Source organism: Bacillus sp. V3-13 (assembly GCF_002860165.1).
Classification (GTDB): Bacteria; Bacillota; Bacilli; order Bacillales; family Cytobacillaceae; genus Bacillus_BJ.
In genome coordinates this window covers 57,672-115,190 of the sequence record NZ_PGUZ01000039.1, presented here as the reverse complement: position 1 = coordinate 115,190, position 57,519 = coordinate 57,672, and the positions used below count along the sequence as shown (strand labels likewise).

59 protein-coding genes, 1 pseudogene and 1 riboswitch (2 of these 61 running past the window's edge) are annotated in these 57,519 nt (G+C 41.6%); of the genes and pseudogenes, 20 read left to right on the top strand and 40 right to left on the bottom strand.

Annotation, left to right across the window (positions count from 1 at the left end):
* Positions 1 to 1,101 carry the 3' portion of an aldehyde dehydrogenase family protein gene (locus CU633_RS15050; protein ID WP_101661412.1) on the top strand. It extends 384 nt beyond the left edge of the window, so 1,101 of the gene's 1,485 nt are visible here — the last part of the coding sequence; its start codon lies off the left edge, out of view; its stop codon occupies positions 1,099 to 1,101.
* Positions 1,102 to 1,269: 168 nt separating this feature from the next.
* Positions 1,270 to 1,869: an SCO family protein gene (locus tag CU633_RS15045; protein WP_101661411.1), complete on the top strand. Its 600-nt coding sequence runs from the start codon at positions 1,270 to 1,272 to the stop codon at positions 1,867 to 1,869.
* A gap of 114 nt (positions 1,870 to 1,983) precedes the next feature.
* On the opposite strand, the gene CU633_RS23375 is transcribed toward CU633_RS15045, so the two are convergent.
* Positions 1,984 to 2,115: a hypothetical protein gene (locus CU633_RS23375; protein WP_257958830.1), complete on the bottom strand. Its 132-nt coding sequence runs from the start codon at positions 2,113 to 2,115 to the stop codon at positions 1,984 to 1,986.
* 110 nt (positions 2,116 to 2,225) lie between these two features.
* Positions 2,226 to 2,516 carry a hypothetical protein gene (locus tag CU633_RS15040; protein ID WP_101661410.1) on the bottom strand — a complete coding sequence of 97 codons (291 nt, stop codon included), beginning with the start codon at positions 2,514 to 2,516 and terminating at the stop codon, positions 2,226 to 2,228.
* 183 nt (positions 2,517 to 2,699) lie between these two features.
* Here CU633_RS15040 and CU633_RS15035 point away from each other — a divergent pair, with 183 nt between their 5' ends.
* The 3 genes from CU633_RS15035 (at position 2,700) to modB (ending at position 5,793) form a co-directional block, all read left to right on the top strand.
* Complete coding sequence (locus CU633_RS15035; protein WP_101661409.1) at positions 2,700 to 4,316, top strand: ABC-F family ATP-binding cassette domain-containing protein; 1,617 nt, start codon at positions 2,700 to 2,702, stop codon at positions 4,314 to 4,316.
* Positions 4,317 to 4,514: 198 nt separating this feature from the next.
* Positions 4,515 to 4,757 carry a YkuS family protein gene (locus tag CU633_RS15030; RefSeq protein WP_101661408.1) on the top strand — a complete coding sequence of 81 codons (243 nt, stop codon included), beginning with the start codon at positions 4,515 to 4,517 and terminating at the stop codon, positions 4,755 to 4,757.
* A 382-nt stretch (positions 4,758 to 5,139) separates the two neighbouring features.
* A complete protein-coding gene (gene modB / locus CU633_RS15025) occupies positions 5,140 to 5,793 on the top strand; it encodes a molybdate ABC transporter permease subunit (RefSeq protein ID WP_374703378.1) in 654 nt (217 codons plus the stop codon).
* 66 nt (positions 5,794 to 5,859) lie between these two features.
* Here the strand turns inward: modB and CU633_RS15020 are convergent, their stop codons facing one another.
* Positions 5,860 to 7,023, bottom strand: coding sequence for a D-alanyl-D-alanine carboxypeptidase family protein (locus CU633_RS15020; protein ID WP_101661406.1), 1,164 nt, complete (start codon positions 7,021 to 7,023; stop codon positions 5,860 to 5,862).
* 325 nt (positions 7,024 to 7,348) lie between these two features.
* The gene (locus CU633_RS15015) at positions 7,349 to 8,761 is read right to left on the bottom strand and encodes a PAS domain-containing sensor histidine kinase (protein WP_101661405.1); all 1,413 of its coding nucleotides are present in this window, start codon (positions 8,759 to 8,761) and stop codon (positions 7,349 to 7,351) included.
* A gap of 386 nt (positions 8,762 to 9,147) precedes the next feature.
* Here CU633_RS15015 and CU633_RS15010 point away from each other — a divergent pair, with 386 nt between their 5' ends.
* Entirely contained in the window at positions 9,148 to 9,597 is a 450-nt protein-coding gene (locus tag CU633_RS15010; RefSeq protein WP_101661404.1) for a cupredoxin domain-containing protein, read from the top strand.
* Between the two features lie 80 nt (positions 9,598 to 9,677).
* Here the strand turns inward: CU633_RS15010 and safA are convergent, their stop codons facing one another.
* Positions 9,678 to 10,241, bottom strand: coding sequence for a SafA/ExsA family spore coat assembly protein (safA, locus tag CU633_RS15005; protein ID WP_308314772.1), 564 nt, complete (start codon positions 10,239 to 10,241; stop codon positions 9,678 to 9,680).
* Between the two features lie 236 nt (positions 10,242 to 10,477).
* Between safA and CU633_RS15000 the strand changes: the two genes are divergently transcribed.
* The 4 genes from CU633_RS15000 to CU633_RS14985 all read left to right on the top strand — a co-directional run bounded on the left by CU633_RS15000 (position 10,478) and on the right by CU633_RS14985 (position 15,407).
* Positions 10,478 to 11,158, top strand: coding sequence for a DUF421 domain-containing protein (locus tag CU633_RS15000; protein ID WP_257958828.1), 681 nt, complete (start codon positions 10,478 to 10,480; stop codon positions 11,156 to 11,158).
* A gap of 293 nt (positions 11,159 to 11,451) precedes the next feature.
* Complete coding sequence (gene pflB / locus CU633_RS14995; protein ID WP_101661402.1) at positions 11,452 to 13,677, top strand: formate C-acetyltransferase; 2,226 nt, start codon at positions 11,452 to 11,454, stop codon at positions 13,675 to 13,677.
* Between the two features lie 154 nt (positions 13,678 to 13,831).
* Positions 13,832 to 14,581: a pyruvate formate-lyase-activating protein gene (gene pflA / locus CU633_RS14990; RefSeq protein WP_101661401.1), complete on the top strand. Its 750-nt coding sequence runs from the start codon at positions 13,832 to 13,834 to the stop codon at positions 14,579 to 14,581.
* Positions 14,582 to 14,858: 277 nt separating this feature from the next.
* Entirely contained in the window at positions 14,859 to 15,407 is a 549-nt protein-coding gene (locus CU633_RS14985) for a biotin transporter BioY (protein WP_374703377.1), read from the top strand.
* A gap of 53 nt (positions 15,408 to 15,460) precedes the next feature.
* On the opposite strand, the gene CU633_RS14980 is transcribed toward CU633_RS14985, so the two are convergent.
* From CU633_RS14980 to CU633_RS14955, 6 genes are all read right to left on the bottom strand, one after another.
* Positions 15,461 to 15,778: a hypothetical protein gene (locus CU633_RS14980; protein ID WP_101661399.1), complete on the bottom strand. Its 318-nt coding sequence runs from the start codon at positions 15,776 to 15,778 to the stop codon at positions 15,461 to 15,463.
* Between the two features lie 184 nt (positions 15,779 to 15,962).
* Entirely contained in the window at positions 15,963 to 16,625 is a 663-nt protein-coding gene (locus CU633_RS14975) for a GNAT family N-acetyltransferase (protein WP_257958826.1), read from the bottom strand.
* Complete coding sequence (locus CU633_RS14970; protein ID WP_101661398.1) at positions 16,625 to 16,828, bottom strand: DUF6501 family protein; 204 nt, start codon at positions 16,826 to 16,828, stop codon at positions 16,625 to 16,627. The genes CU633_RS14975 and CU633_RS14970 overlap by 1 nt, the downstream gene beginning before the upstream one ends.
* A gap of 83 nt (positions 16,829 to 16,911) precedes the next feature.
* A complete protein-coding gene (locus tag CU633_RS14965) occupies positions 16,912 to 17,778 on the bottom strand; it encodes a gamma-glutamylcyclotransferase (RefSeq protein ID WP_257958823.1) in 867 nt (288 codons plus the stop codon).
* 166 nt (positions 17,779 to 17,944) lie between these two features.
* Complete coding sequence (locus tag CU633_RS14960) at positions 17,945 to 19,597, bottom strand: AMP-binding protein (RefSeq protein ID WP_101661397.1); 1,653 nt, start codon at positions 19,595 to 19,597, stop codon at positions 17,945 to 17,947.
* 154 nt (positions 19,598 to 19,751) lie between these two features.
* On the bottom strand, positions 19,752 to 20,150 hold the full coding sequence (locus CU633_RS14955) for a secondary thiamine-phosphate synthase enzyme YjbQ (RefSeq protein WP_101661396.1): 399 nt from the start codon (positions 20,148 to 20,150) through the stop codon (positions 19,752 to 19,754).
* 298 nt (positions 20,151 to 20,448) lie between these two features.
* On the opposite strand from CU633_RS14955, the gene sda reads away from it, so the two are divergent.
* Complete coding sequence (gene sda / locus CU633_RS14950) at positions 20,449 to 20,583, top strand: sporulation histidine kinase inhibitor Sda (RefSeq protein ID WP_101661395.1); 135 nt, start codon at positions 20,449 to 20,451, stop codon at positions 20,581 to 20,583.
* Positions 20,584 to 20,683: 100 nt separating this feature from the next.
* Here the strand turns inward: sda and odhB are convergent, their stop codons facing one another.
* The 3 genes from odhB to CU633_RS14935 all read right to left on the bottom strand — a co-directional run bounded on the left by odhB (position 20,684) and on the right by CU633_RS14935 (position 25,383).
* The gene (odhB, locus tag CU633_RS14945; protein ID WP_101661394.1) at positions 20,684 to 21,949 is read right to left on the bottom strand and encodes a 2-oxoglutarate dehydrogenase complex dihydrolipoyllysine-residue succinyltransferase; all 1,266 of its coding nucleotides are present in this window, start codon (positions 21,947 to 21,949) and stop codon (positions 20,684 to 20,686) included.
* Position 21,950: 1 nt separating this feature from the next.
* A complete protein-coding gene (gene sucA / locus CU633_RS14940; RefSeq protein ID WP_101661393.1) occupies positions 21,951 to 24,803 on the bottom strand; it encodes a 2-oxoglutarate dehydrogenase E1 component in 2,853 nt (950 codons plus the stop codon).
* A gap of 343 nt (positions 24,804 to 25,146) precedes the next feature.
* Positions 25,147 to 25,383, bottom strand: a complete 237-nt coding sequence (locus CU633_RS14935; protein ID WP_101661392.1) for a hypothetical protein — start codon at positions 25,381 to 25,383, stop codon at positions 25,147 to 25,149.
* Positions 25,384 to 25,525: 142 nt separating this feature from the next.
* On the opposite strand from CU633_RS14935, the gene CU633_RS14930 reads away from it, so the two are divergent.
* Positions 25,526 to 25,684 (top strand): LamB/YcsF family protein, encoded by a 159-nt coding sequence (locus CU633_RS14930; RefSeq protein WP_101661391.1) that lies wholly within the window; start codon positions 25,526 to 25,528, stop codon positions 25,682 to 25,684.
* Between the two features lie 50 nt (positions 25,685 to 25,734).
* On the opposite strand, the gene CU633_RS22895 is transcribed toward CU633_RS14930, so the two are convergent.
* From CU633_RS22895 to CU633_RS14915, 4 genes are all read right to left on the bottom strand, one after another.
* Positions 25,735 to 25,875 (bottom strand): hypothetical protein, encoded by a 141-nt coding sequence (locus CU633_RS22895; RefSeq protein ID WP_180954978.1) that lies wholly within the window; start codon positions 25,873 to 25,875, stop codon positions 25,735 to 25,737.
* A gap of 105 nt (positions 25,876 to 25,980) precedes the next feature.
* Entirely contained in the window at positions 25,981 to 28,161 is a 2,181-nt protein-coding gene (locus CU633_RS14925) for a beta-propeller domain-containing protein (RefSeq protein WP_101661390.1), read from the bottom strand.
* Between the two features lie 216 nt (positions 28,162 to 28,377).
* Positions 28,378 to 28,860, bottom strand: coding sequence for a spore coat protein (locus tag CU633_RS14920; RefSeq protein WP_101661389.1), 483 nt, complete (start codon positions 28,858 to 28,860; stop codon positions 28,378 to 28,380).
* Between the two features lie 104 nt (positions 28,861 to 28,964).
* Entirely contained in the window at positions 28,965 to 29,528 is a 564-nt protein-coding gene (locus CU633_RS14915) for a hypothetical protein (RefSeq protein ID WP_101661388.1), read from the bottom strand.
* Positions 29,529 to 29,879: 351 nt separating this feature from the next.
* On the opposite strand from CU633_RS14915, the gene CU633_RS14910 reads away from it, so the two are divergent.
* On the top strand, positions 29,880 to 30,725 hold the full coding sequence (locus tag CU633_RS14910) for a dimethylarginine dimethylaminohydrolase family protein (protein ID WP_101661387.1): 846 nt from the start codon (positions 29,880 to 29,882) through the stop codon (positions 30,723 to 30,725).
* Positions 30,726 to 30,782: 57 nt separating this feature from the next.
* On the opposite strand, the gene CU633_RS14905 is transcribed toward CU633_RS14910, so the two are convergent.
* From CU633_RS14905 to CU633_RS14875, 7 genes are all read right to left on the bottom strand, one after another.
* Positions 30,783 to 31,175, bottom strand: a complete 393-nt coding sequence (locus CU633_RS14905; RefSeq protein WP_101661386.1) for a thiol-disulfide oxidoreductase DCC family protein — start codon at positions 31,173 to 31,175, stop codon at positions 30,783 to 30,785.
* A gap of 160 nt (positions 31,176 to 31,335) precedes the next feature.
* Positions 31,336 to 31,860: an RNA polymerase sigma factor gene (locus tag CU633_RS14900; protein WP_101661385.1), complete on the bottom strand. Its 525-nt coding sequence runs from the start codon at positions 31,858 to 31,860 to the stop codon at positions 31,336 to 31,338.
* Between the two features lie 18 nt (positions 31,861 to 31,878).
* Entirely contained in the window at positions 31,879 to 33,831 is a 1,953-nt protein-coding gene (locus CU633_RS14895; RefSeq protein ID WP_101661384.1) for a DUF6449 domain-containing protein, read from the bottom strand.
* On the bottom strand, positions 33,806 to 34,705 hold the full coding sequence (locus CU633_RS14890; protein WP_101661383.1) for an ABC transporter ATP-binding protein: 900 nt from the start codon (positions 34,703 to 34,705) through the stop codon (positions 33,806 to 33,808). The genes CU633_RS14895 and CU633_RS14890 overlap by 26 nt, the downstream gene beginning before the upstream one ends.
* 2 nt (positions 34,706 to 34,707) lie before the next feature.
* Positions 34,708 to 35,088, bottom strand: a complete 381-nt coding sequence (locus CU633_RS14885) for a GntR family transcriptional regulator (RefSeq protein ID WP_101661382.1) — start codon at positions 35,086 to 35,088, stop codon at positions 34,708 to 34,710.
* A gap of 176 nt (positions 35,089 to 35,264) precedes the next feature.
* Positions 35,265 to 36,416: an acyl-CoA dehydrogenase family protein gene (locus tag CU633_RS14880; RefSeq protein ID WP_101661381.1), complete on the bottom strand. Its 1,152-nt coding sequence runs from the start codon at positions 36,414 to 36,416 to the stop codon at positions 35,265 to 35,267.
* Between the two features lie 91 nt (positions 36,417 to 36,507).
* Entirely contained in the window at positions 36,508 to 36,903 is a 396-nt protein-coding gene (locus CU633_RS14875; RefSeq protein WP_101661380.1) for a VOC family protein, read from the bottom strand.
* A gap of 268 nt (positions 36,904 to 37,171) precedes the next feature.
* On the opposite strand from CU633_RS14875, the gene CU633_RS14870 reads away from it, so the two are divergent.
* Positions 37,172 to 38,005, top strand: a complete 834-nt coding sequence (locus CU633_RS14870) for an undecaprenyl-diphosphate phosphatase (protein WP_101661379.1) — start codon at positions 37,172 to 37,174, stop codon at positions 38,003 to 38,005.
* A gap of 150 nt (positions 38,006 to 38,155) precedes the next feature.
* Here CU633_RS14870 and CU633_RS14865 read toward each other — a convergent pair whose 3' ends face one another.
* Both CU633_RS14865 and CU633_RS14860 read right to left on the bottom strand, forming a co-directional pair.
* Positions 38,156 to 39,496 carry an ABC transporter permease gene (locus CU633_RS14865; RefSeq protein WP_101661378.1) on the bottom strand — a complete coding sequence of 447 codons (1,341 nt, stop codon included), beginning with the start codon at positions 39,494 to 39,496 and terminating at the stop codon, positions 38,156 to 38,158.
* Positions 39,493 to 40,182 (bottom strand): ABC transporter ATP-binding protein, encoded by a 690-nt coding sequence (locus tag CU633_RS14860; RefSeq protein WP_101578610.1) that lies wholly within the window; start codon positions 40,180 to 40,182, stop codon positions 39,493 to 39,495. Before CU633_RS14860 ends, CU633_RS14865 begins: the two co-directional genes overlap by 4 nt.
* Before the next feature lie 233 nt (positions 40,183 to 40,415).
* On the opposite strand from CU633_RS14860, the gene CU633_RS14855 reads away from it, so the two are divergent.
* From CU633_RS14855 to CU633_RS14845, 3 genes are read left to right on the top strand one after another with little or no spacing between them, the layout of a single operon-like run.
* Positions 40,416 to 41,255, top strand: a complete 840-nt coding sequence (locus tag CU633_RS14855) for an amino acid ABC transporter substrate-binding protein (RefSeq protein ID WP_308314771.1) — start codon at positions 40,416 to 40,418, stop codon at positions 41,253 to 41,255.
* Positions 41,242 to 41,943, top strand: a complete 702-nt coding sequence (locus CU633_RS14850; RefSeq protein WP_101661424.1) for an amino acid ABC transporter permease — start codon at positions 41,242 to 41,244, stop codon at positions 41,941 to 41,943. Before CU633_RS14855 ends, CU633_RS14850 begins: the two co-directional genes overlap by 14 nt.
* Positions 41,944 to 41,970: 27 nt before the next feature.
* Positions 41,971 to 42,705 carry an amino acid ABC transporter ATP-binding protein gene (locus CU633_RS14845; protein WP_101661376.1) on the top strand — a complete coding sequence of 245 codons (735 nt, stop codon included), beginning with the start codon at positions 41,971 to 41,973 and terminating at the stop codon, positions 42,703 to 42,705.
* Positions 42,706 to 42,796: 91 nt separating this feature from the next.
* On the opposite strand, the gene CU633_RS14840 is transcribed toward CU633_RS14845, so the two are convergent.
* From CU633_RS14840 to CU633_RS14825, 4 genes are all read right to left on the bottom strand, one after another.
* Positions 42,797 to 43,036, bottom strand: a complete 240-nt coding sequence (locus tag CU633_RS14840; protein WP_101661375.1) for a hypothetical protein — start codon at positions 43,034 to 43,036, stop codon at positions 42,797 to 42,799.
* 87 nt (positions 43,037 to 43,123) lie between these two features.
* A complete protein-coding gene (locus CU633_RS14835; RefSeq protein WP_101661374.1) occupies positions 43,124 to 43,420 on the bottom strand; it encodes a DUF3817 domain-containing protein in 297 nt (98 codons plus the stop codon).
* Between the two features lie 93 nt (positions 43,421 to 43,513).
* Positions 43,514 to 43,768: a hypothetical protein gene (locus CU633_RS14830; protein WP_101661373.1), complete on the bottom strand. Its 255-nt coding sequence runs from the start codon at positions 43,766 to 43,768 to the stop codon at positions 43,514 to 43,516.
* 23 nt (positions 43,769 to 43,791) lie between these two features.
* A complete protein-coding gene (locus CU633_RS14825; RefSeq protein WP_101661372.1) occupies positions 43,792 to 44,187 on the bottom strand; it encodes a sporulation protein in 396 nt (131 codons plus the stop codon).
* Between the two features lie 312 nt (positions 44,188 to 44,499).
* On the opposite strand from CU633_RS14825, the gene CU633_RS14820 reads away from it, so the two are divergent.
* Positions 44,500 to 46,236 carry an AAA family ATPase gene (locus CU633_RS14820; RefSeq protein ID WP_101661371.1) on the top strand — a complete coding sequence of 579 codons (1,737 nt, stop codon included), beginning with the start codon at positions 44,500 to 44,502 and terminating at the stop codon, positions 46,234 to 46,236.
* Positions 46,237 to 46,450: 214 nt separating this feature from the next.
* Entirely contained in the window at positions 46,451 to 47,470 is a 1,020-nt protein-coding gene (locus CU633_RS14815) for an STAS domain-containing protein (protein ID WP_101661370.1), read from the top strand.
* 72 nt (positions 47,471 to 47,542) lie between these two features.
* On the opposite strand, the gene CU633_RS14810 is transcribed toward CU633_RS14815, so the two are convergent.
* The 9 genes and pseudogenes from CU633_RS14810 to CU633_RS14770 all read right to left on the bottom strand — a co-directional run bounded on the left by CU633_RS14810 (position 47,543) and on the right by CU633_RS14770 (position 56,560).
* Positions 47,543 to 47,752, bottom strand: coding sequence for a Fur-regulated basic protein FbpA (locus CU633_RS14810; RefSeq protein ID WP_101661369.1), 210 nt, complete (start codon positions 47,750 to 47,752; stop codon positions 47,543 to 47,545).
* Between the two features lie 122 nt (positions 47,753 to 47,874).
* Positions 47,875 to 47,980: riboswitch (SAM riboswitch) on the bottom strand.
* A gap of 94 nt (positions 47,981 to 48,074) precedes the next feature.
* Positions 48,075 to 48,287: pseudogene (locus tag CU633_RS14805) on the bottom strand (Tn3 family transposase); the annotation flags it as partial.
* A 257-nt stretch (positions 48,288 to 48,544) separates the two neighbouring features.
* Entirely contained in the window at positions 48,545 to 49,798 is a 1,254-nt protein-coding gene (locus tag CU633_RS14800) for an MFS transporter (RefSeq protein WP_180954976.1), read from the bottom strand.
* Between the two features lie 6 nt (positions 49,799 to 49,804).
* Positions 49,805 to 50,611 (bottom strand): formylglycine-generating enzyme family protein, encoded by an 807-nt coding sequence (locus tag CU633_RS14795; protein ID WP_101661367.1) that lies wholly within the window; start codon positions 50,609 to 50,611, stop codon positions 49,805 to 49,807.
* Between the two features lie 251 nt (positions 50,612 to 50,862).
* Positions 50,863 to 51,690 carry an aldo/keto reductase gene (locus CU633_RS14790; protein WP_101661366.1) on the bottom strand — a complete coding sequence of 276 codons (828 nt, stop codon included), beginning with the start codon at positions 51,688 to 51,690 and terminating at the stop codon, positions 50,863 to 50,865.
* Positions 51,691 to 51,818: 128 nt separating this feature from the next.
* Positions 51,819 to 52,166, bottom strand: coding sequence for a hypothetical protein (locus CU633_RS14785; protein WP_101661365.1), 348 nt, complete (start codon positions 52,164 to 52,166; stop codon positions 51,819 to 51,821).
* Between the two features lie 194 nt (positions 52,167 to 52,360).
* Entirely contained in the window at positions 52,361 to 54,709 is a 2,349-nt protein-coding gene (locus CU633_RS14780) for an FdhF/YdeP family oxidoreductase (protein ID WP_101661364.1), read from the bottom strand.
* A gap of 121 nt (positions 54,710 to 54,830) precedes the next feature.
* Positions 54,831 to 55,190, bottom strand: a complete 360-nt coding sequence (locus CU633_RS14775) for a DUF2294 domain-containing protein (RefSeq protein WP_101661363.1) — start codon at positions 55,188 to 55,190, stop codon at positions 54,831 to 54,833.
* Between the two features lie 104 nt (positions 55,191 to 55,294).
* Positions 55,295 to 56,560, bottom strand: a complete 1,266-nt coding sequence (locus CU633_RS14770) for an L-lactate MFS transporter (RefSeq protein ID WP_101661362.1) — start codon at positions 56,558 to 56,560, stop codon at positions 55,295 to 55,297.
* A gap of 346 nt (positions 56,561 to 56,906) precedes the next feature.
* Here CU633_RS14770 and fdhD point away from each other — a divergent pair, with 346 nt between their 5' ends.
* Positions 56,907 to 57,519: the 5' portion of a formate dehydrogenase accessory sulfurtransferase FdhD gene (gene fdhD, locus CU633_RS14765; RefSeq protein ID WP_101661361.1), read on the top strand. The gene runs 203 nt beyond the window's last position; only the first 613 of its 816 coding nucleotides appear in the window; it begins with the start codon at positions 56,907 to 56,909; its stop codon lies off the right edge, out of view.

Genomic DNA, 57,519 nt, shown 5'->3' with positions numbered 1-57,519 from the left:
AGATATTATGCAGGCTGGTCAACGAAGATTGTCGGTCAGACAATTCCTGTTAACGGTCCGTTCTTTAACTATACCCGCCACGAGGCAGTTGGTGTTGTCGGCCAGATTATTCCGTGGAATTTCCCGCTTTTAATGGCGATGTGGAAATTGGGAGCCGCCCTTGCAACAGGCTGTACCGTCGTCTTAAAGCCTGCTGAACAAACACCTTTATCCGCTCTTTATTTAGCAGAGCTTGCCGCTGAGGCTGGTTTTCCGGATGGTGTTCTAAATATTGTGCCGGGATTCGGCGAAACAGCCGGACAGCCGCTTGTCGACCATCCGCTTGTAGATAAGGTTGCTTTTACTGGTTCTACTGAAGTTGGGAAGCTGATTATGGAGCGGGCTGCAAAAACAGTCAAACGAGTGACGCTCGAGCTTGGCGGTAAATCACCGAATATTATTCTTCCTGATGCAGATTTGACAAAAGCGATTCCGGGTGCATTAAATGGGGTCATGTTTAATCAGGGCCAGGTTTGCTGCGCTGGTTCACGTGTGTTTATTCAAAAGAAGCAATTTGATAATGTTGTCGCAGACATGGTCAGCCATGCGAAAAATATTAAGCAGGGCGCAGGTCTGGATCCGGATACCCAGATCGGGCCGCTCGTTTCCACTGAACAACAAAACCGGGTTCTTGGCTATATTGAAAAAGGCCTGAACGAAGGTGCCGAGCTTCTGACTGGCGGTTCAAAGCCTTATGATGACGGATATTTCGTCTCACCGACGATTTTTGCCGATGTGCGTGATGAAATGACGATTGCGAAAGAAGAAATTTTTGGTCCGGTGATTGCTGCGATGCCTTATGAGGATCTTGATGAACTGATTGACCGTGCCAATAACAGCCAGTATGGATTGGCAGCCGGAGTATGGACCCGCGATATTTCAAAGGCGCATTATATTGCCAATAAGCTTCGTGCCGGTACCGTTTGGGTCAACTGCTATAACGCATTTGACGCGGCTTCACCTTTTGGCGGCTATAAGCAATCAGGAATCGGCCGCGAAATGGGTTCCTACGCTCTGAACAATTATACGGAAGTAAAAAGCGTTTGGATTGCAATGAATTAAGAAAACGATAATCGGTTTTGGATCGTGCTGATATTAGTCCAGCACGATCTTTTTTGTTATCACAATCTGCAAATGACTTATTTTTTTTCCTTCGCATTTAAAAGGTTCACATTATGTCCATAGGATTTTCCTGTGATTTTATTTATCTTTAAATGGGAGGGAAAACGAATGAAGAAAATATATATTATTTGTGCGATTATCTTAGTTTTAGGCATCGCTTCGGGGATTTCTTTTTTTCTGATTAGGGATGCTAATGCACAAATACCTGATGATATAACTTTAGTTACGATGAATAATGAAAAATTTACGTTTGGTGAAGCAGATAAAAAGCTGAAACTGGTTGAATTTATTTATACCCACTGCCCCGATGTTTGCCCGACAACAACACAGCGGATGAATATGCTAAGAAACGATTTGCAGGATGAAGGAGTATTCGGCAAGAAAATTCAGTTTCTGACGATCACAATCGACCCATACAGAGATACACCCGAAGCGCTTAAAAAGCACATGGATGCGCTCGGCATAGAAGATGACGGAAACTGGCTGATGCTGACTGGCGACCCTAACATCATAAAGGAAGAACAACAAAAAATAAGGGAGATCGCCGATACGTTCCAGTTTCAATACAAGGATCCGGGCAACGGGCTATTTATCCATAGTTCATTCACTTTTTTAATTGATGAGAACAATGAGTTTATCAAAAAGTTCCCGATGGGCGAAGATTTTAACAGACAGGAAGTTTTCGACGTCATTATGAATGAGATTTAGGCTTCTTCGCAGCGAATTTAACATCAGCTCTGCAACACAACAACCATAAAAAGCCAAAGGCGGTGAATTCAAAGAATTCACCGCCGTTTTTCTTAAGCTGATACCTGCTAAGAGTTAGTTGACTGGAGAGGATTCCTTTGCATTTTGCTTAAGGGAAAAAAATTCAGACTTTGGCTTTGTAAAGCTTACTTTGATTCCAGACTTTTTTAATTGGTTTACAAAATCGATAAGCTGCTTTTTAGCCATTTCAAGATCTCCTTTTTTACGCTTTTTCATTATTCTAAGTTTACACGAAAAATGTGAAGAAAATATGTCGTTTTTCTGAAAAATTTTTCTTTTTTTCTATACCCGTACATTCAAGGTGTTAAAACCAATTTTCTTCCATTATAATCTTTTAAAGATGTGTGATGACAGTTACAAAATACCCAATCTTCCATTTGGTCCTGGTACCATTCGCATACGAAAATGGCCGTTTTCCCCGCCTTGACAAGATTTATGCCAAACTCATGGTAATGTTCTTTCATCAAATCGACAGATCGCTGCTTTTTTACAGTTCCTTTTTGGTGATACCATACTTTGGTGAGTGTCTCCATTGGAAATCGCTCAAACCTTTTCCATACCTCCATAATCTCTTTTGGTGGTCTCATTCTTATGTCTCTCCGTTTTCGAGAAAATTTCGTCTGTAATTTTAAATTCTCTTATTTTTCCAAAAATCCTTTTTTATATTTCGATTTTTTTTGCTTTATTGCTGGAAAACTTGAAAACCAGTCGCCCTCCACTCTTGAAAATGTTATAATTTCGTAGATATTGGTTTACTGGAGGATAAAAACATGATTACTGTTAGTAATGTCGGTTTAAGATACGGCGATCGCAAGCTGTTCGAAGACGTGAATATTAAATTTACACCAGGAAATTGTTATGGATTGATTGGAGCAAACGGAGCAGGAAAGTCAACATTTTTGAAGATTTTATCCGGTGAAATTGAAGCGCAGTCCGGCAGCGTCCATTTGGGTCCTGGCGAACGCCTCGCCGTTTTAAAACAAAATCACTTCGAATATGAAGAATTTGAAGTCTTAAAGGTTGTGATCATGGGGCACACCCGGCTTTATGAAGTGATGCAAGAAAAAGATGCTATTTATATGAAGGCTGATTTTACCGATGAAGACGGCATGAAAGCAGCTGAGCTCGAAGCTGAGTTTGCCGAACTAAATGGTTGGGAAGCAGAGTCTGAAGCAGCGATCCTTTTGAAAGGGCTCGGGATTTCAGAAGACCTTCATGATAAAAAAATGGAAGAGCTAAATGGCGGCGAAAAAGTAAAGGTGCTTTTGGCACAAGCTTTATTCGGCAAGCCTGACGTACTGCTGCTCGATGAGCCGACGAACCATTTGGACATTAAAGCGATCCAGTGGCTCGAAGAGTTTTTAATTAACTTTGAAAACACAGTTATCGTGGTTTCACATGACCGTCATTTTTTAAATAAAGTATGTACACATATTGCCGATCTTGATTTTGGTAAAATCCAAATTTACGTTGGAAATTACGATTTCTGGTATGAATCAAGCCTGCTTGCCGCAAAAATGGCATCTGACGCAAACCGGAAGAAAGAAGAAAAAATCAAAGAACTGCAAAACTTTATCGCCCGCTTTAGTGCAAACGCATCGAAATCAAAACAAGCAACGTCCCGGAAGAAACTTTTAGACAAGATTACACTTGATGATATAAAACCATCATCTCGCCGTTACCCTTATGTCGGCTTTACGCCAGAACGGGAAATCGGCAATGATTTATTGAGAGTTGAAGGTATTTCAAAAACGATTGACGGTGTCCAGGTCTTGAACAATATTAGCTTTATTATGAACAAAGACGACAAGATTGCCCTTGTTGGCAAGGATGAAATTGCCAAGACGACACTCTTCAAAATTTTGATGGGTGAAATGGAGCCGGACAGCGGATCATTCAAATGGGGAGTCACAACTTCACAAGCGTATTTTCCAAAGGATAATTCCGAGTTCTTCGAGGGCAGTGATCTCAATCTGGTCGATTGGCTTCGCCAGTTTTCTCCGAACGACCAAAGTGAAAGCTTTTTACGCGGTTTCTTGGGAAGAATGCTTTTCTCTGGAGAAGAAGTACTGAAGAAGGCCAGTGTTTTATCCGGAGGGGAAAAAGTCCGTTGCATGCTTTCGAAAATGATGCTGAGCGGTGCAAATGTGCTCTTGCTTGACGAGCCGACTAACCATCTTGACCTTGAGTCGATTACCGCGTTGAATAATGGCTTGATTAATTATAAGGGATCCATGATCTTTTCTTCACATGACCATCAGTTTATCCAAACGATCGCAAACCGGGTTATCGAGATCACGCCTAATGGCCTGATGGATAAGCAAATGACTTATGATGAGTATTTGGAAAACAGCGAACTTCAGAAACAAGTTGCTGCTATGTATTAATAAAATTACGGACAGGGAAGCCCTTGGTGCTCCCTGTTTTTTTAATGCTAATGACAAAGGCAATGCCAGGCATATCAATTCATTTAAATCCCCTTTTTTCTGGAAAGATCGTCAGCTTATATACTTTTTTGCAAAAAGCATATTTTGTAAAAAGTTAGGAAAGCTTAAGCTTAAAGATAGAAGGAGGTGTGATGATTTATGGTGAAAATAGGTGTAGAACAATCTCTTTCATATATTCAGGATGCGCTTCGGGAAAAAGGCTATGATGTCGTTGAACTGAAGCAGCAGTCAGATGCACAAGATTGCAACTGCTGTGTTATTACCGGCCTTGACTCAGATGTGATGGGTATTCAGGATACAGTTATTTCAGGTCCTGTAATCGAAGCAAACGGACTGACCGCAGAGGAGGTTTGTCAAGAGGTTGAGGAGCGTTTGCGCTGATTTCAGGTGATGCAATTTGGTTAACAACCTTTTGCATTGGTAGATATCTCCTTTTGCAAATGAACAAAGCACTGAAAAAATATATATAATCATACGATCATGACAGACTAAAGGGCTGCACAGGCAGCTTCCTTTAGTCTTTTTTTATCATAAGAATGAACTTCATAAAGCCATTCTTTAATTGAAAAACGAACAGTTATTTGTTTCTTACGGCATCTCCTATTTATTTAGACAATTTTCATTCGTTTTTCGGTCTAGCTTATTACATTGTGAAATTTACTCCATAAAAATACTGTTTAAGATCATTTTTTTCGGTATAATCGTGGTAGCCGAATGATGTCGATTAAGCAGACGGAATACTTGTATTGGATTGATGCATATGATCAACGAGCAATTTTGGATACCGATTAAACTTTCGCTGCAGGTTGCCTGCACTTCATTAATAATCGTTTTATTTTTAGGGTTAATCATGGCAAAAATGTTTGCCGGGAAAAACTTTCGGGGTAAAGTGATATTAGAAACGGTCCTGATGCTTCCCCTCGTCCTCCCTCCTACCGTGATTGGATTCCTGCTAATTATTATTTTCGGTAATAATAGCCCGGTTGGTACTTTCATAGAGTCGGTTTCACAGCAATCTGTGATGTTTACTGCCACAGCCGCCGTCATTGCTTCCACCGTTGTCGCCTTTCCGCTCATGTACCAATCGGCAAAGACCGGCTTTCAGTCTGTTGATCGCGGGATTGAAGAAGCGGCAAGAATCGATGGCGCAAGTGAATGGAAAGTCTTCCTGCTTGTTACGATTCCTCTTTCTGTCAAGGCGATTGTGTCGGGAGCGATTTTGAGTTTTGCGAGGGGGCTTGGAGAATTTGGCGCGACTTTAATGTTTGCCGGCAATATTCCCGGGAAAACACAAACGGTACCGACAGCAATCTATGTTGCTCTTGAATCAGGAAATATGGATTTGGCCTGGCTCTGGGTGGCTTCAATGGTTCTCATTTCATTCATAATGCTCTTATTCACCCAATTGATTAAATAATTGAGACCGGAACTGTGCTTCCCTTTGTCACCAACATAAACGAACCTATAAAACGGCGTGTAGTTCCTAAACACGCCGTTTTTGTTTTATCCGTCCGGGAGAGCGGTATCTTAAAGAAAGCAGTGCTCCACCAGCGATAATCATCAGAATTCCATAGAAAGCATTCATGTTAACCTTTTCACTTTTCGCTTCGACTTGTTTTTCGGGCTTTTTACTTGCCTTCTTTACCTGTTCAAGCTGAACGGTCTGAAGCACTTCGCCATTTTGCTTTTCAATCGCAAGGAGGCCATTTTTATCCACTTTTTTAATCGCTCCTTCAACCGGTTCGGTAATCGCGGTTGCGGAGCTTGTCTTAAACTTTTGTTTTCCGAATGAATACTCGGAGGAAGCAGGCAATGTTGCCGATTTAAAATTTTTAAAGCCATAATCAAAGAGTGAAATCGTATCCTGGTAAGCATCCTGTTTGTAATCTGCCTGAAGAATGATTGCAGTCAATTGAATGTTTTCATTTTCAGCGGTGGTCGCAAGTGTTTGCTTTGATTCATTGATAAAGCCTGTCTTGCCGCCGGTCACCCCTTCAAAAGGATATTCACCTTTCATCATTAGATGATGGGTGACAAGGGTTGTATCCCACGATTCCCCTTTCCAGGCCATTTCTTTTGTCCCAAAAATGCTCATAAATACTGGATTTTTTATCGCATAACTTGTAATATTGGCCAGGTCCGCTGCAGTACTATAATGGTTTTCATCAAACAGACCGTGCGGATTTGTAAAATTTGTGTCGGAAATCAATGACTTTTCACTTAAGTATTCAGTCATGTTACGGGAAAATTCCTCAACAGTTCCATTAAGATGCTCGGCAATCGCCACAGCGGCATCATTTCCGGAATTAATCAGCATTCCCTGGATCAGCTTTTCCAAGGTCAATTCTTCGCCTTCGACAAGGTATACACGTGTACCATCCGTTTGAACGGCATTTCCGCTCACCGTTACCATATCATTAAGATTACCGTTTTCGATTGCATATATCGCTGTTGCAATTTTTGTGAGACTCGCAGGGTACATGATTTCATGCCCCCTTTTTTCAAATAAAATCGTCCCTGATTTCGCATCCATCAATAACGCTGCTCCGCTTCGTAATTGAACATCTTCAGCCTGTTCCGCGTTTACCGTGGATTGATGAAAAAAAGAGACCAATATAGCTGTTAAAAGTAAAACAACTTTCCTCATCCTAAACCACACCTATCAAAATAATTGTCGATTTTGATTTTAACAAAAAAATAGAACTAATGGACTATTTAATTGAATTTGTTACAAAAATGCAAAATAGTTGCCTAAATCTAGGTTCTGCATCTCCCCCGGCACGCGCTGGAATCTTCTTAAAATCAGTTTACATAACAAAATTATGTTAAATATTTGTTATGCTGAAATGCAAAAAAACCTGGATTTAATCCAGGTTTCTTTCTTGCTGTGTGTAAATTCAGCTTTGTAGAAGGATTCGACTCTTTCCCGGACGGATAATTAAGTTTCCCGGAGACTTGCCGGGTTCTCCACGTTATGCCCTGGGCAGGATGATGTTTACGGTCGTTCCCTCATTCTCTTTACTTTCAATATGTAAATTTCCTTTATGCGTTTTCAGGATTTTATTGCAAATCATCAGTCCCAGGCCGGTTCCTTTTTCCTTTGTACTGTAAAAGGGCTCACCAAGCTTTGACATTCTCTCTTCAGGAATTCCAATTCCCTGATCTTTAACGCTTATATATATATAATTTTGATCTTGTTTAATGGTTATTAGGATTTCTCCGCCAGCCGGCATGGCTTCGATCCCGTTTTGAATGATATTTATCAAAACCTGTTTCATTTTTGATACTTCACAATCTACATACAGCTCATGATCGCTTGTTACGACATTAATCGTAATATTACACATAATAGCCTGTGTATTTAAAAGGGTTACAACTCCCTTTACTAAATTAACAATATTCGCTCTCTCCATATTTGTGGCCTGCGGCTTTGCCAACACGAGCAGATCGGTGACGATTGATTCAATCCGCTTTAATTCTTCAAGAATAACCGGAGTATAGTCATCCGCTTCCCTTTCCCCGAGCAGCTGGGTGAATCCTTTAATTGCGGTTAGGGGGTTACGGATTTCATGCGCAATCGATGCAGCGAGCTGGCCGACGACCGAAAGCTTTTCGGCGTTATGAAGCCGTTCTTCAGTCCTTTTTTGTCCTGTTATATCACGAATGATGATTTGAAACATCCTCCGGTTTTTATAGATAGTTGGTATTAATTGAATCTCTGCCCGGCGCACCTGGCCGTCGCTTCTTTTTAAATTGAGCTCGAAATTAATGCTCTGATTGGCGGCAAGAAAATTGGTCAAGTATTTTTGGTCCGATTCTGCCACATAATCGTATAAAGATGTCCCGATAATTTCATTATTGCTTGTAAAACCGAGCAATTTTCTTCCTTCGCCGTTAATATAAGTCCAAATTCCGTCCCCGGTTGTCATGCCGATCGTGTCTCTCGAAAATTCAACAAGCAGCCGGTATTTCTCCTGGGTTTCAAGAATTTCTTCTTCCATTATAATGCGTTCAGTCATATCTCTTGATATGCAAATCGTTTCGTTTCCCTGATTGGTCGGGGATGAGATGGTTTCAAGCCAGATATAATCCCCTTCCTTCCGCCTGAATCGAAAACTGACGCGAACCGTTTTCCTGACTGCAAGATGCTGAAAGATTTTATCCAAATGGTGATGATCATTAGGATGGCAAAAGTCGTACAGGTTTTTTTTAAATAATTCCCGGGGTGAATATCCGAGCAAGGAATAACTGGATGGAGTTACAAATAGAAACGTGCCATTTTCCGAATGCTTTGTTAACACATCCTTCGAATGGGTCAGTGCGAGGCGGAGGTTTTGAATCTCATCCTGTTCGTCACCTACTTTTATCAAGTCCGTGTCAATCATTAAGCTTTTTGCCTCCGTTCTTTAGAGCTGGTCAGTTCTTAATATACTGAAATTTCTCTCTTATCATTATCATACAAGATACTTCCATGAAGAAGGGAAAAAATATCTATTTTATTGGAAAAATAAAGAAAGTCTCCTGCGACAAAAGGACCTTGTTATGATAAAGGGAATCTAGTGAAAAAGTTGTTCCATAATCGATAGATGTCTGTATTCAATCCCTTTTGTCCTGCATCTTTCGATTTGCTAAAAGAAGCCCGTCCCTCCTATTGCTATTATTCATGTCAATCATAGAAAAGTAAATACGCTCATCAGAAAAAATTTTGACAAGTTTGACTTCATCTCGAGCATATTCTGTATGGGGACAAACTTTTAAGGAGATGAGGCAAATGAAATTCTATGTTTTAAAAAAAGAATCACTGGTATTTTTTATCATCATTTGCATCGCTGCGATCACAGCCTTTGTTTGGTTTTTTGTTTATTCGGGTTCTGTTCCGGCCAGCCGTCTTGAGGTTGACAGCAAGGCTCGTGAAATTCACCTCATTACAGGTGAGTTTAAAACAAAAATGGACGACGGAACGGAAATGGAAGTGTACCGCTGGGATCCGGGAACGATTTTTGTTGAGAAAGGAGAGAAAGTAGACTTGAAAATTTTCGGAGTTAACGGCCGCGAGCATTCATTTACGATTGAAGGCACGAACATCAAAGGAACGGTTCAAAAGGGCAAAGAAACTGTGGTTCCTCTTCAGTTTAATGATGAAGGAGTTTACAGGCTGATTTGTCATACGCACAGCCAAAGCATGGAAGGCCCGATGATTGGCTATATTATCGTAGATTAAATTTATGAAATTAAAGTTTGCCGGAATGAAAATAACCCCCCTGCACAAAGTTTCAGGGGGGTTAGAACGATTATTGTCTATTATCTGCCAATGAACATTTGTGTCCAGTAGTGGCCATATGACCCGCCTTTAACGTAGCCAACGCCAATTTCAGTGTATCCGGAAGATAAAATATTTTTCCTGTGTCCTTCGCTGTTCATCCAGGCCTTAACAACTTCCTCCGCTGTTCTCTGCCCTGCTGCAATGTTTTCACCGGCAGTCCGGTAAGTTATTCCGAAGCTTTTCATCATTTGAAAAGGAGTTCCATAGGTAGGAGAATTATGGCTAAAATAGTTTTTATCCGCCATATCCTGAGATTTATAGCGGGCGACTCTTGCTACCTCCCAATTAGATTTTAATGGCTGTAAGCCGTACTTGGCCCGTTCCTGGTTAACGAGCTTCACTACCTGAGCTTCTACGGAAACAGCAGCAGCGGCAGTAGGTATGTTAATTTTCTGGCCTGGATAAATCTTGTTCGGGTCCGTAATCTGGCGGTTTGCATTGATAATCTCTGAAATTCCTGTTTGATAGCGGACAGAAATCTTCCACATTGTATCGCCAGACTGGACGGTATGTACCGTAGCCGCTTCAGCGTCGTAATTCATTCCAAAGACAAGAGTAGCAGTCAACATGATTGTGGTTAGTAATCTTGTAATAGTTTTCATAGTTATTATTAAAACAAAGTATGGCAATCTATTAAACCGGTAATTTGTACCGGGGAAACATATAGCTGCACATTTTGGGAATGAAAAAAAATCACTCCAATTATTGGCCTTTGGACGAGTTAAATGGTATATAAAAGAAAATACTAGGAAAAAAGTGAGCATTGGAGTGGAATAGCTTGATAATCCTAAAACCGATGATTATTTATCTCGTGACGATTGCCGTAATGAGGCTGATGGGAAAATCGTCAATTGTACAAATGACGCCTTATGATCTTGTAGCCATTGTTATTATCGGTACAGTAGCATCCGAACCTTTAATCAGCACCGAGCTTATTCCAAGCCTTATTACACTTGCGATCATTACAGCTATGTATCTCCTTTTTTCATTTTTAACGTTAAACCCGGTCGGAAATAGATTATTTCTCGGTGAACCAACAATCCTCATTAAAGATGGACAAATCATTGAAGACAATCTTGAAAGATCGCATTTATCTGTCTCCCAGGTTCTCTCGATTTTGCGCAGCAAAGGTTTTCCGAAGGTCGCTGATGTTGGATACGCGGTGCTTGAACCCATAGGTGAGGTAAGTATTGTTCCAAAGTCAGAAAATACACCGGTCACCGTTGGTCATTTAAATATTAAAATAGCGGATGAAGGCCTGCCGATTGCCGTTATTATTGACGGCAGGATTCAATCGCGAAATTTAAAGCTATTACATATCTCAAAGGAATGGCTGATTCATAAATTGGTGTTAAATCAATTGGATCCAAAAGATATCATCTACGCCTATATAAATGAAAAATCCAAAACACTGGTTGTTAATCCGCGCAAGTCAGAACAAAAAATTATTGAACCGTAATTAAAAAAAGAAAGCTCTCCAGTTTGGCAGAGCTTTCTTTTTTATATAACAGTTTTCGATTTTTTATCAATAATTATAATACAGATGGAATTGAGCATAACTTCCTCTGTTTGTTCTCTGAAAATTTTTTAACAAAGAATAGCCTTTGTTTTAGAGATTTTTTTAATATTCCACAGATTGTTCATAATTTCATAACAATTTGTGATGTTGCTCACATTCTTACCTGTTATACTTGAGTTAGGATTTAAATATGCTTCTGTTATATTATTTTAATCAAACATGAGGTGAGTATGATGGAAAAATGGAATGGTTTTACAGGAGGAGTTTGGCAGCAGGAAGTAAACGTCCGGGATTTTATTTTGAAAAACTTTACGGAGTATAAAGGGGATCAATCGTTTTTAGAAAAGGCAACAGAGGCAACAGAGGCACTGTGGGCACAAGTGATGGAATTAACGAAGCAAGAACGCGATAACGGCGGCGTCCTCGATATGGATACAGAGATTGTTTCAACGATTACGTCTCACGGCCCTGGTTATTTAAACAGGGAAAAAGAAAAGATCGTCGGCTTACAGACGGATAAACCGTTCAAGCGTTCCATGCAGCCCTTTGGGGGTATCCGCATGGCTTCCCAGTCCCTTCAATCATACGGGTATGAAATTAATAAGCAGGTAGAAAAGGTTTTTACCGACTATCGTAAAACCCATAACGCAGGTGTTTTTGATGCTTACACCGATGAAATGAAGCTCGCCAGGAAAGCAGCCATTATCACTGGCCTTCCTGATGCTTATGGCCGGGGAAGAATAATCGGCGATTATCGGCGTGTTGCCCTTTATGGCGTAGATTTCCTGATCCAGGAGAAGAAGAAGGACCTGGCTTCAACAAGCAGCGTGATGTCTGAAGAAAATATCAGGCTTCGTGAAGAGCTTTCTGAACAGATTCGCGCATTGAAAGAATTAAAAGAGCTCGCCGCAAGCTACGGATTTGATATCTCCGAGCCTGCCGCAAATGCACAGGAAGCATTTCAATGGCTGTACTTTGCTTATCTCGCTGCCATTAAAGAGCAGAACGGTGCTGCGATGAGCCTTGGCAGAGTTTCCACCTTCCTTGATATTTATATTGAACGCGATCTTGCGAATGGAGTTTTATCAGAGAAAGAAGTCCAGGAATTGGTTGACCATTTTGTCATGAAGCTTCGCCTTGTCAAATTTGCGCGGACTCCGGACTATAACGAATTGTTCAGCGGCGACCCAACCTGGGTGACAGAATCAATCGGTGGTATGGCATTGGACGGCCGCTCACTGGTGACCAAAAACTCATTCCGGTTCCTCCATACGCTTAATAATCTTGGTCCTGCGCCTGAACCAAATTTAACTGTGCTATGGTCAGAACAGCTGCCGGAAGGATTCAAAAGATATTGTGCCAGTATGTCCATTCAAACCAGCTCAATTCAATACGAAAATGATGATATTATGAAGCCGGAATATGGCGATGATTATGGAATCGCCTGCTGTGTTTCCGCAATGGAAATCGGAAAGCAAATGCAATTTTTCGGGGCAAGGGCCAATTTGGCGAAAGCCTTGTTATATGCGATTAACGGCGGCGTAGACGAAAAGCTGAACATTCAAGTCGGGCCTAAATACCGTCCGATTACATCCGACGTACTTGATTATGAGGAAGTAATGGAGAAATTCGATGGAATGATGGAATGGCTGGCAGGACTTTATATCAATACCTTGAATGTCATTCATTACATGCATGATAAATACAGCTATGAACGGATCGAAATGGCCCTTCATGATACGGAAATCCTTCGTACGATGGCTACCGGGATTGCCGGCTTAAGTGTAGTCGCTGACTCCTTAAGCGCGATCAAGTATGGCACTGTCAGGGTTATCCGCGATGAAAACGGGCTCGCAACCGATTTCGTAACCGAAGGCGATTTCCCTAAATACGGAAATAATGATGACCGCGTTGACAGCATTGCCGTTGAAATTGTAAAAAGCTTTATGAACAAGCTTAAGAAGCACCCAACTTACCGGGATTCAGTTCATACAATGTCCATCTTAACAATTACATCAAATGTCGTTTACGGTAAAAAGACAGGGAATACACCTGACGGACGGCGTGCCGGTGAACCATTTGCACCAGGTGCCAATCCAATGCATGGCCGGGATACGAAAGGAACGCTTGCTTCCCTTTCATCCGTTGCAAAGCTCCCATACAGCTACGCAATGGACGGAATCTCCAATACGTTCTCGATTGTACCGAAAGCTTTAGGTAAAGATGAAGACAGCCGAATCGGCAATCTGGTATCCATTCTTGACGGGTATGCGGTGAAAGCCGGACACCATCTCAATGTCAACGTCTTTAACCGTGAAACGTTGTTGGACGCAATGGAACATCCTGAACTCTATCCTCAGCTGACAATTCGTGTTTCTGGATATGCCGTTAACTTTATAAAATTGACACGTGAGCAACAGATGGATGTCATTAACCGGACATTCCATGAGTCCATGTAACGTCCCTGCCAATCTATTAAATTAGGATTTTTTTAAGATTTTTTTGGCCGTCTCCCTCCCCTGTTATCGGAGATATGGAGACGGCATGGTATAATATTACGTACAAAACGGCTTAAATCTTCTAAGCGCTCTCAAGTGAAAGGGGTTTCTCACCATGATCGGAAATATACATTCAATAGAGTCCTTTGGAACAGTCGACGGACCAGGAATTCGTTATGTTATTTTTACACAGGGCTGTCTGTTGCGCTGCCAATTTTGCCACAACGCTGATACCTGGGAAATCGGTTCCGGAAAACAAATGACTGTTTCCGCAATCATTGAGGAACTGAAGACGTATTTGCCTTTCATTCAAGCATCAGGGGGAGGAATTACGGTAAGCGGCGGTGAGCCGCTTCTGCAAATTCCGTTTTTGACTGCCATATTTAAGGAATGTAAAAAGCTCGGCGTCCATACAGCGATCGATTCTTCAGGTGGATGCTATTCAACTGCCCCGCTTTTCCAGGAGCAGTTGAAAGAGCTATTAAACTATACTGATCTCGTTTTACTCGATTTAAAGCACATTGATCGAAAGAAGCATATCAAATTAACAGGAATGGGCAACGAACATATTCTGGATTTTGCAAAATTCCTCGATCAAAATGGGACATCCGTCTGGGTGCGTCATGTCCTCGTCCCCGGAGTAACCGATGATCCAACAGATTTGCAGGAGCTGGGAAACTTTATCGGCCAGCTGACGAATGTCCTTAAAGTTGAAGTGCTCCCTTATCATAAGCTGGGCGTTTATAAATGGGAAGCATTGGGACTCGAATACCCGTTAAAGAATGTTGAACCACCAAGAGAACAGAGCGTTGAAAAAGCTTTAAGGCTGTTAACAAGTAAAGTTGTGCTTAAAGATGATTGTTAACAAATTCATATTCAATAGTCTGAAAGAAAAGGCACCGAAAGACGATCTCTCGGTGTCTTTTCTATTTTTTGGGATTGTATGATCTCTTCCGCCATTAAAGCTTGGTGCCCCCTCTCTTTCTCTTAAAATCCATCTCGGAAAACATCTAAAACTATTTTAAATTGTTTATTGACTTTTAATTCGGAAGCTTTTAAATTTATAAATGTAAACCAATACATAAATTGTGTTAACAAAAGGAGATGAAGCATTGTCTAAACAACAAGTAAAACTTAGGATGATGATTGTGACTGCCTTGTTTGCTGCTGTGATTGGCATTCTCGCGCAAATTACGATTCCGCTGCCGTTGGTACCGATTACCGGGCAAACTTTGGCGATTGGATTGGCAGCAACGATCCTCGGGGCGAGATTTGGGACATTATCGGTCATACTTTATCTGATTATTGGGGCGGTTGGAGTCCCTGTTTATGCTGAATTTTCGGGTGGAGCATCCGTACTGGTCGGGCCAACCGGCGGTTATTTAGTCGGGTTTGTCCCAACCGCATTTCTAATTGGGTTTATTCTTGAGAAGACATCCTTCACTTTTAAAAATGCGATGATTGCCAATAGTTTAGGGATGGTTGTGACATTAATTTTCGGGACGGTTTGGCTAAAAATTGCGGCTGGGCTTACATGGACAGCTGCTCTTGCTGGAGGCTTTACGCCGTTTATTATTGTCGGCCTTATTAAAGCAGCGCTTGCTTCCTGGATCGGAGTTCTCGTCAGAAACCGGCTTCAGTCAGCTAATCTGCTGATCCTCGATCAGGCGGAAATAACGAAAACGAGTTAATAAAAGCACCTGGCAGTCTATGTTGCTGTCAGGTGCAAGTATTTAAAGCCTTTTTAAGCGATGTCAAATGTTTTTTTATATTCCGGTTCACAGTTAACACAAACATATTCATCATTTTCTGTCAGAATAGTATCTGCTTCATTGTACTCGATTCCGCAAAATGAACACTTGACCATTTCTTCTTCGTAATGCTCGGCGAATTCTGGTGCCGGACTATGATACTTAATTTCTTCGACCCATATTCCGGTTGTATGCTTCAGCTCGTTCTCCAAATATCTTTGAGCTTCCTCGGCTGTTTCCCAAACACCAAAATCCCAAAGAAGCTCATTTCCGTTGCCCGGATTTGTCATCAACCCATAAACCTTTCTCATATGCGTTATCCCCTCTCATCATTTTTCGGATTTAAAGGCTTGAAGTTGAAAACGTTTGTTTATTCATATCCGTTTTTCGGACTGCTCAAACCATCGGTAGAAAAACCAGTTGTCCAATTGGAACAAAAGTAACAAAAACGCCTGCTCTCATTTCAGAGCGGGCGCTTCATTTTACACTGGCATTCTATTTAAGCTTTTCAAGCAGCTTTTTCTTAACGTCCGGCCACTCTTCGTTAAGAATACTGAAATATACTGAATCCCTTGCAAAATTATTTCTAATAATCCTGTCCTTGCGGAGAGTCCCTTCCTTTACAGCTCCTAAACGGGCGATTGCCTGCTGGGAGCGAACATTGCGGGCATCTGTTTTAAATTGCACCCTGTTTAATCCCCATTTTCCAAAAGCATGCTGCAGCAGCAAGTATTTGCTTTCAGTATTGATTCTTGTTCTCCACACTGACGGATGATACCAGGTCCAACCGATTTCAAGGCTTTTATTAACCTCGGAAATATCCAAAAAACGTGTGCTCCCGACAATTGCCCCATCGGAGACGCTTACGACCGCAAATGGATATTGAATGCCCTTCTCGCGCTCCTGGATGGCGGATGCAACAACTGCTTCCATTTCTTCTTTTGACCTGACAGCGGTTGCCATATACGTCCAAATCTCCTCCGGTTCACCGGCCCTCCATAATGCGTCTGCGTCGGTCAGTTTTAATGGAACAAGCCTGACTGCGTCTCCTTCTAAACTAAACAATTCATTCCATAACGGCATCTGGAGCGTCTCCCCTTTTATATAAAGTGTTGCAATGAATAAAGACAGCAGCCACCGCCACTGTCTTAAAATCATTAAACTTCCTGGAAATATTCTTTATAAAAACCGCCGACTTTACCTGTGTTGTCAACGATAAAATAAAATTCCCCGGTTTCATTTTTAACATCGTAAGTCTTTCCTGCAGTGAGGGCACGATTGACAATATATTTTTTGGCGTCAGTATGCACACATTTCACTTTTTTCAATGTATCTCGATTATTCCAGGTTTGATGGATCATGATCTAAGCCACTCCTTCAGGTTATTCTCCATACAGTATAATGAACAAAGGCGAAGCGTGGCAAGTTTATTTAAGGTCCATATTTATATCGTTTTGAGCAATCCAAGACGGTACAGTTCGCTTTCAAGCTTTTGGTAATACTCTGTGCTTAACCGCCCTTTTGAGCCTCTAAGAATCTCAACCGCATAATGGACAGGTGGGGCAAGCTCCTCCTTTTTGTTGTAAACATGAAAGGTAAGAACGTTAGTCAAAAGTTTTTCGCCAACTTTTATATCAACAAAGGCTGGCCTGTACCAGCCGCCCCGGAACCCTTCGCGCCTGAATAAATAATCGGCAGCTTCAAACGGAACATCATATACAATCCCTTCCGTGACCCCGCCATCCTCGATAATATCCGCCCGTCCGCCATCTGGTCTGGCAAATAGATATTTCATCGAGTAACCGTCAAGAATTCCCGAACCCTTCACTTTCGTAAAAAGATGGCCGACCCCTGCTTTTTGAAATCGTTCTGTATCCATACAGGAACCGTATGCAAAATAAAAAAAGGTTTCAGGCTGTTCCTGCAAAAATCGATAAAGCTTCCAATCACCATCCAAGATCGGCTCGCCAAGCATATCCATTCTTTCGGAGATGTATATATAAGCATCTACCGTCCCTTTATCGGTATGAACGGTTTGAATGACCCGCTCATACAGATTGTCCTTGGCGCCCTCAACAAAACCCTCCAATTGGTCCACCTCTTTTAATTGCTCAGCGGTTATTTCAAATATCTCTCCGTATGTTTTTGATTCAAGTGAAGGCTTTACGGCCGGATAGCCAAGGCCTGTATCATAAAGTTCACCATAAACCCAGCCCTGCTCAGCAATACACTTGCTCCCTTCGATATAAATGTGGTTGTCCTCGTGCTTTCTTAATGTTCCATACACAAAAATCTTGATCATGTCTGTCATCTTTGCGGTTCCTTCTCTCTTCATTTCTAAATATTAAAAAACTGTATGAGTATATTGTATAAGAAAAACAGAATTTTTTCACAAAAAAGAAAAAAACAGCAGTGGTGCTGTTTTTGTTGTAAGGTTACTGACACCTTGAATACAGGCAATTCTTGATCTTCCTGTTCTAACATGTTAAATTATTTTCTTCCAATCGTTGTCTGGCCTGTTCCCGCAAGCGGAATTTTTGGATTTTCCCGGATGCTGTCATCGGATAGGCTTTCGTAAACTCGATATAACGGGGAATCTTGTGACGGGAGATTTTGCCCCGGCAAAAGGCGCGAAGCTCCTCAGCCGTACATATTTCCCCTTCTTTTAAAATAACCCATGCCATCACTTCCTCACCGAATAAGGGATCCGGGACACCAATCACCTGAACATCAAGAACCTTCGGGTGGCTGTAGAGAAATTCCTCGATCTCACGCGGGTAAATATTTTCGCCTCCCCTGATGATCATATCCTTCAACCGGCCGGTTATCCTGCAGTAGCCGTTCTCATCCATGATGGCTAAATCACCAGTATGAAGCCAGCCTTCTTCGTCAATCACTTCCTTTGTAGCCTGGGGATTTTTATAATAGCCCTTCATCACATGGTATCCTCTTGTGCAAAGCTCGCCCTGCGAGCCCCTTGGAAGTTCCTTGCTGGTTCCGGGCTCGACAATTTTCACCTCGACGGATGGAAGCGCCCGGCCTACCGTTTCTACCCGAAGCTCGATCGGGTCGTCTGTCCTTGTTTGGGTAATAACCGGAGAAGACTCTGTTTGCCCATATGCAATCGTAATTTCACGTGCACCCATTTTTTCAATCACTGCCTTCATGACCTCAATCGGACAGTTCGATCCAGCCATAATTCCGGTCCGCAACGAACGAAGATCATATCTTTCAAAATCGGGATCATTGAGTTCCGCAATAAACATCGTGGGTACACCGTGCAAACCGGTACACCTTTCCGCTTCAACGGTTTTCAGGACGGTTTTTGGATTAAATTCTTGAACCGGGACGATCGTCGCCCCGACCGATACACATGCCAGTGTTCCAAGGACGCAGCCAAAACAGTGAAAAAAGGGCACGGGAATACAGAGGCGGTCCTCTTTCGTCAGCTTCATACAATTGGCAATGTTATAAGCGTTATTGACGATGTTATTATGCGTGAGCATGACTCCTTTTGGAAAACCAGTCGTACCCGATGTGTACTGCATATTAATTACATCATCGGGGTGGAGGCTGTTGAGACGTTCATTTAGCTGGGTTTCAGGCACTTCTTCTGCGAGTTCGAGTAAATCGGACCAGCTGTATGTACCGGGGTAGCGATTTTCGCCCAAAACAATGACATTTTTTAAAAAAGGCAGCCGGCTGCTTTTGAGATTGCCTGGTTGTGAATTTTTGAGCTCGGGAACAATTTCGTAAAGCATGTCGAGGTAGGAAGAATCTTTGTATTTTTCCATGAGGATGATGGTCGTGGAGTCTGATTGCTTTAATAAGTATTCAAGCTCGGAAGTCTGGTAGTTCGTATTCACCGTTACGAGGACGGCGCCCATTTTTCCGGTTGCAAACTGGCAGGCAAGCCATTCCGGCGTATTCGTAGACCAAACAGCAATATTTTCGCCCTTATCAAGGCCGAGTTTCATTAGCCCTTTTGCAACCTTGCGGCAATAATCATTAAATTGCCTGTAAGTCAGGCGCAAGCCGCGGTCAGCATAAACGACCGCTTCGTGATCGGGATGAGCATGTGCTTTTTCTTCTAATAAATGACCAACCGTTTTCGTTAATAACTCCGCCATGGAAAGCTCCTCCTTAGCAAATATCTAATTAATTAAGCAAACGCTTACAATGAATCATACCACGTTTGTTAGAAAATTCAAACTTCTTTATTATTAAAAATCCCATTAAAGAACCACTGCCTTATTACTGCAGTGGCTTCATATTTCAACTATTTTAGCCGGTTACTTTTACATAAAAGTTTCTTGTTCTTGGCCCGTCAAATTCACAAAAATAAATACCCTGCCAGCGGCCGAGGAGAAGCTTGCCGTTTGTAATAATTACATGACTGGAAGCGCCAACCGTGCTTGCTTTCATGTGGGCGGCGGTGTTTCCTTCATCATGGCGATCCAATGTATGATTCCATGGGTAAGTTTCATCAAAGCGGCGGATCATATCCCTTTTTACATCAGGATCCGCATTTTCATTGATCGTAATCCCTGCTGTCGTATGCGGGCAATAAATGATTGCGGTTCCTTCCCTTACGCCGGACTCCTCGACAAATTTGCCGACAATTCTGGTGATCTCATTCATTTCATCGCGATTGTTGGTTTCGATCGTAAACTGTTTTAGCATATACAATGCCCCTTTCTGGAAAATTGATCTGTATCCATATTAAGTTCTCTTTTATATTCAGTTTTCCCTTTCTTTTCGAGAGATGGGGACAAAAAAACAGCGAAATACGATTTGTTGGGGCAGAAATAATTCCCTCGATTACAAACAACATGCAATTGCCACTTTAAAATAACTCGTCCATTAGTACCTTTTTAAAAAAAGATACGAGATAACTCTTTTCAAATCTTAAAAAAACCTTTACAATTAATTAAAATTGAATATTGAGAATCCTTTAACTTACCGAGGAGGTACATGCAGAATGAAAATTATGAGTAATGAACAGTTGGTCGTCTCGTATCGTGATGCATTAAAGTCGGAAAAGGATAAGGACTGGGCAAAGATTTTAAAAGATGAAATTCAAAGACGTGGATTAAAGCCATTTAAAAACAGATGATTAAGAAGCCGTTTAGCATATTAGCTGAACGGCTTTATACATGTTAAATAAAAACAAAATAAGCCATGGCGCAGTCAGAACCTGGCCATGGCTTTATTCATTAACCTTCAAGAAGCAAGGATTCCGGGTCTTCGATCAGTTCTTTTATTTTGACAAGAAATGATACCGCTTCTTTGCCATCAACAATCCGATGGTCGTAGGAAAGCGCGATGTACATCATTGGCCGGTTTTCCGATTTTTCTGCATCAATTGCAACCGGACGGAGCTGGATTTTGTGCATGCCAAGGATGCCAACCTGTGGCCCGTTTAAAATTGGAGTGGACATCAACGAGCCGAACACCCCGCCATTTGTGATTGTAAATGTGCCGCCTTGTAAATCCTTCAAGGAAAGTTTATTGTTTTTTGCTTTATTGGCTAAATCCATAATATCCGCTTCGATCTCGGCAAAATTTTTCCGGTCAGCATCGCGGACAACCGGAACAACCAGTCCCTCTTCGGCTGCAACAGCAATGCCAATATCGTAAAACTTTTTAAGAACAATCTCATCGCCCTGAATTTCTGCGTTTAAAAGCGGGAACTTTTTAAGTGCTGCCACAGCTGCTTTTGTAAAGAAAGACATGAAGCCGAGGCGGACATCATTTTCTTCGAAAAACTGGTCCTTGCGGCGTTTGCGCAGGTCCATAACCGCTGTCATGTCGACCTCATTGAAAGTTGTCAGCATGGCGGCCGTTTGCTGTACTTCAACTAAACGATTGGCAATCGTCTGGCGCCGGCGTGACATCCGGATCCGCTCCACTTTCTTTCCATCCTCCGTTCCGCCGATGCTGGCTGCAGCCTGTTTTTGAACAGGCGAAGCTGCTTGCTGCGGCTTTGAAGCATTTGGATTAAATGATTCGACATCCTGTTTCCTTACCCGTCCCAGCGGGTCGACAGTCGGTACAGCGTTTAAATCGATTCCTTTTTCCCTGGCGATTTTTCGTGCTGCCGGAGAAGCGATCGGCCGCTGTTTGCTGTCCTGGTCCACAGCAGGCTCCGTCTTAATTGCTTCTGCTGTTACTTTCTCTGGCTGTTCAGCAGGCGCAGTTGCTTTTGCAGTTGGTTGTTCCGGTTGTGAAGGTGCTTCGGATTGTCCCCCTTCAGTGATCACGGCAATTACCGCGCCGACCTGGACGGTATCTCCTTCATTCGCCAGCACTTCTTTTAATACACCTTCATGCTCAGAAATAATTTCCACATTCACTTTATCGGTTTCCAGCTCAACTACATATTCTCCTTTTTTTACGTAGTCGCCCGGTTTTTTCAGCCATTGTGCGACCGTACCTTCCGTAATCGATTCCGCCAGTTCGGGAACAGTAATATCTGCCATTTTATAATCCCCCTTTTTCGTTCCGTGTTAATGCCTCTTCAATGATTCTCGCTTGTTCCTTCTTATGGACGTTCGGGTCTCCTTCAGCAGGGCTTGACCGGCGTCTCCGCCCAATATAGGAAACTTCAGTTGCCCCGGGTGCAATTTCATTGATACGTGGTTCAACAAAATTCCATGCCCCCATGTTTTTCGGTTCTTCTTGAACCCAGCATATTTCCTTCACGCGCGGGTAGCGGTCAAATATTTTCTTTAACTGCTCGAACGGGAATGGATAGATTTCTTCAAGCCGAATGATATGAAGCCAATCCATGTGGCTCGATGTTTTCAGCTTTTCGGTGAGATCAATGCTTACTTTTCCAGAGCATAAAACAATCCTCTCCACCTTTTCAGTGTTCATTCCAAGGCCGGGCTGCTGGATAACTGATTTAAATTCGCCTTCGCTAAACTCGCTGGCGCTTGATGCGACCAGCGGATTGCGAAGCAGGCTTTTCGGTGTCATGATGACAAGCGGGCGGACTTCTTCCTTGTTAAGAATCGCTGCCTGCCTTCTTAAAATATGAAAATATTGAGCTGCTGTTGTTAGGTTTGCAACGGTCCAGTTATTTTCGGCAGAAAGAGTCAGGAACCGCTCAACCCTGCCGCTTGAATGTTCAGGACCCTGTCCTTCGTATCCATGCGGAAGCAGCATCACCAGCCCGGATTTTTGACCCCATTTTGCCCGGCCCGCCGCAATAAATTGATCAAATAACACTTGGGCGGCGTTGGCGAAATCTCCGTATTGGGCCTCCCAAAGAACCAGTGTTTCAGGGGCGAAGACGTTATAGCCATATTCGAACCCGACAACCGCTGCTTCGGAAAGCGGGCTATTATGAACGGCAAAGGATGCCTGTGCCGATGATAGTTGATGGAGCGGCGAGTACACATTGCCTGAAATGCTGTCATGAAGGACGAGATGGCGATGGGCAAAAGTGCCCCGCTCAGAATCCTGGCCCGTCATTCTGACAGGAGTTCCATCCGAAATAATCGATGCAAATGCAAGTGTCTCGGCGAGAGCCCAATCTACTTTGCCATTATCGTCAAGCGCTTCGGTCCTTCTTTTTAAAATGCGGCCCAGCTTGTTGAAGACATTAAAATCTTCCGGCCATTCAAGAAGCTCCTGATTGATTCGATAAAGCTCATCCTTAGGGACAGCTGTATTGATTTTAGGAATGCCTTTTTCGACCGTTTCCGGAGGATTCATTTCATTGAGTGCCTGCTCTTTTTTCCCGGGAACTTTTTCATATGCCTCTTGCAGGCGGTTAAGTATCTGCGCTTCATATTCACGCCGTTGTTCATCCGTTAAGATTCCCTCGTCAGCGAGCTTTTTAGCATATAATTCTTTGGCGGTCGGATGCTTGTCAATGATGGTATACATCAACGGATTTGTGGTCATCGGTTCATCCATTTCGTTGTGTCCATAACGGCGGTATCCAATCAAATCTATTAAAAAATCCTTGTTGAACTCCGCCCTGTATTCGGCAGCGAGCTTGGCCGCACATAGACAGGCTTCCGGATCATCGGCATTTACATGCAAAATCGGAATCTCATATCCTTTGGCAAGATCACTTGCATATCTTGTTGAACGGGAATCAATCGATTCGGTCGTAAATCCGATCGTATTGTTGGCGATAATATGGATGGTCCCGCCTGTTTTATAGCCTGATAATCCGCTTAAATTTAATGTTTCAGCCACAATTCCCTGGCCGGGAAATGCTGCATCACCGTGAATAAGGATCGCGAGAGCAGAAGCCGGATCGTAATTTGGATAGCCTTTTTCCGAGCGCGTATCCTGTGCCGCTCTTGTGAAGCCTTCGACTACTGAACCGACGTACTCAAGATGGCTCGGATTGTTTGCAAGCGTAATTCTTGCTTTAACTGTACTTTCTTCGGTGATTTGACGATCAAGGCCGAGATGGTATTTTACATCACCTGTCCAGCCGTAATTGATGCCGATCGAACCTTCAGAAGGGACGAGCTCTTTATTGGGTGCATGCTGAAATTCAGCAAATATCGCTTCGTAAGGCTTGCACAGAACATGGGCCAGAACATTGAGCCGTCCCCTGTGAGCCATCCCGATATTGATCGTTTTTGCGCCATCTTGGACCCCTTCTGAAATGATTTCATCAAGGAGCGGAACCATTGAATCAAGACCTTCAATTGAAAATCGTTTTTGCCCGACAAAGGTTCTGTGCAGGAATTTTTCAAATTCTTCAACCTCGGCTAACCACTTCCAGAGGGATTTGCGCTTTTCGTTTGAAAAAGCAGGCAGCAATGAGCCCGTTTCCGCCTTTTTACGAAGCCAATTCTTTTCTTTCATGTTTGCTACATGATGAAATTCAAAAGCAATTGAACCAGTATACACTTCTTTTAAGTAGTTGATCGCCTCAAGTCCATTTTGGATATGGCCGGGAGCATCCGGACAAACAACCGCTGCTGGAACCGCCCGCAAATCAAGCTCGCTCAACCCGTAATGGGATGGCTCGATTAAATCCTTGATCGGTTCATGGTCGTTTAACGGATAAATTTGCGCGGCTAAATGCCCGTAAGCGCGAATGTTATCGGCGAGGCGGACAGCAGCAAGTGTGGATTCAAGCTGTTTGAATGAAGGCTGAACTGCTGTTTCATTTTTTTTGACATCAACAACAGTCGAATTCGCCGCTGCAGGAGAACCCCATCGTTCAAAGTATGCTTTCATTTCCGGATCTACTGAATCCGGGTCTTCTTGAAACTGTTCGTATAATTCAATGACATAGCCAAGGTTTGGGCCATGGAATCCCTGCCAGACAGGGTCCTGCCCTGCTGATGGCTTTTTCATGAGAAATACCCCCAACTTGTAATTTACTAAAACAGCATGTTTCATCCTCTCTGCTTATACCCTTTTTGAACTTGAATAATTAATTGAATAATAATATTTTTCAGAGGATAAACCGTTTTCAAAGCAATTTTATCATGCTGGGATTCATTCTACAAAGATTTTAAACGTACATATAGTGAAAACTAAATATTTTTATAAAAGGTTAAATTTATATTGAAATAAGAATCATACGATTTTTACAGACTATGAATGTAAAGAAACGCTGACAATGCAGGATACCTATAACACTTTTTTCAAATAAAAAAAGCCCCGCATGCATTGTTAAGCAGCGAGACCCTTTCTTTTAAAAAAACTCTATTCCATTGATAAAAAATTTTCTTGAGAATGAAAAATTGTTTCGCTCTTCTTGGAACATAACGCCCTTCATTTCGTCGGTTTGAATGGGAAATTCTAAAAGTTCATCCTTTATCGCTTTTGGGGAAGATGCTGCTAAACCAAACATTTCAATTCCGTCTCCGCTTGCATAAGCATAAATTTCGTTGCAATCTGAGTAAAGATGCAGGCAGTTTTTAAGCTCCATCTAACTTCCCCCCAATTGTTGATGTTATCTTTATTATAATGGGAAAATTCAGATTTTTGGCATGATTTTTTTTACAATTTTATTACAGACCTTGAAACATCATTGCCAGGTACGCGAACTTTAATAAGAATAAGTCATTCAAATGATCAAAGAAAAGAAAGTAATGACTCCGGAAGGAAAAGAAATCCCGATACAGGCAGACACAATTTGTATTCACGGGGATGGGCCGAGGGCTGTTGAGTTCGCAGAGTTAATTTTTCAGTCATTAACGGCTGAGGGGATTTCGATCTCGGCAACATGAATGCATAAAAAGAGGCGTTCTCGAAAGATGAGAATGCCTCTTTGAAAAACTTACTCATATTGCCCGCCTTCTTTGGCTTCTGCTCTCATTCGCTCTTCTTCTTCTTCGACACTTATCCTTGTTATTTCTTCGATAAGATAATGCTGAATTTGATCCAATTGTTGCTGCGAAAATTCTTTCTTCATGTCCATCTTGATCACCTCATAGTTAATATGGGGGCGTTTGGCATATTTTATGATGGATATTTTGTTCACATGTTTAAAAACTGAACTTTTCAAATACTATTCACAACATAGTTACTGATTCAGCAGCAATTCTCCCTGGAGATTGAATGTTTGTAAATCGTGTGCCGTTATTTTCGAAGGCGAGAGAGCATAAAGGCTGTTGTCGATATAAACCAGCCTTTCGATACTATTGGACCATTCTTCATAAACCTGTTTATTAGAACTGTGGGTTATTTTCGACTTCAGTGCAAAGCCGTTGGTTGAATCAATATGATACACATACGCTCCCTGAAACTCGTAGTTTTGCGCAACTTCTTTCCCCTCTATATCAGAATATACGGTAATTGGAAATGCAAATAAATTTTTGCCGCGATCGTATAGCAGTGCCTTATGGTCATGATTGAGTGGCGAATATGTGCCGCTTCCACCAATGATTTCTGTGAATTTTTCCTTAGGACTGGCGACATCGCTTACATCAAAGAGAGAGATTTTCACGCCCTTTGTTGTTACTCTTGGCTCAGATGTTGATGTAAATCCTTTAACCAGTTCTGTATCTTGCCCAAAGCCAATGATATGGTTTTCATCATATGGATGCAAATAATTACTGAAACCGGGAATTTTTAATTCACCGAGCACCTTTGGAGCCTTCGGGTTTGCTGCATCAATTACAAACAGTGGATCTACTTGCTTAAATGTAACGATGTAAATACGTTCCCCGATAAATCGTGTTGAATATATTCGCTCGCCTCTCGCTAGATCCTTCAATTCTCCTATGCGCTGGAGATTTGCATCTAAAACATAAAGATGATTGGCTGAAGGCTGTTCGTCATTCCAGGAATTTCCTTTTGTTGTTGCCACACGCAAATTCCCTTCATACTCGTCCATCGCAAACTGGTTTAATATCGTCCCTTCGATCTCGGCAGAACTATGAAAGGCAACATTCATCCCTTCAACTGATAACTTATAAATCGTCGTATCAGGTGAAAATATACTGCTTCGATCACGTTCAATGCTTGTGTAGTTGGGGACAGCCAGGTATAAATAATCATTGGACATGTATAGCTCCTGTCCGCTCCCTAAATAAGTGGTCATGGCCGCATCCTTTAAAGGGTCGGTCAAATCGATTGCAGCGATCGTATTGTAGTTTGTTTCGGCAGAGTCCGAAAAGTAGTGGATTTGATCATAATCGATACTGACAGGCTTTTCACTTACTGCTGTATCTCTGTATCTTGGCCGCAAATCGATCTTCTTGCCTTGTTCCAAAGTCCAGTAGTCAGGATAATGGCTGGCAATTAAATAAACGATCCCATTTGTTTTTCGTGACGACACGTACGAGCCTTCCAATTCCAGCTCCCTGAGTTTCGCCGGATTTTGCGGATCTTCAATATTGTAGATGATGAGCTTTGTCGATTGATACATTGGCACGATGCTGAGGTCTGCAGATGACTGGGACTTAGGCTGCCGCGGCATTTGTTGATAGCTTTGGCCAATAATGACCAAATGCTGATCTTCGACATACAGCTGGGATGGCATAAAAGAGCTGTCATATTCAAGAACTTTCTGCAGAATCATTTTATTAGCTGGAATAGCTTCAATGATTCTCACCTTCCCGTCAGAAATTTGGTAAATGTGTTTTCCATCCGTTTTTACAGTATCTCCCTCATCGATCCCTGCGACCTGGACGTTTGTCTCGGACACCGATTTTGCTGAGCTTTCTGTTTTAGCACTGTCTGCTGATAGCGTAGTATTCTCTTCAGTTGCATCGAAGGCAAGTGTTTGGCGATGATTTTTTTCCGTTTTGATTGCCTTCTTAAAATAGTCATCCAGTTTTTCCTTTGAACCGATCACAGGCAGTGTCTTGTTCACGACAAATGACAACTGCTTGCCGGAACTGAGCTTTCTGCCGCTCTTTGTTTTTATTCCGTCTAAAATATTGAGCGTATAAAATGGTATGTTAGAATCATAGCCTTGATCAGGCGGGCTAATATATACCGTTTGGCCGTCCGGCCCCAATTCTACATCCACTTCTTGCTTTTTACCTTGATCATCTGTCACATAAATCTGATTTCCGTCCAGGCTTGCCTCAGCAATCTTTTTCGAAAAAGATACCTTCCAAACCTTGTTTTTTAAAACAATTGGTCTTTCATCATATTGGTCCCAATCATTGACGATTTTAAGCTGGGTAAAATGCGCATAAACAGCTGCCCCTGCTATAAGGATCACCAAACCGGCAATCAACCATGTTTTCCGCATCAAATAACCCCCTTTATCTTTCTAGACGGCAAGCTTTGATAAATGGTTACAGGACTGTCAACCCGGAAAACAGAAAAAAGTGCGGCTGTCATTAATTCAGGCGTACTTTGCACGTTAATATATGAAAATTAAAGACGTTGCGGAAATTCAATTATATTCAACAATAAGAAGCTGCCAGGTGCTTTCTTGCGCACCTGGCAGCTTCTCCTCGGATGTTCAGTAACCTTTATTTATCGCATTTTGAGCCAGTTTTATATCATTCAACAACAACTGTTGCAAATTGTAAGCAGGATAATAACTGCGCTTATACATATAGTAAAACACTTGTGCGTGCCAGGCAATCGCAGCATTTAATTGTCTCACAAGCACTTCCCGTAAAGCAGGAGTCGCCGTTTCTGTAATGGCGATTGCATAATTGCGGACCGCAGTCTTGGCAGCTCCTAATAAATCTCCGGCGTAAAAACCGGTCTCCGCCCTCTCTTCCTGCTCTCTAAAGCCTGGTGCTGCCGGATAAAACTGCAATAGTTCCCGCAGATTTTTTTCAAGCGCTTTGATGGAAAAGGCATATAACTGTTTTAATTCATCATCCTTCACTTGCCGATAGTGCATCTTAATTCGGTTCAGTACGACAGCTTGATATGCAACTAATTCGTGTACTTCCAGTGTTTCATGCCAGGCCAGTCTTCGGATTTCCCGCATTCGTGTTTCCCTCCCGTAGCGTTATCACACTGACTACTTTATGTAGGCGGGAACATTGTGTGCATGGTTATTAAATCTATTGCAGACAGCCTGTTTCAAGAAAATTATTTAAAGCTTTTACCAGTCAAGTTCATGATCGCACGGCAAAATTTATTCCATTCTTTCGGAAAAGCCTGCAGTCCTCCGCTCGAGTATGTTGCTCCTTTTGTCTCAAGCTTTATGGACCAGCTGGTACCATCGAGAATCATTTCGTTGCGCTGGTAATCATGCTGCCAATCCCAAATCTTCATTTTGAACAATTCCTTCTTAAAATCTTCTACTCTGCCATACTTTTGTGGCAAATTATGTGCAGTCTGTGGATATTCGTTTGAAGTCCATTCAATATAAAAAAATGTATTCTTTTGAAAATTGATTTTCACCTTATACCACGGGCCCGGGTTGCGTCCAATTGAAGCCGTCATCGAAACGATTTCCTTATCAGGATTGATCGATACGATATCATCTTTAACCGAAAACAGATCCTTTTTTCGGCTAATCACAGACTTTATATGCGAAAGTTTAAGAGAATTCTCTCTCTCACCCTGGCTGCTCATTGCCTCAAGGATTGACGGAATTGACGCAGGACCGTTTTTTTCTATAATTTCAAGAATTTCTTCATACATATTCATGTTCATACTTCCTCATCTAAAAAGTTCAGTATTAATAAAATTTTTGGCATACATTCTGCTCTTTTTTCAACAGTCTATTTTGTCTCCATTCTAAATAAATGGAAGCTGATCCGAGCATGTGGAATTATTGTAGCTTCTACCAATTCAAAGTTTTTCGCATACCGTTTTTACATTTATAGTATAAGGTAAAAATGGTAGAAATGCTGTAATAAAATTCACTTTTTATTTAATTACTTTGGGTTTAACAGTAGCCAACGGCTTTATGTTTTTCTATTTCTATATATTCAATACTCATATCTCTTTTTTGTTTGGAAACATTAATCGTATTAACGATTATCGGGAGGATAGGACATGCCGTCACAACAACATAAATCCATCTGCAATAGTGAATATGACAAACTGCATACAGTTATCCTGTGCGAACCGCAACATATGACAATTAGAGAAGTGATCAACGAAACCCAAAAACATTTTAAAAATGAAGGTATTCATATAGAGCAGGCTTTGGAGCAGCACCGTAACTTTCTAATAAAATTGGAGGAACAAGGAGTAAACGTTGTTCTCCTGCCGGCACTCAAGAAGTTCCCCGAGCAAGTTTTCACACGCGATATCGGTTTTACGATCGGCCAAACTGTTTTTGTTGCGGAAATGGCCCATGACGTCCGAAAAGGTGAAGAAGACCTTTTAAGAGAATGGCTTGAACAGGAAGAAATCCCCTACTACCATTTATTAGGGGACGAAATTGAAGGGGGCGACGTCGTTATAGACCGCAACACTGTCTATATTGGTGTCAGCAACCGTACAAATTTAGCTGCCATCGAACATTTGCAAAGTTTGCTGACGAATTACGAAGTCATTGCCATTCCGTTTACCGAAAAATACCTTCACTTGGATTGTGTGTTTAATATCATCTCTCCCGAGGAAGCAATCATTTACCCCGGAGTTATTGAAAAAGAAAAAGAAGAACTGTTGCGATCCCGCTATGATTTAATAGAAATAACCGAAGACGAGCAGTTCACGCTTGGAACAAATGTGTTATCCATTGGCAATAAAAAAATTTTTAGCCTTCCTGTAAATAAACATGTTAACAGTGAGCTTCGAAAAAGAGGCTATGACGTCATTGAGGTTGATATTACCGAAATCATTAAATCTGGTGGTTCTTTTCGCTGCTGCACAATGCCCCTGATCCGTCAATAAATTGCACAAAAGTGGCATCCATTTTGGATTTCGCCACTTTTTTTGGTTTTAAATAGGCTACTCAAGAAACCTTTCCTTTATGCTTGCTGTCGGCAGCATACAGCTGTCTTGTTTACCGAACCACCTGTAGCGGTTATGTGCAATCCAATCGTACAAAAAGTTACGAATCGGCACTGGGACTAGTAACAGCAGGGCAAGCAGTTTCCCTCCTCCCTGCAGTTTACCGGCAATCCGTAATGCCGCAGAGGATTTGATATATACTTTTTGTTTTTCGATTAATACTATACTGTCAATGCCGTTATTGATGTTATTTTCTTTTAACAGCTTTTGACCGGCCTCACCTTGAATTGAGGCAAATTTAAAATATCCTTGTTGGTCCCGTTTTATAATAAATTGAACACTGCTGTTACATAGGTTGCAAACACCATCAAAAAGGATAATCGCGGCCATGATTCCACCTTCTTTAGCGAGTATCTGTATAACAGCTGCCGAAAAAGAATAACTTCTGTTGGTATCAGTTCTTTACAACAATATTGAGCCTGTGATCTTTAATTATAACTGGTGAAATAGGAAAAGGCACGGCTGTTATCTCAGCCATGCCTTTTCTTTTTTAAGCCGTATATCTTTCGGACAAAACAGCTTTTAAGTGCTTTCTCGTCCGGTACAGCCTTGTTTTCACCGTTGCCGGCTTGAGATCAAGCTGCTTGGCAATCTCCTCTTCCTTTAAACCCGAATTTACTTTTAACAGAAATATTGCTTGGTGTTCCGGCTTCAACGCTTTGATTTCCTGCTCAATGTCTTCTTTAAACAGGGAGAGCGCTACTTCCTGCTCAACATTATGATCTGATTCAAGTGCAAACAGCTCATTCTGCTGAACAATGGCCTCCAGTGAAACAGCAAGCCCTCTTGCTTCTTTGCGGATAAAATCAATTGCCGTTCTTGTCGCAATTGCTGATAACCAGGCTCCCAATTTTTCTTCATTGTGAATAGAATCACTTTTCAAGAAAGCTTTCAGATAAGTCTCCTGGACAACATCCTCGGCCGTATGAGCGTTTTTCGTGATATTTAAGGCTGTATAAAACAGCCGTTTATAGTACCGTGCAAATAAAAATTCAAAATTCGGCTGAGGCTCCATACCCCTGTACCTCCTAAACTATTTATCAAAGTAGTCTTTAATAAAATCCGGTAATTTATTTTCTTTAATGCTGGCAATCTCATAATGGCCTTTTTCATGAAAATAGAGCGCAACAATAAATTCTCCATCTATATGCGTCTCAGCCGCTGTCAGTATACTGTTGATTCCGCCTTTGTCTTCAGCCTTGAAGATCTTCCCTTCCTCCTCAAGCTGTTTTAGCAAGGTTTGATCATCAAAAGCTATATAAGGGTCCGGTACTAACTCCCGTTTATTGGCAACAAGGATATAGTTTATATCCTCAGGTAGCAAGCTGGCCTGTGCAAGTAATCCCTTGTCATCGAGCCACTTTTCAAACTGCTTGTAAGATTGCTTCCATTCAACAAAGACTCGCTTATCATTGTCTAGCAATAACTCAACTTCGGAGTTATTGTACGAATAATTATCCATTTGTTCATACGTTTCCAGTTCTGCTTCCTTTTTCAGAATTGTGATTGCTTCCTTAATGTCTTTGCTATCTGCAATGACAGCATGCTTGGTCATAAGCCCTCTCGGGGTAATCGTAATCTTGTCTGCTTCTTCAGCGTCTACCAGAAATATTTCATTGGATGCATGCTTATATTCTATTGATTCTTTAATAGGTTTCAGCAATTCATAAAAATCGTTTTGATTCATTTCATATTCACGTACGATTTTTTTGCCATTTTCAAGTTCATAGGCGAAAAATATCGATTCCTTATTTGCAGATGGTGTATTAATCATGCTACGATGAAGATTCAAAACCGCCTGCACGTTTTCCGGTTCTTTTAATGTAAAAGTCAGCTCGCTTTCATAATCTTCACTATTAACGTACTGATAAGGCATATCACTAACGTAAACCTGTTTTACTTCCGACAATTCAGGAACATTTTTTTCGTATTGATTAAAAATTAACTGGGATGCTCCAAATGATAACGCAATTACCCCGACGAAAATGAAATAGCCTTTTATATTCCTAAAAACACGCCACGTTTTTTGCAAAACCATCTCGGCGATGAAATATCCCAAGATTGAACCAGCGACATAGCCAAAAATCCACCATGAAGATTTCATCCCTATATTGCCAAAGTAAATGCCCCCGAGCAGCATAAAACAAAAGGCAGCACCGTATTTAAACACTGGCGTCAGCTTTTCAAAGGCGATCGCCTGCGAAACGGCCTCAACCTGTCTCTTTTTATAAAAAAATAATGAACCTGCGTACAAAAGCCCAATTAACACAGCATAAATAGATGCTATTGCCGGAGATACAACCCGTGTTTCCAAAACCAGCGCATAAGTGAATGGCGAAAAGGTCTCAATTTTCGTATGTAAGTAATAACTATCAGGGAATCCTAACAGAAAAAAACCGAGATTTGAAACCAACAGAAATACGATTCCGGCAGGGAACACTAAGAAAATATATGATAAACCTCCATGCACTGCAGTGATTCCTGTAAACATTCCGACAAAGACAGCGGCCAGGAAGAGTACAAGGCTGATCAGAACGGTTACTCCACCCCAGTAAAAAATCTCAGCAATCTCAAAATATAGCTTTAAGTCGAAGGCGTTGTATACAATCAATACGACCAACATGGTTAGGATGACCGGAGTCACCAATAATACGGCACCTATTAATGTGTATTGGTGAAAGATTGTGCTTCTCTTCAATGGCAAGCTATGAATTAAATCGGCTTGTTGCTTCACATGCAAAAATCGAAATAGAAATATCGCCAATAAAACCGGGATAGTTAAGATAAACAGCATTTGTATAGGAAAATCCACCTGAAACAGGTTTTCATACTTTTGATAGTTTGGATACTCACTTGATACTTGCATCAGGAGCCTTAAAGGCAAAGCAACAACAAGGCCAAGAAAATACACAATGCCGACCCAGCCAACACTTCTTGTAATCTGGCGGATTATTTCTCTATTAAACAAGGATATTCTTGATGGCATATCCGACATCCCCCATTTCGTATATGAAAATTTCCTCTAAAGTCAGCGAAAGCATATCGAAGATGACCGGATGATATTTTTCAATATGTTCTGCTATTTCTGCTTCTTTGCCCCTCACGATACACAACAGGACGCTCCCTCTTATCTCCTTGTGCAATATCGCCAAATCAGAGAATAGCTGTTCGGGAATAGCGCCTTTAAAGGCTAACTGAATTTTATGGACATCGGCTTTCAGATCATCAAGCTCTTTTTCAAAAAGCAATCGTCCTTTATGAAGAATCCCGACATGGTCACAAATATCTTCAAGCTCCCTCAAGTTATGGGAAGAGATTAAAACCGTCATCTCTCTTTCTGCCACCTCATCGATAATCAGGCTTTTTACCTTTTTTCGGATAACCGGATCAAGTCCATCCATTGGCTCATCCAAAATGAGAATGTCCGGCATCGTTGATAAGGCGAACCAGAAAGCAGCCTGGCGCTGAAGTCCTTTCGAAAATTTATGTATTTTTCTGTCGATATCCATTTCAAAGACCTGGCCCAACTGTTCAAAACGCTCATCGTTCCAGCGGGAATAAACGCTTTTATAAAATTCGGCCATCTGCTGGATCGTATATTGTGAGAAGAAGTAAGGTACATCCGGGATAAAGAAAATCCTGTCTTTTATGTCCGGGTTTTCAAAAACATTCTTGTCATCAATCAGGACTTTGCCGTCATCAGCCCTGAGAATTCCGGCAAGCAGCTTTAAAAGCGTTGTTTTTCCTGCCCCATTTGAACCGAGCATCCCATATATTGAACCATGGTTAATTGTTATATCTACCTTATAAACGGCCTCGAAATCTTCATATGATTTTGTGACGCCCTTAAATTGAATCATCGTTATTTTCCTCCCTGAATGGAAGCATCCAATTCGGTAATGATGGTGAAAAGTTCGCTTACTGGCACTCCGAGATACAATGCTTCAGAAAGCAGCTTGATCAGTTCATTTTTTACTTTCGCAATTTTTTCGGTATTGATCGTTTCATTAGAAGGATTGACGAAGCTCCCTTTTCCTTTGACGGAGTATATATAGCCCTGCAGTTCAAGCTCGCGATATGCTTTCTGAATGGTGTTCGGATTAATTGTCAGCTGCTGTGCCAACGTTCTCACAGATGGCAGCTGCTCATCTGCAGCGAGGACTTCATTTATAATCAGTTCCTTTAGCTTGTCGACTAACTGTTCATAAATGGGCTGCCGGCTTCTCAAGTCTAATTCAAACATTCGCACCCTCCTAACTGTATTATGTGTACTATTTCAAGTAATACAGTTTGATTATATAGTATGGTTTTACTTCTGGAAAGATGTTTTTCGAAAAATTTAATAAAGGATTTGTCAGAAGTATGCAGATTTAAAAGATTAATAAAGAAAACTCGCCATTTGGCGAGTTCCTGTTTATTCTATTTATGTCCTTGAATAGCATGCTGCGCAAGCAAATGGATTGTCATATCATCCATCGGCGGATTGTGAAGCCCGGCACGGACATCGCGGTAATAACGCTGCATCGGGCTCTTTGCCGAAAGGCTTCTTGCGCCGACAACCCGCATCGCAAGATCAACCACCTTGATCGCTGAGTTTGTAACAGCATGTTTGACTGCACCAAGCTCCGGAAGAAGATTGTTTCGTGCATTTTCATTTGATTCATCCCATAATTTTGCCACCGAGTAGAGAAAATGTCTGGCTTTCATCAGTTCGAGTTCGATTTCACCTATTTTTTGCCTGACATTGGGCAAGTCGATGATTGCACCATCAATACTGTTCGGTGAATAGCTTTGAGCAAACTTGATTGCGTGAGATTGGGCTGCCTGCGCTATTCCCATATAGCAGGCCGGGATATGGAGGAGCCAGCCGTTTGCGCGCTTAGCAGACTTTCCGGGCTTCTCGACCAGGAACCGGTCTTCAACAATGACGTTTTCAAGAATTAAATCATGGCTGCCGGTTCCCCGCATCGAGATACTGTCCCAGGTTTCTTCAATGCTGACCCCTGAAGCGGAACGTGGAATCAAGAAGTTCGCCATTTCTTCGCTTTCCTTTAAAGTTGCCGAGACGATAAAAAAGTCAAGTACCGGCGCTAATGTCGTAAACGTTTTTCGGCCGTTAATCACCCATGTTTGCCCTTGTTTTTCCGCCGTTGTCTGTGGCTTTCCCCCTCTCGTCGGGCTTCCTGTTCCCGCTTCTGTAGCAGCAGCATTAATAAGCGCTCCCTTTTTTACTTCTTCACAAAGAAATTGGAACAATGATTCGTCCCACAGCCTTTTTTCACTTAAATTTTTGATAATCCCCATATGCCATCCGATTCCCAGAGCTGTGGAACCATCTCCTTCAGCAATTTTCTCCTGCAGCCTCACAAGCTCATAAAGTGAAATTTCCTTTCCTCCATATTCCTTTGGAACAGTTAAGGCTGTGTATCCGCTCCGTTTAAGATCATCGAAATTTTGAAACGGGAACTCTCCGCTATCATTGTTGCGATTTGCCCGTTCTGAAAAGTTTTCCTTTAGGCTGTCCATAAGTTTGAGACGTTCCTCTATACCATGTAATTCTGCGAAATTCATTTATGTACCTCCAACTTTATATCTATTACATAGCTTATTCATTCTTTCTTAAAATCCGGACCAAAAAATCAGCAGGAACGATCACTTAAGCTTATGTAGCAACCAATTCTATTTTAATCCGATCCGGATCTTCGAAATAAATAGCATAATGGTCAGGTCCACCCGCATAGGGGGATTGATCCGCATACAGGAGCGGTATTCCTTGTGCGGCTAACTTTGCGGCCATTTCATCAACGCGTTCTCTTCCGCTTGCATGGAAAGCAAGATGGTTGAGACCGGTTCGCCGCCGGTGATATGGAATATCGAGGTATTTCTCTTCTGTTTGTACAAACACAATATAAGTATCCCCTAATTTCCAGCTTACGCCTTTGTCCCATTTTTGAAAGGGCTGATATTTTAGTTCAGTCAAGAACCATTCCCAAAATTCAATGCTCTTTTTTAAATCAGAAACATAAATTTCAAGATGATGGATAAGGCCTTCTGCCATGATGGATCCTCCTCATATTTTTTTGCTATAACCTCTTCTGTATAACGACATCATCCCCTACTTTTTGTGCTTTTTTTACAGGTACAATGCGTGATTTGTCTTTTCCTGCGCTTTCCCGAGAAATAAATTCCAAGTAATTATTATTTGGGATGATGATAGTTTTTATTTCCTGACTCTTAATTTAATGATATAGTAAATTTTCGGACAGTGCTTAAATAATGACTCGATTAAAGTTTTGCGATTTTCAAATTTAATTTGGGGTGTTTCAATGAACTTGTGGGAAATTTTCGTTGCAATCGTTTTGGGAATTGTTGAGGGACTGACAGAGTTTATTCCGGTTTCCTCTACAGGACATATGATCATTGTCGATGACTTGATGTTTCAATCAAAAGAATTGTTTTCACAGGAAGTGGCGAACACTTTCAAAGTGGTGATCCAGCTGGGATCCATTTTGGCGGTTGTGATCATTTTTAGAGAACGTTTTAAAGATTTGCTCGGTTTGAAAAAAGGATCTGCGGACGGCACTGCATCTTCTGGACCAAGACTGCAGCTCAAGCATGTGATTGTCGGGCTTTTTCCTGCGGCGTTTTTTGGTTTCTTGTTTGAAGATACAATTGACACGCATTTATTTTCGGTTTATACCGTTGTGATAGGACTTGTCATCGGAGCAGTCTTCATGTTAATTGCAGATTTTCTCCCGAACAAAGTGACAAGCACGCATTCGGTTGATCAAATCACCTGGAAGCAGGCAATTGGTGTCGGTTTATTCCAATGTTTTGCTTTATGGCCAGGGTTTTCCCGCTCCGGGTCAACGATCTCCGGCGGCGTTATTCTTGGAATGAGCCACCGGGCCGCATCCGATTTTACGTTCATCATGGCGGTTCCGATTATGCTTGGTGCAAGCGGACTTTCATTATTAAAAAACTGGCAGTATATCACGATTGACGCCTTGCCATTTTTTATTGCCGGTTTTATCAGTGCGTTTATTTTTGCGATGATTTCGATTCGCTTCTTCCTGGCGCTTATTAATAAAATCAAGCTTGTCCCGTTTGCCATCTACCGGATCGCGCTTGCTGCGTTTATCTATATCGTATTTTTATAAGCTGGAAAAGGCTGCTTCCAATTATCGGGAAGCAGCCTTTTCATTAAAAATATTTGTAACATAAAACAACCCAATTTCCACTTATCTCGTTAAAAATTGATATGAAAAAGCTATCCAAGTGAAATAAATCGCTTCACAAGTATTTAACTATTAAACTTCTCTTCGCAGCGCTTTCAGTACATCAACCCGGGTCGCTCTTTGGGCAGGGCGATAGCCTGAGAGAATCGTAACTCCGTAGCAAATGATCACACAGATAAGCGGCAGTGTAACAGGAATATAGCTGAACATAAGACCTTCCGGAAGCTCCTGGCCAAACGAGCTGCTAATAATGATCGGGAGCAGATAATTTACTATGTAGCTTAACCCGTATGAGACGATCGTGCCAATGAAGGCACCAGCAATGCCGATATAGCTGCTTTCCAGCAGGAAAATGCGCTTAATTGTTCCTGGATTTGCACCGATCGCTTTCATAATCCCGATATCGGGGGCACGTTCGGTCACGGCCATTGTCATCGTATTGTAAATTCCGATTGATGCAATTAGAATCGCAATCGTTCCAACAAAGATGAGCCCGGCTTTAATAACGGTGAAAACCTTATTGACCTCTTCCATCTCACTCACAACAGAGTAAGTTGGATAGTTTTCTTGTTTAAGCGAATCCGTAATCGCCTGGACAGCTTCAAGATTCACAGCGTAAATTTTAACATAATCATAGCTCTGACTATCCACTTCCGGGCTCTCTTCCTCACCCTGGCTCTTAATCATTCCCCGTGGAGTTCCAGTAAACTCTTCGATCTCTGATAATGTTTTCTCTGAAATAAACACGTTTTGATCGATCATCCATTCTCTGCCCGGTTTTTTACCGATTCCGACTACGGTGAGAGGAATCACCTTTTTCTGCTCCTGTCCATCAACATATTGGATCACGGTAAGGTTAAGTTGTTTCCCGACAAGATCCTTTGTATATCGAAATTCTTCTTTCACTTTGCCTGTTTCATCATACAGTTCCTCTTGTTTGGCATCTTTATTGGCCAGTGATTCGACAAAATCATACCCTACCACAATCTCATGATCCGCTTCAGGCAAGCGGCCCTTTGATAGCTCAAAGCCTGCCTTTACCTCCGATGGCACATGGGTAACGATTGTTTCGGCAGATGTTTGATAATTGTCAATTTCGTAGTTTCCCTGCTGCATCAAAGCCTGTCTTCTGGTTACCGCTTTTACATTGTCGATCGACTCAAAATACTTGATATCTTTGTCTGTTAGCGGCAGAAAGGTACCATTTTCTTCTTTTCCAGGCACCTCTATTTCCGTGACCGCGCGATCCTCGGTCATACCTTTGATGATTGATTTATGAAGGCCAAATCCTACCGAGGCAAGTACAATTAAGAAGGCGCATCCCATTGCTGTAGCCAGTATTGTCATAAACAGTCTCGTTTTATTTTTTTTCATATTTTGGCGGACAAATCTGAACTGGTCCTTCAGCTTCATATCAAGGCCCCCTCTAAAATTTGACCGTCAACTATTTCGATCGTCCGGTTCCCGATTTCTGCTACTTTTTCATCATGAGTAATGATTAAAAAAGTAATCTTCATTTCCTGATTTAATTGTTTGATAAACTTTAACAGATCCTGCTCCGTCTCGCTATCCAGACTCCCGGTCGGTTCATCTGCAAGAATCAACGGTGCGCCGGCGACAAGTGCTCTTGCAATGCTAACCCGTTGCTGTTGGCCTCCGGATAATTCGCTTGGATAGTGATCTCCGTACTCCGCCAGACCGACTTTTGCAAGGACGGCCAATGCTTTTTCACGGCGTTCCATCTCGCCCAGCCCTTTTAAAATAAGCGGCAATTCAATATTTTCATAGGCCGTCATACTCGGAATCAGCTGGAAGCTTTGAAAGATAAACCCGATATGGTTTAAACGAAAATCGGCAAATTTCGTTTCGTTCAGGCTGGTCGCCTTTACATCATCGATCCAAATCTCACCGCTGTCGGGGGAAATGAAACCGGCGATTAAATTTAAAAGAGTTGATTTTCCACTCCCGCTTCGCCCAACAATTGTTACGATCTCCCCCTGATTAACCGAAAACGAGACATCCTTTAAAACAGGGATGCTTGTTTTCTTGTCCTTTTTCCCAATGCGAAAAGCATGGGATAGATTCTTTACTTCTATCATTCTGTTTCCTCCTGCTCCAAAAATCGTTTCACCTTATAGACGAACAAAATCGATTTTCCCCTACAATCTTTTTAAAATTTCTTATTTTGCTGGCTAAAAGTTTATTTAGAAAAGGATGATTTACTCCGATTTGGAAACGATAGTAACGGATAAATATTCTTTGACAGGGTATAGGACATATACTATGATAACTAATGCCGATAAAAACTATCAGAATTAGGGAGGAATCATTTTTGAAAAAGCTTACACTTTTATTTGCACTGTTATTAAGTTTTATGCTGATCCTTTCCGCATGCGGAACGAATGATAATAACAATGAAGCTGGAAATAATCAAGAAAATAATGCTGCTGAAGGTGGCAAAACAGAGGAAGATTTACTGGCCAAGGTAAAAGAGGATGGTAAATTATTGATCGGTACAGAAGGTACATATCCTCCATTTTCATTTCATGATGATAAAGGCGAATTAACCGGCTTTGATGTTGAGCTGGCGAGAGAAGTTGCGGGCCGGTTGGGAGTGGAGCCTGTCTTTATGGAAACGCAGTGGGACGCGATGTTTGCCGGGCTTGATTCAAAGCGTTTTGATATGATCGCCAACCAGGTTGGAATTAAGCCGGACCGCGAAGAAAAATATGATTTTTCAAAGCCTTATATTACATCTGCAGCTGTGTTGATTACGCGTGAAGATAATACTGACATCAGCAGTTTTGAAGATCTCGAAGGGAAAAAGTCGGCCCAATCGATGACAAGCAATTATGCTGAGCTTGCCAAATCATACGGTGCAGAAATTGTTGGAGTTGAAGGCTTTAACCAGGCCATTGAGCTTTTAAATTCAAACCGTGTCGATGCTACGATTAACGACAAGCTCTCGTTTCTTGACTTTACAAATAAAAGACCTGATGCTCCGATTAAAATTGCGGCAACATCCGAAGACGCCGCCCAAAGTGGTCTCATGTTCCGTAAAGGCAGTGAGACGCTTGTTGAAGAAGTGAACAATGCTTTGGATGAAATCATTGCAGACGGCACGTATGAAAAAATTTCCGAGAAATGGTTTGGCGAAAATGTACTTGAATAGCATTTTCCCCGATCCTGACAGAGCAGAGCGCCTCATTGAAATTGCAAGGAGTTCCCTCCAGCCTTTGCTGGAGGGAGCTATTTTTAATACAGTTCCTTTAACGATTATTTCGTTTATTTTGGGATTAATACTGGCGATCTTAACCGCACTGGCGAGAATCACAAACATAAGGCCGTTGCAAACGATCGCCAGAGTCTATGTGTCTGCAATCAGGGGAACACCTTTGCTCGTACAATTATTTATCATTTTCTACGGGCTGCCAACGGCGGGAATAGTGATTGACCCGTTTCCGGCAGCTGTCATTGGTTTTTCGCTGAATGTTGGTGCGTATGCATCTGAAATTATCCGGGCCGCAATATTATCGGTTCCGAAGGGGCAATGGGAAGCCGGCTACTCAATCGGGATGTCATACTCGCAAATATTGCGGCGGGTCATCCTTCCGCAGGCTTCGAGAGTATCAATCCCTCCCCTTTCAAATACATTTATCAGCCTGGTGAAAGATACTTCGCTTGCTTCGCTGATCCTCGTTACGGAAATGTTTAGGCGGGCCCAGGAAATTGCCGCGACCAATTATGAATTTCTCCTTCTTTATTCAGAAGCGGCACTCATCTACTGGATTATTTGCTTCTTCCTTTCCATCGTCCAGGGAAGACTTGAAGGCCGGTTTGACCGCTATGTATCAAGATGAGACTTTTAGCATGGGAGGAGAAGAATCATGATTTCTATTAATGGGTTATACAAGCGCTTTGACACACTGGAAGTTTTAAAAGGAATTGATCTTGAAGTTGAAAAAGGAAAAGTTGTCGTTGTGATTGGCCCTTCCGGTTCAGGAAAAACTACTTTGCTTCGTTGTTTAAACCTGCTGGAAACCCCTACAGCCGGCACGATTGCGATTGGGGATAAAAGGATAGATTTTTCCGAAAAACTCGAGAAAAAAAAGATAGCAGCTTTTCGCAGGATGACAGGGATGGTTTTTCAAAACTATAATCTGTTCCCGCATATGACTGCTTTAGAAAATGTAATGGAAGGCCCGGTTACTGTCAAAGGACAATCCAAAGCTGAAGCGCGAAAATTGGCTGAAGCATTACTTTCCAAGGTTGGCTTAGCTGACAAATTCGATTTCTACCCGTTCCAATTATCCGGAGGCCAGCAGCAGCGGGTCGGGATTGCGAGGGGCCTGGCGATGGAACCGAAAGTTATGCTTTTTGATGAGCCGACTTCTGCACTTGATCCCGAGCTTGTCGGTGAAGTGTTGAAGGTGATGAAGGATCTTGCAAACGAGGGAAAAACGATGGTTGTCGTTACACATGAAATGCGCTTTGCAAGAGAAGCGGCGGACGAAGTCATTTTTATGGATGGCGGTGTAATCGTGGAACGCGGGCGTCCGGAAGAAATTTTCACAAGCCCGCAAGAACCGCGTACAAAGCAATTCCTGAATTTAATCCAATAGGCGAAACCCCATGCTCGAAATTAGCATGGGGTGTTCGTTTTAACGAAAGTTTTCTTTTCTGCACATCAACCCAATTCAATTTGGGAATTTTTTAATTTCTTTTCCTAATAAAGAGTCTTTTACCGCTATTTTGCGTGATTTTAGACTTAAATTGGCGGAACAGAAAATTTTCTAAATACCGGCTCGAATATTCGCTGTTTATTTTTTTATCGTGCGAGTCATTGTAAAGCTTCTCGATTGATTTAACGAGGAAAAGATAGTCAGGACCATTTTTATATTCTTCAACCATTTTTCTGGCTGTCTCGTTGACGTAATGATCATGCTTATCCATCGGTAACACCCCACCATTGATGGTCTTATTTTAGTTACCCTTTTTCCCTTTTTATTTTTAGATAAACATCTGCTGCGAATGAGGTTCTCAAGCAATTCCGGAGCGCTGCAAACGGAAATCCAGAATCATATTGCCAAACGGAATGAACGCAACGGCGACCGCACTGGCTACCCAGACAAACGACCAGCGAATTTTAAGAGTTGTATAAGCGATCATCAATAAATAAACAATAAAGAAAAAACCATGAAGCGCTCCGACAACACTGACCACTTCAGGAAACCCTGCAAAGTATTTAAGGGGCATTGCAATAAATAATAGAATCAACAATGAAACACCCTCAATAAAGCCCATCAATCTAAAGCGTCCAATAGGAGTTTTAAGCATGTATCTTCCCTCCAATCTTTTGTTAGTAGCTGAAACATAATATATCCACTATGTATACAGTAAATGAGCCTAAATATAAATGCTCTGTTCTCCTTAAAAAATATTAAATTGCGAATAGCAAGAAAAGGAATAGTCTGCATACTCGTTCTGATTTTGAAACGAACAGGTCGTCATTCCAAGTGCCCTGGCATGAATTAAATCCGTTTCCTGGTCTCCGATTGCAAGTTGGATTCCATACCGCTTCTGTAAAAACTCATATGCTTCAATATCGGGCTTTGGAGAATATCCGTCATCTTCCGGACAAATTACTTCCGCAAAAAAAGGCGAAAGGTCCCAGAAATCAAGCAATTCTTCGGCAGCTTATGATTTCCTTATTGTTTATGAATAATCTCAATATCATCATGATCAATGCTTTTAACACCTTCGTTGAAAATCATCTTTGTTGTAAAGCGGTAGGATCTTAAAGATGACGAATTTTCAATTGTTTCCGGAAGCTGGTAGCTAAAGGAGACCTGGCTTGTTTCTTGAGGACGAATAAACTTGGAAGATAAAATGGTGGTCGAGTCAATGATTTTCTCCGTTTCATCCATCCCGTCCACCATAATCAAATCGCATTCGATCCGTTTGATTTTTTGCTCGACAGCTCCCCCTTTAATGAGAAAGTGTCCAGCTATATACTCTCCAGGCTCGTAGTTCGTTTTTGGCAGCTTAAGATCAATGGCTGCACAGCCAACACCAAATTTCGATAAATATTTGCGCAACTTCACTTCAGGTCCTCCTCGTAAAACTGGCAATGCTGTTCTTATAGAATACCTCTCAAAATAAAAAATATAACTTTGCGTTCGACATACCGCTAATGCGCCCAGCTGCCTCACATTACGGAAAGACCTCCACTTGTTATCCGTAAAAATGTCATTTTCCCAGAATGATCATACTCAGGAGTGACGAGCATGTCAAGCTATTTTAGTTCCTTTGATTGATTACCAACATTCACCAATAAAGATTATGCCCTATTCCCTATTCAACTGGCCTCTTATTCTCTTATAATGGTATATAGATTCATGAAGGAGCTGAAGTGATTGAAATCTAATTCGAAGTTCAAGCTTAAAATCATTCCGCTCATTGCAGCGGTTATTGTCATAGTATCAGCATGTATTTGGGTTATTCATGAGCCAGGCAAATCTACTGCCATTCCCTTTTCTTCTATGGAAAAGATGATCCAGCAACAGAACGGGAAAGCAGTATCTTTACATGAAAAGGCAAACGGAACATTGGAATTGACAACGGACGACGGGAAGTTTGTTTCAGAAATCCCGCCAGGCAGCCAAATGGCTTCAAAGCTTGTGGAAAATTATAATGTTCAATATAGTTATTCTGCCGGCAGCAGCTATGGAAGTCTATTCATGGGCGGAATGGTCATTTTGCTCGTTGCGACGGCATTGATTTTACAGAAAAAAGGAAGCTTTAGTGCTGCGAAAACAAAAAAGCAAAGTTTGACAAAAGCACGTCCTCTTCCTTCCATTTCCTTGAATGATGTCGGCGGTCTTCAGGATGAGATGAAAGAAGAAATCATTCAGACGCTCGCGATTTTAAAAGACCCGGATCGCTCTGCCAAACTCGGCATAAAGCCTCCTAAAGGAATTCTTCTTTACGGACCACCAGGGACAGGCAAAACACTGCTGGCACAGGCGATTGCCCATGAACTGGGGGCGGCCTTCTTCTCAGCAAGCGGTTCCAGCTTTAATGAAATGTTTGTGGGTGTCGGGGCTTCCCGCGTTCGCAGCTTATTCCAAAATGCCCGAAAGCAGTCTCCTGCTGTTATATTTATAGACGAAGTGGATGCTCTTGCAGGCAAAAGAAAGCCCCACGGCGGCGAGGAAAGTGAGAAAACTTTAACTGAATTGCTCGTCCAGCTTGATGGCGGACACTCCAATGATGGAATTTTGTTTATTGCGGCCACCAACAGGAAAGATATGCTCGATGATGCATTTCTGCGACCGGGCCGGATCGACTTTTCCTTCCTTGTTCCTCTTCCTGATACAAAAGGAAGGCGGGAAATTATTGACATCCATACAAAAGGAAAAAAACTTGCTTCTGAAGTAATGGCATCTTTGAATGAGCTTTCCGAGAGCACATCAGGCTTTTCTGGTGCCGAATTGGAATCACTCTTTGAAACAGCCAGCAGGCGGGCGGTTCGTAACGGACAGGATACAATCCAAAAGGACGATATAGATTATGCTTTAGACCGAACGATTCTTGGCAGTACGTCGCGGACATTGCAGGATGCGGAAACGAAACGCCGAGTTGCAATTCATGAAGCCGGACATGCCCTTGTTGCTGCGTTAACAAAACCAGGTTCTGTCAGAAAAGCAACCATCATCCCGCGTGGAGATGCGCTTGGTTACGTGGCGCCAATTCCAAAAGAACTTCATCTGTCTACTACAAGTGAGCTGTTGGATCAAATCGCAATGATCCTTGCCGGCGGCGTGGCAGAAAGATTGCATTTAGGGGAGCACAGCATTGGCGTCAGCGGCGATGTAAAACAAGCGAAGCACATCATCGAGCAAATGGTTGACACCGGCTTGCTTCAGGAAGGTTTTTCATTAACCTTTAATAAAGGCGAAAAAGAATCGAAAATGCAAGCATTGTTTGATGACGCTCTTGAAAAATCGGAAACTTTAATTAAAGCGCATGAGTTCCAGTTTCATAATTTAGTAACAGCCCTTCTCAAACAAGAGACACTGGAAGGCTATGAAATTCAGAGAATAGTTAACGAAAGAGAAGTTTTTAACAATGATGAATTATTAAATGTCTAACAATCGGTCCCTGCCCGGGATCGGTTTTTTGTTTTATATTAAGAAGTGATAGCGTATTTTAATATAAGTTAATGCCCTGCGAATATGTCCGGATAAACTTTTTGATGCTTGCTTGAGAATTTTTTACCATGTATATTTCAATCCTTTCTTTTTTGCTTTATCGCTAAATTTATATATAATGAATGCAAATATACGAGTGAGAGGAAGCAGGCAATTGGAAAAGAAACCTTTAGAAATCAATGCAGGCGGATTAAATTTTCAATGGGATCTTGATAATGGAACCTTTTTGTTCGAAAAGGAAGATGCGGTGCTATTCTGGATTTCTTCGGCAATGAAAACCTTTTTTGATGCAATTGAAGAGGTATCTGGAGATGATGCAGCAAATCTTGTCATTCAGGCTGCCGGGTTTCGCCAGGGAATCGTTGTTGGTGAATATTTTCAAAGCATGTCTTTAAATATAGAATCAATCGTGTCTGTCCTCACAAATACATATGCTTCAGCAGGATGGGGCCGAATTGAAGTAGAAGAAATTAGTGAATCGAACAAGACGGCTGTTATTCGAATGAAAAACTCTTGGGAATATAAAATTAATAAAGCCCAGGGTAAGACCCATGCCGGGTCTTTTCTTCCCAGCCATTTTGCAGGCTTGCTGACTGGTATGTTTGGCGAGAATATCGGCTATAAAATTCTTAAGAGCCAAATTGAGGGCGATGACTTTTGCGAGTTTGCATACTTCCCTTCTTCTGTGACAGTTGACCAAAATATTCACCAGCTTGCAAGGAGACGAGAAACAGAAGAAATTCAAAAGCTGGAAAAACTTGTTGAGGAACGGACAAAAAATTTAACGGATTTAATCAAGGATATTTCTTCACCGATTATTCCGGTCCTGGAGGAAATTGTCGTTGTCCCCTTGCTGGGTCAATACGATGATCTTCGTTCCGAGGAGCTGATTGAAAAAACATTGCACCGCCTCCCCCATTACCAGGCAAAATATTTGGTTCTTGATTTGACGGCTTTACATCAAAGTTTAAATAATTATGCGATTGATTTAATCTATAAACTTGCTGCTGCAGCCAGGTTGATTGGCACAGAGACAATTTTGGTCGGGATGTCTGCGGAGATCAGCATGCAAATTACAGAAGTTAACGTAAAATTAAGTCAATACCATTGTTTTCAAACTTTGCAGCATGGCATTTACTACGCCCTATCACAGCAGGGAAGAAGAATATTATAAAAGATTAGTGCCGGCTTTTAGGGAACAATTATTAAGAAAAGCATAAAGCCTTCATGGCTTTGTGCTTTTGGTTTAGATTTTGTATGCAACATCAGATAAACTTGATTCACGTTTTTTGTTTTTGAAGTTTTTACATTTCATTATTTTTTCATATTCCTCCGTGAGGTCATCAAGCGACAATTCAAATAGTTGGCGATCCCCTTTTTTATACACGCCGAGATCGAGCAGCTTTGCGATGAAGAATTCCTTTTTCTCTTCTGCAGAAAAATCAATATTTTTCACTTATTATTGCTCCTATTCTAATTTATTCCGATTGGTTTAGTGGGTTTTAGATAAAATAAAAACCCCTTCCTATCATCCGTTGCGTAATAATAAGAAGGGGTTGGCGTTATAAGTCCAATCCTGTCTTATCTGCCAAGCATAACGCTTGTTGGAATTGGCACAGTGCTCTTAAAGAGTCCGCTGCCGAGGTATCAAAGGGCCAAATCCCTCCACCTCTCTGGATAAGAAGTAAACATATTGGGGTACGGCAAGAATTCGTTCTTTTTTGGGCCACTCATAAACAAGAGAGCATATCAGTTTGAATACTCTCTTGTTATTTATTTCAACTAATAGCTTCTACTTGAGTAGGAGACACTGGAATATCAAACTGAAGATCTAGTGGACGGCGATCGATGTCTAAACGATACTTTCCGAAACGATTTACGTGAAAGGTGAGATATGGACTAAGATCAGACAGCACTTCTTCATCCAATAGGTTCCCTTCTTGCATATATTCATGAAGAATACGTGTGAGCTGGAATACATTGTAGAGAACAGGTTATTTCTCTATCCAGCACTATTTGCATCTTTGTCAAACTAGTTAAGCCAAGTTTTATAGCCGAAATAACTGTACTAAATCACTTCTCTGGCAAGGGCCCAGTTATTAAAAATGAAATGGTTTTAACGAGTTAGTTAAGTGGAACAAGATGAAATCTGTTGAATATAGAGGTCACTGGCTCAAATGCAAGTGTTACCATTAGGATGCGCTGTCAGATCACATCACCTTTTACTTCCCGCACAATACGTTTAAACCTAAGTAAAGAACTTTTTTTCAATGAACTGATAATTTCGTAGTTCAGGCTGTATATATACAAGAATTGCCGTGACTACGTAGAGGAAAGAAGCTAAAAAGAAAATAAACTTAATACTTGTGAAATCGGCAATGACACCCATTAATAAAATCGTTAAGCCGTTCCAAGGAGATAAAATAATATCTCTGGCAGCCATAATGCTGGCTATCTGTTCCGGTTTAATCACATCTTGCAGAATTGTTTGTTGGCAAATATCACGTATTTGGTACATGGGGCCCATTAATATACAAAGTACCAATGAAAAAATTGGAATGTTTATTACTGTAAAAAGAAAAGTTAGAACCCCCATAATAATTGAGCTCAAACTAATCACAGAGGCAATATTTCTTTCCAGGATCTTTGATTGATATAATACGATTGCACTACCGATTATAGCTCCAATGAAATACGAGGCATTAATGAACCCCCACCAATCATTACCCAGTCCTAGAACTACATTTGTAAAAGCTAACAATAACGCCGACGACCAAATAGCATTGGCTAGTCCTTCAGTACAATCCATTAAAGTAATGGTACGAATAATGGGAGATCGAACGACTTGCTTCCAGGCAGGTACTGGCTTTTGTTTTCCTACGTTCTGTTTATTTTCATTAGCCTGAGTTTTTACTAATAATACAAACAAACCCGAGATTCCAAAAGCGACTATGACAAAAGAGATAATCGTAGAAAACGACAGCGTTATGGTTAGAATGCCTCCAAGTGCCCATCCTATCGAAAACAAGGATTGCTGAACTAAAGAGATCGATGCGCTGGCTTTTACATAAAGTTCTCTTGATACAATGAAAGGTAACAATGCAAATCGAGCTGGCTGGTACCATGAACTGATAAACGCTAAAATAAATAAAACAGAAAGAGCGGGAAAAACAGTAATTTTGGAGGCATATATAAGAAATGAACCTAGTAATATGGTGAGTCCCGCTCGAAGCAAGCCGATTATAAATAGTAACCTTACCAAAGAGAACCGATCAATTAAGAAGGAGGCCGTGAGGCTCCCGATGAATGAAGCGATCGCAGAAATTGCAGGAACTGACGCTGCTCCTGATATAGATTGCGTTAGTTTATAAATTTCTGTGATCACAGCGACTTGAAGTAAGATTTGGCCTAAAGAGTTAAATGTTTGAGACCCCCAGAGCTTAAGAAAATTGGAATGCCTCCACAATGTGGAGGCTTGATCATACCGTTCTATAGTAGACACCATCCTCTATTCAATGTTTTTTACACAACGGAAACCAATTTCATTATGTCTATCCGTTAACAAATCTTTTCCTCTAAACCAAGTAGAGACCATGTCTGGAATAGAGCTCCATGCCCCACCCTTAATGACAACATAAGCAGTTTCATCTTGTATGAATTGACTAACATCCTGTTCAATAAAATTAGGATCCATTTCTTCACCAGTGTAATAGTTGGTGCTGGTATACTCCCAACAATTTCCTACCATCCCCATCACTCCGTAAGGACTGCGATTTTCAGGAATTGAGTAGATGCTATATGTGGTTGTTCCCGGAAAAATATTACTCGTTTTACATAAGCATTTCCTCCACTCAGTAAGGTCCATATCCACTTTTTCCGTCCCTAGCAAGCAGTTTACATATTTAACATTGAATTCATTTCCCCATGGGTAAATTCGACCATCTGCCCCTCTAGCAGCTTTTTCCCATTGCTCTTCGGTGGGAAGTTCTTTACCTGCCCATTTTGCGTATGCATATGCATCGTACCAATCAATGCCCGTTACTGGATGGTCAGGTTCAAACCGTTCATCATAGTATGTATTTCTCATGTGGTTCTTCTCTGGTTTTTGATCGGGGTGTCTAAACAATTCATCGTTGGTACCCACATCTTTGACAAATTGGTCGTACTCGGCGTTAGATACGGGGTATATATCTATATAATAAGGTGGCAGATATACTTTTTCTTCTTTTTCGACATTTGTAAACGAAAGTCTATGGTGATTAGCACTGGAACGATCAATGCCTTTTATAAAAGATCCTCCTGGTATTAGAATCATCTCTTCTAGTTCTGGAAGTTTAGATTCATCCTTAACACGGATGTTGAAACGTTAAAACAATGGGAACAAGAATGGAGAGAAACAGGTACTATTCAAGAATTAGAAAATTCACTCAAATATAATGCAGCATTTTCTCAGTGTCAATTTTTTATCGTTGCAAAAACAGAAAATGGGCAACCTTTATCAAGAGAATAGGTGACATTATATTTGTGAAACACAGATACCACCATTCCCCAAGTATCAGTCCCGAATTAAAAATCGAAATTGTCCGGATCCGCACCAACGCGACGGTTTTCATTTAGTGAGTTTATCTTTTCCATATCGTCACGTGACAGCTCGAAATCGAAAATGTTCGCATTTTCGATGATCCGGTTTTCATTGATTGATTTAGGGATTGTAACGATTTCCCTCTGCAAATCCCAGCGAAGAATGATTTGTGCCGGTGATTTATCATATTTAGCGCCAATTTCCTTCAGTACCTCGTTGTTGAGCAATTCGCCTTGTGCCAGCGGTGACCATGCTTCAATTTGAATGCCCTGGTTTTTGCAAAATTCGTGCAGCTCGGTTTGTGCGAGCAATGGATGCAGCTCAACCTGATTGACCATTGGCTTGATCTCTGCATCCGCAAGAAGATCCTGTAAGTGATGGACATGAAAATTACTTACGCCGATCGCACGAACTCTGCCATCTTTATAAAGCTGTTCGAGCGCTCTCCATGTTTCTTTATACTTCCCTTTCACCGGCCAGTGAATAAGATACAAATCCACATAGTCGAGCCCTAATTTCTTTAAACTCGTCTCAAAGGCACTTAGCGTAGAATCGAAGCCTTGGTCCGCGTTCCAAACTTTTGTTGTTACAAACAATTCCTCACGGGGAACGCCGGATTCTTTGATTGCCTGGCCGACACCTTCTTCGTTTTGGTAAACAGCTGCCGTATCAATGCTTCGGTATCCTGCTTTTAATGCGGCCTTGACCGACTCAATGACTTCTTCACCCTCTTTGACTTTAAACACACCAAATCCAAACCAGGGCATCTTAACCCCATTATGTAACGTAGTTGTATCTGTCAGGCTTCTCATACTGTTTTGGCCTCCTTATAAAAATTTCCATTTTATTTTCTCATATTTCATTCGAATTATGAAATAATCTGCTCTTTTTCATTACAAAAATTTAAAAAACCCATGCAATGATTTGCATAGGCACAAATTTAAAAGGTTTGTACTGCATTCGTAGAAACCGGATTTGTTTCTTTCCGTTTTACTTCATCAATTTTATGTACAAACATTTGAAATACTTTCCTTTTTTCGTCAAGCTCACGCATATATTCTTTCAATTCTTCGTATTTTTCTTCAAAAGGCTTGTGGTAAAGCTGGCGGATATGATTAATAATTTCATCATTCACCGTCGATTGAATCACTTGTTTGGTAATCCCGTATTTATACGAATACACCTTGAGCTCCTGCTTTACTTCCTCATACTCTCTATCTACGGCATCAAGCACTTCAGAAATTTCTTCTTTCCATTCATCAAGCGATTTTTGCAAATACGATTCCATAAATACCTCCAAAGTCTGCTATTGGTATTCATAGTTTAGCGGATTAAGTTTACAAGCTGTTGACGTTTACATTACATTGATGTGTCATCTGGATATTTGTTTCCGGGTGATGTGGTGGATATTAAAACTCATAAAAAGATCCGGTTCAATCAATCTGAACCGGATCTTAAACAATATTATAGAAGAAACTCGACTCAGTCGACACTCATTTCTAATTCTTCGATTCTTTTTTCAACATATTTTCTGTCTTTCTGGGCATGGAAGGTTTCTGCTTTTTCGAGAACCACACCTGTGTTGTATTCTGGAATCTGCGAATACTTTTCATAAACACCCTTTGGAAGCAGAATATTTCCTTCCGGCCAGTAGACCGCGATATTGCCGGACTTGATATCTTCAAATTTGGCTCGTCCTTGATAGGTTCCAAACTGGTTATACGCAACAACGGTGTCGCCTTCATTAATGCGCAATTTTGCTGCATCATCTGCGTTCATGACGATGTCATAACGGTCCGCTCCGTTGAACGCATCTTTGTTGCTATACACCATTGAGTTGAATTGTTTACCCCGGCGTGATGTTACATAGAAATGGCCTTCTGTTTTACGAAGTTCAGGAATTTCGATCGCCAAAAGGTTTCCTTTTCCATTTGGTGTCGGAAATAATCCATCTTCACACAGCCACGCTCCGCCCCATTGGAATACATCACCGCGATTTTTCAAATGCTGGATTCCGTCATAATATGGATTGGCTTCGGCAATTTCTGCACGTATTTCTGCTGCATTATTGAAATGAATAAGATGCTTTTTCTCAGGAAACACTCTTGAAGCAAGATCGATATAAATTTCCCATTCAGGCCGGGCTTCCTTAATGCGCGGACCGTCAATTTCTGCGCTGAAGTAAACCATTCTTTCTGTACTCGTTGAAGTACCCCCGCCCGGCTGTTCGTAGCGGGTCATCGCCGGCAGTACAATCACTTCTTCCTTCGCGTCAACAAGTGTAGAAGTGTTAAAGATAATATCCTGATGGACACGCAATTCAACATTCTCCAATACTTGTTTCATAAAATTCGGATCTGGCATCGTTTCAAGGAAATTTCCTCCGCTTGTATAGAAAAGCTTCACCTTTCGTTCATGGTCGTCGGGCAGCATGATATTTTCAAGCGTCTGTCCGACTGTATCCCCCTGCCAGCGCGGGATTGGGAATTTCCAGACCTTTTCAACTCTTTCAATGTTTTGCTCATCAAAGTCTCCACCCGGCATAACAAATGGGTCGGCGCCCATTTCTCCGGAACCCTGCACGCCGCTATGGCCACGGATTGGCATAACACCACAATGCTTTTTGCCAATAAAACCGCGAAGCATGGCGAGGTTTGCTACTTGTGAAATATTATCGGTTGCGAAGCGGTGCTGGGTTAAACCCATGCTCCACACAAAAACAGCCGATTTTGACCCGGCAAGTAATTCTGCAAATTCAAGCATTCTTTCCCGGGTTACACCAGATGATTTCTCAAGCTGCTCCCAGTCCTGTTTTATTATATGATTTTTCAGCTCTTCGTAGCCGTTTGTATGTTCGTTGACAAATTGGTGGTCAATGGCTGAACCCGGCCGTTTTTCCTCCATCTCAATCCAATGCTTCATGACGCCGTTCATAAAGGCGATATCGCCACCGATATTAACCTGATAAACATCATCGACAATTTTTGTGCCAAATAACGCACTTTCAGCAATTGACGGAATCCAGTATTTTTCCATTGCTGGTTCGCGATATGGGTTAATCGTAATAATCTTTGTACCGGCCTTCTTCGCAGCATACATATATTTCGTTGAAACAGGCTGATTGTTCGCGGCAACGGATCCCCAGAACACCAATACATCTGTGCCGATCCAATCCTTATAATTACAGCTTGATGCACCGATGCCCATTGATCGTTTTAAAGCCGTCTTACTTGGAGAGTGGCAAATCCGTGAAGCATTATCGATATTATTTGTGCCAAGGAAACGGGCTGTTTTCGCAGCTGTGTAGTAAACTTCATTCGTAATTCCGCGGGCAGTTAAATAAAATGCAAGCTGCTTCGAATCAATGCTCTTGATTTTTTGGGCAATCCGGTCAAGTGCCTCATCCCAGGAAAGTCTGGTAAACTTTTTCTCTCCTTTTTTTCGGGAAAGCGGATATGGAATCCGTCCCAATTTTCTCAGCTGAGCGCTGTCAAGCTGCTGCATCTTCTCAACATCTTCAAGCCACTTCGGATCAATCGCCGACATCGTGTTAAGGCGAAGAACATTGAGTCTTGTTGTACAAAGATGCGGCCCGGTCAGCGTCTGGTCATATAATCCGGAAACACCCAGCGCACAACCATCGCATATACCCTGTGTTAAAATTCGGTATGCGTATGGAAGATTGTCTTTGTTGTCCCAGACAACCTTCATCGTATCCTTAATGTGGTGGGGTTTGACTTTGCCCAGCCCCATTGGCGCCAGCCCTGCCCATAATGCCGGTTTTGGTCTAGTATCTAATTTGATCGGTCCAGTATGCTTTGTTTTCCCCATTTTTCCATAACTCCTTTATAGAAAATAAAAACCACCATACACATAAAGCTTGAAGTGTATGGTGGTTAGTCTTTAGCAGGTTCGCTGCCAAGTGCCAACTCCCAAAAAAGCAAAAGTTGTTTTATTTACAGAACTTTTTTTCAATGTCCTGGTCAAAGACAAACACAGACATTCCAAAGTCCCGCTCGATGTCAATATCGACAAACAAGTCGACCAGTTTGCTCTGGAGAAATTCTTCCATTTCAACAGGCGTGTTTTTTTTATACATTTGCTTAACCATTTCTGTTCTTGCAGCACGAAGCATTTGTTTTCCTTCGTCAGCGCTGGCAATGAATTTTTCGACCGGGGACAAATTGCCCTCCATTTCGCAAATGGCCCAGTTTTTACAAAACGTGGTTGTTACTTTACCCGGCCCTTTTCCCATGTGCTTTTTCCGAAAGGAACGTACTAAGTTGCTGAATTCTGCCTCATACTTATTCATTGCATTTCAATCCTTCATTACAATCTTTTCTTGTTTAATCACTATGCAAAAACTATTAAACTGATGATATCGCTTTATAAGTTAAACAATTATCTGCTTTGTTGTCAACTTGCTGCTTTGGCACTGGCACTGTTTTGCTTTTCGCTCAACTTCTTGATATCGATGCGGATCAATAATGAAACGGCTAATGCGACCACGAATAAAGCGGTGAATACCAACAAACTTTGCGAATAACTTCCGGTTGTTTCCCTTACCCAGGAAGCAAACATTGGTCCGACAAGCCCTGCTGCAGCCCAAGCCGTTAATATATAGCCATGGATTGCTCCAAGCTGTTTCGTTCCAAACAAGTCGCCGATATAGGCCGGGATAGCTGCAAAACCTCCGCCATAGCATGTATAAATGATCGCCAGTAAAACCTGGAACATGATTGGATTGTCGGTCATTGTCACAAGCGGGAACGCAATAACTTGAATTAAGAAAAAAGCCGTATACGTATTTGGCCGGCCAATATAATCCGAAATCGACGCCCAGCCGATTCTGCCAAATCCATTAAATGCTCCCAGCACACCAACAAGCGCTGCGGCTGCGGCTGCGCTTAAGCCAACGCTTTCCTGCGCCAGCGGAGATGCAGAAGAAATGATCGCAATTCCACACGTGATGTTAATAAAAAGCATCAACCATATGTAATAAAATCTTCTTGTCCTTATCGCTTCATTAGCTGTCAGTTGCGATAAATCCCTTTTTACTGTAGTCACGCCAGATTTAATTTTCTCCTCAAAGCCTGCCGGCAACCAGCCTTGCTTTGGCGGAGCAAGATAAAGGGATGAAGAAATCATGATCACAAAATAGGAAATTCCCAGAATGTAAAAGGTTTTGGCAATTCCAACTGCCTCAATCAAGTTTTGCATAATCGGGCTGCTGATCAATGATGCAAACCCAAAACCCATGATCGCAAGTCCAGTCGCCAAACCCCTTCTGTCAGGAAACCATTTCACAAGCGTAGACACTGGTGCGATATAACCAACCCCAAGCCCGATTCCACCTAACACACCATAGAAAAGATACAATAACGGCAACGATTCCAAATTAATCGCCAGCCCTGAGCCGGTAACACCAACACCAAAAAATACTGCTGCAAGGATGCCTGCCTTTCTCGGTCCGTATTTTTCAACAAAATGTCCCAAAAAAGCAGCAGACAAGCCTAAAAATAAGATCGCCAGGCTGAATGTTAAACTAATGTCTGTCAAATCCCAGCCGAATTCGCTTGCCAGCGGCTTTGTAAAAACACTCCATGCATAAACTGAACCGATTGAAATATGAATTCCTACTGCTGATGCGGCAATAAGCCATCTGTTTTTTGTTTTTTCCATTCTTGCGACTCCCCTTTTTTTAGAAACTCATTAAAAAACCGTCAAACCTCCCCGGTGTAAACGGGAAAAGATATGACGGTTAGCTGCCAACAGGTTGCGCTGTTGCATACCAACAGTAAATCGCTTTCAAAATCTTGCTTCACTTTTACACGGAGACAGGTTCGCTATCCCGAAAATAAAAATGTTACAATTTGATGAACTTTTAGTAAATTTTATCACTTAATTTTAATTCCTACAATGCTTTTTTTCGTTCTCACTATGGGTATAGTAAAAATACTTGCATTTTAGATTTTCTTAGTGCTAATATTTTGGGTAATTCAGTTATCCTCGTCAGGTGGGTGTAAAAATGGAGACTCAAATTAGAAGTAATAATAAAATTTTAAAGTTTGAAAATGGCAGCCTGCAAGAAAAAGAGGATCAAATTGTCACGGAATTCCCTTTGACGGTTATGCTTAACGGCATCGAATTCGCAACGATGGTCTGTACTCCGAAAAACTTGGAAGAGCTTATTTTCGGCTTTCTGGCATCAGAAGGAGTTATCCGTTTTAACGATGATGTCAAAGAACTGCACATCGATGAAAGCAAAGGTTTTGCCTATGTCGAAACTGCAAAACAGACACCTGCAAACCAGCAATTTTATTCAAAAAGATTTATCGGCTCCTGCTGCGGAAAGAGCAGACAGTTTTATTTTTATAATGATGCAAAAACAGCTAAAACTTCGACATCAAAAGTTACATTGACACCAGAACAGTGTATTCATTTCATGAAAGCGCTTCAGGATAACAGCGTTGTATTCCAGGAAACCGGTGGGGTCCACAATGCAGCCCTGTTCTCACCAAATGGCATCATTGTAAACCGAGCGGATATCGGCCGGCATAATGCATTGGATAAAATCCTTGGCTATTGTGTGCAAAACCGAATACCGGTTCAGGATAAAATCATTGCTTTCAGCGGGAGAA

Excerpts from the sequence above, each read along its gene's own strand:
- CU633_RS14770 (WP_101661362.1), bottom strand. The coding sequence starts at position 56,560 with ATGGAAAAAACAAAAAACAGATGGCTTATTGCCGCATCAGCAGTAGGA.
- CU633_RS14795 (WP_101661367.1), bottom strand. The coding sequence starts at position 50,611 with ATGATTCTAATACCAGGAGGATCTTTTATAAAAGGCATTGATCGTTCC.
- CU633_RS14955 (WP_101661396.1), bottom strand. The coding sequence starts at position 20,150 with ATGCTAAAACAGTTTACGATCGAAACCAACAATCGCGATGAAATGAAT.
- CU633_RS14900 (WP_101661385.1), bottom strand. The coding sequence starts at position 31,860 with ATGGAGCCTCAGCCGAATTTTGAATTTTTATTTGCACGGTACTATAAA.
- CU633_RS14985 (WP_374703377.1), top strand. The coding sequence starts at position 14,859 with ATGATTGTGACTGCCTTGTTTGCTGCTGTGATTGGCATTCTCGCGCAA.
- CU633_RS14910 (WP_101661387.1), top strand. The coding sequence starts at position 29,880 with ATGCCGTCACAACAACATAAATCCATCTGCAATAGTGAATATGACAAA.
- CU633_RS14920 (WP_101661389.1), bottom strand. The coding sequence starts at position 28,860 with ATGCGGGAAATCCGAAGACTGGCCTGGCATGAAACACTGGAAGTACAC.
- CU633_RS14860 (WP_101578610.1), bottom strand. The coding sequence starts at position 40,182 with ATGATAGAAGTAAAGAATCTATCCCATGCTTTTCGCATTGGGAAAAAG.
- CU633_RS14960 (WP_101661397.1), bottom strand. The coding sequence starts at position 19,597 with ATGGCGGAGTTATTAACGAAAACGGTTGGTCATTTATTAGAAGAAAAA.
- CU633_RS15015 (WP_101661405.1), bottom strand. The coding sequence starts at position 8,761 with ATGATTGACACGGACTTGATAAAAGTAGGTGACGAACAGGATGAGATT.
- CU633_RS14850 (WP_101661424.1), top strand. The coding sequence starts at position 41,242 with ATGTACTTGAATAGCATTTTCCCCGATCCTGACAGAGCAGAGCGCCTC.
- CU633_RS14930 (WP_101661391.1), top strand. The coding sequence starts at position 25,526 with ATGATCAAAGAAAAGAAAGTAATGACTCCGGAAGGAAAAGAAATCCCG.
- CU633_RS14875 (WP_101661380.1), bottom strand. The coding sequence starts at position 36,903 with ATGGCAGAAGGCCTTATCCATCATCTTGAAATTTATGTTTCTGATTTA.
- CU633_RS15035 (WP_101661409.1), top strand. The coding sequence starts at position 2,700 with ATGATTACTGTTAGTAATGTCGGTTTAAGATACGGCGATCGCAAGCTG.
- CU633_RS14870 (WP_101661379.1), top strand. The coding sequence starts at position 37,172 with ATGAACTTGTGGGAAATTTTCGTTGCAATCGTTTTGGGAATTGTTGAG.
- CU633_RS14785 (WP_101661365.1), bottom strand. The coding sequence starts at position 52,166 with ATGGAATCGTATTTGCAAAAATCGCTTGATGAATGGAAAGAAGAAATT.
- CU633_RS14845 (WP_101661376.1), top strand. The coding sequence starts at position 41,971 with ATGATTTCTATTAATGGGTTATACAAGCGCTTTGACACACTGGAAGTT.
- pflA (WP_101661401.1), top strand. The coding sequence starts at position 13,832 with ATGATCGGAAATATACATTCAATAGAGTCCTTTGGAACAGTCGACGGA.
- CU633_RS14970 (WP_101661398.1), bottom strand. The coding sequence starts at position 16,828 with ATGATCCATCAAACCTGGAATAATCGAGATACATTGAAAAAAGTGAAA.
- CU633_RS14935 (WP_101661392.1), bottom strand. The coding sequence starts at position 25,383 with ATGGAGCTTAAAAACTGCCTGCATCTTTACTCAGATTGCAACGAAATT.
- safA (WP_308314772.1), bottom strand. The coding sequence starts at position 10,241 with ATGAATTACGACGCTGAAGCGGCTACGGTACATACCGTCCAGTCTGGC.
- CU633_RS14925 (WP_101661390.1), bottom strand. The coding sequence starts at position 28,161 with ATGCGGAAAACATGGTTGATTGCCGGTTTGGTGATCCTTATAGCAGGG.
- CU633_RS14775 (WP_101661363.1), bottom strand. The coding sequence starts at position 55,190 with ATGAATAAGTATGAGGCAGAATTCAGCAACTTAGTACGTTCCTTTCGG.
- CU633_RS22895 (WP_180954978.1), bottom strand. The coding sequence starts at position 25,875 with ATGGACATGAAGAAAGAATTTTCGCAGCAACAATTGGATCAAATTCAG.
- CU633_RS14790 (WP_101661366.1), bottom strand. The coding sequence starts at position 51,690 with ATGAGAAGCCTGACAGATACAACTACGTTACATAATGGGGTTAAGATG.
- CU633_RS14865 (WP_101661378.1), bottom strand. The coding sequence starts at position 39,496 with ATGAAGCTGAAGGACCAGTTCAGATTTGTCCGCCAAAATATGAAAAAA.
- CU633_RS14880 (WP_101661381.1), bottom strand. The coding sequence starts at position 36,416 with ATGAATTTCGCAGAATTACATGGTATAGAGGAACGTCTCAAACTTATG.
- CU633_RS14975 (WP_257958826.1), bottom strand. The coding sequence starts at position 16,625 with ATGATTTTAAGACAGTGGCGGTGGCTGCTGTCTTTATTCATTGCAACA.
- odhB (WP_101661394.1), bottom strand. The coding sequence starts at position 21,949 with ATGGCAGATATTACTGTTCCCGAACTGGCGGAATCGATTACGGAAGGT.
- CU633_RS14980 (WP_101661399.1), bottom strand. The coding sequence starts at position 15,778 with ATGAGAAAGGTTTATGGGTTGATGACAAATCCGGGCAACGGAAATGAG.
- CU633_RS15030 (WP_101661408.1), top strand. The coding sequence starts at position 4,515 with ATGGTGAAAATAGGTGTAGAACAATCTCTTTCATATATTCAGGATGCG.
- CU633_RS14890 (WP_101661383.1), bottom strand. The coding sequence starts at position 34,705 with ATGATTCAATTTAAGGGCGTCACAAAATCATATGAAGATTTCGAGGCC.
- sucA (WP_101661393.1), bottom strand. The coding sequence starts at position 24,803 with ATGAAAAAGCCATCAGCAGGGCAGGACCCTGTCTGGCAGGGATTCCAT.
- CU633_RS14835 (WP_101661374.1), bottom strand. The coding sequence starts at position 43,420 with ATGCTTAAAACTCCTATTGGACGCTTTAGATTGATGGGCTTTATTGAG.
- CU633_RS14780 (WP_101661364.1), bottom strand. The coding sequence starts at position 54,709 with ATGGGGAAAACAAAGCATACTGGACCGATCAAATTAGATACTAGACCA.
- CU633_RS23375 (WP_257958830.1), bottom strand. The coding sequence starts at position 2,115 with ATGGCTAAAAAGCAGCTTATCGATTTTGTAAACCAATTAAAAAAGTCT.
- sda (WP_101661395.1), top strand. The coding sequence starts at position 20,449 with ATGAAAATTATGAGTAATGAACAGTTGGTCGTCTCGTATCGTGATGCA.
- CU633_RS14885 (WP_101661382.1), bottom strand. The coding sequence starts at position 35,088 with ATGTTTGAATTAGACTTGAGAAGCCGGCAGCCCATTTATGAACAGTTA.
- CU633_RS15045 (WP_101661411.1), top strand. The coding sequence starts at position 1,270 with ATGAAGAAAATATATATTATTTGTGCGATTATCTTAGTTTTAGGCATC.
- CU633_RS15010 (WP_101661404.1), top strand. The coding sequence starts at position 9,148 with ATGAAATTCTATGTTTTAAAAAAAGAATCACTGGTATTTTTTATCATC.
- CU633_RS14965 (WP_257958823.1), bottom strand. The coding sequence starts at position 17,778 with ATGACAGACATGATCAAGATTTTTGTGTATGGAACATTAAGAAAGCAC.
- CU633_RS14895 (WP_101661384.1), bottom strand. The coding sequence starts at position 33,831 with ATGCCATCAAGAATATCCTTGTTTAATAGAGAAATAATCCGCCAGATT.
- CU633_RS14915 (WP_101661388.1), bottom strand. The coding sequence starts at position 29,528 with ATGAATATGTATGAAGAAATTCTTGAAATTATAGAAAAAAACGGTCCT.
- CU633_RS14840 (WP_101661375.1), bottom strand. The coding sequence starts at position 43,036 with ATGGATAAGCATGATCATTACGTCAACGAGACAGCCAGAAAAATGGTT.
- pflB (WP_101661402.1), top strand. The coding sequence starts at position 11,452 with ATGGAAAAATGGAATGGTTTTACAGGAGGAGTTTGGCAGCAGGAAGTA.
- CU633_RS15020 (WP_101661406.1), bottom strand. The coding sequence starts at position 7,023 with ATGAGGAAAGTTGTTTTACTTTTAACAGCTATATTGGTCTCTTTTTTT.
- CU633_RS15040 (WP_101661410.1), bottom strand. The coding sequence starts at position 2,516 with ATGAGACCACCAAAAGAGATTATGGAGGTATGGAAAAGGTTTGAGCGA.
- CU633_RS14905 (WP_101661386.1), bottom strand. The coding sequence starts at position 31,175 with ATGGCCGCGATTATCCTTTTTGATGGTGTTTGCAACCTATGTAACAGC.